The organism is Streptomyces sp. NPDC030814, from assembly GCF_055572155.1.
Genome location: NZ_JBVIDX010000001.1, coordinates 688,636 through 746,306 on the forward strand (window position 1 = coordinate 688,636; position 57,671 = coordinate 746,306).

General features: G+C 71.8%; 44 protein-coding genes (2 of these 44 only partly in view). 33 read left to right on the plus strand and 11 right to left on the minus strand.

The window, feature by feature from the left end:
• Both ACZ43N_RS02880 and ACZ43N_RS02885 read left to right on the plus strand, forming a co-directional pair.
• Nucleotides 1–547, plus strand: the 3' portion of a protein-coding gene (locus ACZ43N_RS02880) for a dihydrofolate reductase family protein (protein WP_468094551.1). It extends 80 nt beyond the left edge of the window; the window shows 547 of its 627 coding nt (coding positions 81–627); its start codon lies beyond the left edge, outside the window; it ends in the stop codon at nucleotides 545–547.
• A 132-nt stretch (nucleotides 548–679) separates the two neighbouring features.
• On the plus strand, nucleotides 680–1,084 hold the full coding sequence (locus ACZ43N_RS02885) for a guanyl-specific ribonuclease (RefSeq protein WP_468094552.1): 405 nt from the start codon (nucleotides 680–682) through the stop codon (nucleotides 1,082–1,084).
• 66 nt (nucleotides 1,085–1,150) lie between these two features.
• Here the strand turns inward: ACZ43N_RS02885 and ACZ43N_RS02890 are convergent, their stop codons facing one another.
• Nucleotides 1,151–1,354: a hypothetical protein gene (locus ACZ43N_RS02890; protein ID WP_468094553.1), complete on the minus strand. Its 204-nt coding sequence runs from the start codon at nucleotides 1,352–1,354 to the stop codon at nucleotides 1,151–1,153.
• A gap of 178 nt (nucleotides 1,355–1,532) precedes the next feature.
• Between ACZ43N_RS02890 and ACZ43N_RS02895 the strand changes: the two genes are divergently transcribed.
• Both ACZ43N_RS02895 and ACZ43N_RS02900 read left to right on the plus strand, forming a co-directional pair.
• Complete coding sequence (locus tag ACZ43N_RS02895) at nucleotides 1,533–2,798, plus strand: sensor histidine kinase (RefSeq protein ID WP_468094554.1); 1,266 nt, start codon at nucleotides 1,533–1,535, stop codon at nucleotides 2,796–2,798.
• Nucleotides 2,799–2,806: 8 nt separating this feature from the next.
• Complete coding sequence (locus ACZ43N_RS02900) at nucleotides 2,807–2,983, plus strand: hypothetical protein (protein ID WP_468094696.1); 177 nt, start codon at nucleotides 2,807–2,809, stop codon at nucleotides 2,981–2,983.
• 220 nt (nucleotides 2,984–3,203) lie between these two features.
• Here ACZ43N_RS02900 and ACZ43N_RS02905 read toward each other — a convergent pair whose 3' ends face one another.
• The gene (locus tag ACZ43N_RS02905) at nucleotides 3,204–4,232 is read right to left on the minus strand and encodes an aldo/keto reductase (protein ID WP_468094555.1); all 1,029 of its coding nucleotides are present in this window, start codon (nucleotides 4,230–4,232) and stop codon (nucleotides 3,204–3,206) included.
• Nucleotides 4,233–4,357: 125 nt separating this feature from the next.
• Here ACZ43N_RS02905 and ACZ43N_RS02910 point away from each other — a divergent pair, with 125 nt between their 5' ends.
• The 3 genes from ACZ43N_RS02910 to ACZ43N_RS02920 all read left to right on the plus strand — a co-directional run bounded on the left by ACZ43N_RS02910 (nucleotide 4,358) and on the right by ACZ43N_RS02920 (nucleotide 6,925).
• Nucleotides 4,358–5,029 carry a response regulator transcription factor gene (locus ACZ43N_RS02910; RefSeq protein ID WP_468094556.1) on the plus strand — a complete coding sequence of 224 codons (672 nt, stop codon included), beginning with the start codon at nucleotides 4,358–4,360 and terminating at the stop codon, nucleotides 5,027–5,029.
• 150 nt (nucleotides 5,030–5,179) lie between these two features.
• Entirely contained in the window at nucleotides 5,180–6,370 is a 1,191-nt protein-coding gene (locus tag ACZ43N_RS02915; protein ID WP_468094557.1) for a cytochrome P450 family protein, read from the plus strand.
• Nucleotides 6,371–6,424: 54 nt separating this feature from the next.
• Entirely contained in the window at nucleotides 6,425–6,925 is a 501-nt protein-coding gene (locus tag ACZ43N_RS02920; RefSeq protein ID WP_468094558.1) for a hypothetical protein, read from the plus strand.
• An 82-nt stretch (nucleotides 6,926–7,007) separates the two neighbouring features.
• Here ACZ43N_RS02920 and ACZ43N_RS02925 read toward each other — a convergent pair whose 3' ends face one another.
• Nucleotides 7,008–8,024: a Gfo/Idh/MocA family oxidoreductase gene (locus tag ACZ43N_RS02925; protein ID WP_468094559.1), complete on the minus strand. Its 1,017-nt coding sequence runs from the start codon at nucleotides 8,022–8,024 to the stop codon at nucleotides 7,008–7,010.
• Between the two features lie 129 nt (nucleotides 8,025–8,153).
• On the opposite strand from ACZ43N_RS02925, the gene ACZ43N_RS02930 reads away from it, so the two are divergent.
• The 3 genes from ACZ43N_RS02930 to ACZ43N_RS02940 all read left to right on the plus strand — a co-directional run bounded on the left by ACZ43N_RS02930 (nucleotide 8,154) and on the right by ACZ43N_RS02940 (nucleotide 10,781).
• Complete coding sequence (locus ACZ43N_RS02930) at nucleotides 8,154–8,891, plus strand: GntR family transcriptional regulator (protein WP_468094689.1); 738 nt, start codon at nucleotides 8,154–8,156, stop codon at nucleotides 8,889–8,891.
• Between the two features lie 166 nt (nucleotides 8,892–9,057).
• A complete protein-coding gene (locus ACZ43N_RS02935) occupies nucleotides 9,058–10,203 on the plus strand; it encodes an ROK family glucokinase (RefSeq protein WP_468094560.1) in 1,146 nt (381 codons plus the stop codon).
• Nucleotides 10,200–10,781 (plus strand): sugar kinase, encoded by a 582-nt coding sequence (locus ACZ43N_RS02940; protein ID WP_468094561.1) that lies wholly within the window; start codon nucleotides 10,200–10,202, stop codon nucleotides 10,779–10,781. Before ACZ43N_RS02935 ends, ACZ43N_RS02940 begins: the two co-directional genes overlap by 4 nt.
• A 53-nt stretch (nucleotides 10,782–10,834) precedes the next feature.
• Here the strand turns inward: ACZ43N_RS02940 and ACZ43N_RS02945 are convergent, their stop codons facing one another.
• Both ACZ43N_RS02945 and ACZ43N_RS02950 read right to left on the minus strand, forming a co-directional pair.
• Nucleotides 10,835–11,134, minus strand: coding sequence for a transposase (locus tag ACZ43N_RS02945; RefSeq protein ID WP_468094562.1), 300 nt, complete (start codon nucleotides 11,132–11,134; stop codon nucleotides 10,835–10,837).
• On the minus strand, nucleotides 11,026–11,577 hold the full coding sequence (locus ACZ43N_RS02950) for a transposase (protein WP_468094563.1): 552 nt from the start codon (nucleotides 11,575–11,577) through the stop codon (nucleotides 11,026–11,028). The genes ACZ43N_RS02945 and ACZ43N_RS02950 overlap by 109 nt, the downstream gene beginning before the upstream one ends.
• An 827-nt stretch (nucleotides 11,578–12,404) precedes the next feature.
• Here ACZ43N_RS02950 and ACZ43N_RS02955 point away from each other — a divergent pair.
• From ACZ43N_RS02955 to ACZ43N_RS02990, 8 genes are all read left to right on the plus strand, one after another.
• Nucleotides 12,405–20,342 (plus strand): aminotransferase class I/II-fold pyridoxal phosphate-dependent enzyme, encoded by a 7,938-nt coding sequence (locus ACZ43N_RS02955; protein ID WP_468094564.1) that lies wholly within the window; start codon nucleotides 12,405–12,407, stop codon nucleotides 20,340–20,342.
• A complete protein-coding gene (locus ACZ43N_RS02960; RefSeq protein WP_468094565.1) occupies nucleotides 20,329–21,147 on the plus strand; it encodes a thioesterase II family protein in 819 nt (272 codons plus the stop codon). Before ACZ43N_RS02955 ends, ACZ43N_RS02960 begins: the two co-directional genes overlap by 14 nt.
• 87 nt (nucleotides 21,148–21,234) lie before the next feature.
• A complete protein-coding gene (locus ACZ43N_RS02965) occupies nucleotides 21,235–22,008 on the plus strand; it encodes an SDR family NAD(P)-dependent oxidoreductase (protein WP_468094566.1) in 774 nt (257 codons plus the stop codon).
• A 612-nt stretch (nucleotides 22,009–22,620) separates the two neighbouring features.
• The gene (locus ACZ43N_RS02970) at nucleotides 22,621–25,476 is read left to right on the plus strand and encodes a DEAD/DEAH box helicase (protein ID WP_468094567.1); all 2,856 of its coding nucleotides are present in this window, start codon (nucleotides 22,621–22,623) and stop codon (nucleotides 25,474–25,476) included.
• Nucleotides 25,473–27,887 (plus strand): SWIM zinc finger family protein, encoded by a 2,415-nt coding sequence (locus ACZ43N_RS02975; protein WP_468094568.1) that lies wholly within the window; start codon nucleotides 25,473–25,475, stop codon nucleotides 27,885–27,887. Before ACZ43N_RS02970 ends, ACZ43N_RS02975 begins: the two co-directional genes overlap by 4 nt.
• Nucleotides 27,888–28,162: 275 nt before the next feature.
• Nucleotides 28,163–29,464, plus strand: a complete 1,302-nt coding sequence (pcaDC, locus tag ACZ43N_RS02980; RefSeq protein ID WP_468094569.1) for a bifunctional 3-oxoadipate enol-lactonase/4-carboxymuconolactone decarboxylase PcaDC — start codon at nucleotides 28,163–28,165, stop codon at nucleotides 29,462–29,464.
• 198 nt (nucleotides 29,465–29,662) lie between these two features.
• Complete coding sequence (locus ACZ43N_RS02985; protein ID WP_468094690.1) at nucleotides 29,663–30,298, plus strand: MBL fold metallo-hydrolase; 636 nt, start codon at nucleotides 29,663–29,665, stop codon at nucleotides 30,296–30,298.
• A gap of 79 nt (nucleotides 30,299–30,377) precedes the next feature.
• Entirely contained in the window at nucleotides 30,378–31,157 is a 780-nt protein-coding gene (locus ACZ43N_RS02990; RefSeq protein WP_468094570.1) for an exodeoxyribonuclease III, read from the plus strand.
• Between the two features lie 18 nt (nucleotides 31,158–31,175).
• On the opposite strand, the gene ACZ43N_RS02995 is transcribed toward ACZ43N_RS02990, so the two are convergent.
• Nucleotides 31,176–32,936, minus strand: a complete 1,761-nt coding sequence (locus ACZ43N_RS02995) for an SGNH/GDSL hydrolase family protein (RefSeq protein ID WP_468094571.1) — start codon at nucleotides 32,934–32,936, stop codon at nucleotides 31,176–31,178.
• A gap of 215 nt (nucleotides 32,937–33,151) precedes the next feature.
• Between ACZ43N_RS02995 and ACZ43N_RS03000 the strand changes: the two genes are divergently transcribed.
• Together ACZ43N_RS03000 and ACZ43N_RS03005 are read left to right on the plus strand one after the other, a co-directional pair.
• Nucleotides 33,152–33,607 (plus strand): DUF6278 family protein, encoded by a 456-nt coding sequence (locus ACZ43N_RS03000; protein WP_468094572.1) that lies wholly within the window; start codon nucleotides 33,152–33,154, stop codon nucleotides 33,605–33,607.
• A gap of 157 nt (nucleotides 33,608–33,764) precedes the next feature.
• Nucleotides 33,765–34,508 carry an amino acid ABC transporter ATP-binding protein gene (locus ACZ43N_RS03005; protein WP_468094573.1) on the plus strand — a complete coding sequence of 248 codons (744 nt, stop codon included), beginning with the start codon at nucleotides 33,765–33,767 and terminating at the stop codon, nucleotides 34,506–34,508.
• Nucleotides 34,509–34,664: 156 nt separating this feature from the next.
• On the opposite strand, the gene ACZ43N_RS03010 is transcribed toward ACZ43N_RS03005, so the two are convergent.
• Nucleotides 34,665–36,257 carry an alpha/beta fold hydrolase gene (locus ACZ43N_RS03010; RefSeq protein WP_468094574.1) on the minus strand — a complete coding sequence of 531 codons (1,593 nt, stop codon included), beginning with the start codon at nucleotides 36,255–36,257 and terminating at the stop codon, nucleotides 34,665–34,667.
• Between the two features lie 122 nt (nucleotides 36,258–36,379).
• Nucleotides 36,380–37,132, minus strand: coding sequence for a hypothetical protein (locus ACZ43N_RS03015; RefSeq protein ID WP_468094575.1), 753 nt, complete (start codon nucleotides 37,130–37,132; stop codon nucleotides 36,380–36,382).
• Between the two features lie 218 nt (nucleotides 37,133–37,350).
• On the opposite strand from ACZ43N_RS03015, the gene ggt reads away from it, so the two are divergent.
• Nucleotides 37,351–39,159 (plus strand): gamma-glutamyltransferase, encoded by a 1,809-nt coding sequence (ggt, locus tag ACZ43N_RS03020; RefSeq protein WP_468094576.1) that lies wholly within the window; start codon nucleotides 37,351–37,353, stop codon nucleotides 39,157–39,159.
• Here the strand turns inward: ggt and ACZ43N_RS03025 are convergent.
• Both ACZ43N_RS03025 and map read right to left on the minus strand, forming a co-directional pair.
• Nucleotides 39,156–41,738: an ATP-dependent Clp protease ATP-binding subunit gene (locus ACZ43N_RS03025; protein ID WP_468094577.1), complete on the minus strand. Its 2,583-nt coding sequence runs from the start codon at nucleotides 41,736–41,738 to the stop codon at nucleotides 39,156–39,158. The genes ggt and ACZ43N_RS03025 overlap by 4 nt on opposite strands.
• A gap of 252 nt (nucleotides 41,739–41,990) precedes the next feature.
• The gene (map, locus tag ACZ43N_RS03030; protein ID WP_468094578.1) at nucleotides 41,991–42,758 is read right to left on the minus strand and encodes a type I methionyl aminopeptidase; all 768 of its coding nucleotides are present in this window, start codon (nucleotides 42,756–42,758) and stop codon (nucleotides 41,991–41,993) included.
• A gap of 73 nt (nucleotides 42,759–42,831) precedes the next feature.
• Between map and ACZ43N_RS03035 the strand changes: the two genes are divergently transcribed.
• The 9 genes from ACZ43N_RS03035 to ACZ43N_RS03075 all read left to right on the plus strand — a co-directional run bounded on the left by ACZ43N_RS03035 (nucleotide 42,832) and on the right by ACZ43N_RS03075 (nucleotide 54,364).
• Complete coding sequence (locus ACZ43N_RS03035) at nucleotides 42,832–43,104, plus strand: helix-turn-helix domain-containing protein (RefSeq protein ID WP_468094579.1); 273 nt, start codon at nucleotides 42,832–42,834, stop codon at nucleotides 43,102–43,104.
• Between the two features lie 269 nt (nucleotides 43,105–43,373).
• Nucleotides 43,374–45,062 (plus strand): hypothetical protein, encoded by a 1,689-nt coding sequence (locus ACZ43N_RS03040; RefSeq protein WP_468094580.1) that lies wholly within the window; start codon nucleotides 43,374–43,376, stop codon nucleotides 45,060–45,062.
• Nucleotides 45,063–45,260: 198 nt separating this feature from the next.
• Nucleotides 45,261–46,103, plus strand: coding sequence for a nitrilase-related carbon-nitrogen hydrolase (locus ACZ43N_RS03045; RefSeq protein WP_468094581.1), 843 nt, complete (start codon nucleotides 45,261–45,263; stop codon nucleotides 46,101–46,103).
• 60 nt (nucleotides 46,104–46,163) lie between these two features.
• Nucleotides 46,164–47,450 carry an aspartate aminotransferase family protein gene (locus ACZ43N_RS03050; protein ID WP_468094582.1) on the plus strand — a complete coding sequence of 429 codons (1,287 nt, stop codon included), beginning with the start codon at nucleotides 46,164–46,166 and terminating at the stop codon, nucleotides 47,448–47,450.
• A 30-nt stretch (nucleotides 47,451–47,480) separates the two neighbouring features.
• On the plus strand, nucleotides 47,481–49,043 hold the full coding sequence (locus ACZ43N_RS03055) for a PucR family transcriptional regulator (protein WP_468094583.1): 1,563 nt from the start codon (nucleotides 47,481–47,483) through the stop codon (nucleotides 49,041–49,043).
• A 155-nt stretch (nucleotides 49,044–49,198) separates the two neighbouring features.
• Nucleotides 49,199–50,041: a nitrilase-related carbon-nitrogen hydrolase gene (locus tag ACZ43N_RS03060; protein ID WP_468094584.1), complete on the plus strand. Its 843-nt coding sequence runs from the start codon at nucleotides 49,199–49,201 to the stop codon at nucleotides 50,039–50,041.
• Nucleotides 50,042–50,218: 177 nt separating this feature from the next.
• Nucleotides 50,219–51,622 (plus strand): dihydropyrimidinase, encoded by a 1,404-nt coding sequence (gene hydA / locus ACZ43N_RS03065; RefSeq protein ID WP_468094585.1) that lies wholly within the window; start codon nucleotides 50,219–50,221, stop codon nucleotides 51,620–51,622.
• 11 nt (nucleotides 51,623–51,633) lie between these two features.
• Nucleotides 51,634–52,653 carry a TIGR03842 family LLM class F420-dependent oxidoreductase gene (locus ACZ43N_RS03070; RefSeq protein WP_468094586.1) on the plus strand — a complete coding sequence of 340 codons (1,020 nt, stop codon included), beginning with the start codon at nucleotides 51,634–51,636 and terminating at the stop codon, nucleotides 52,651–52,653.
• 157 nt (nucleotides 52,654–52,810) lie between these two features.
• A complete protein-coding gene (locus ACZ43N_RS03075; protein WP_468094587.1) occupies nucleotides 52,811–54,364 on the plus strand; it encodes an NCS1 family nucleobase:cation symporter-1 in 1,554 nt (517 codons plus the stop codon).
• A gap of 48 nt (nucleotides 54,365–54,412) precedes the next feature.
• Here the strand turns inward: ACZ43N_RS03075 and ACZ43N_RS03080 are convergent, their stop codons facing one another.
• A complete protein-coding gene (locus ACZ43N_RS03080) occupies nucleotides 54,413–55,084 on the minus strand; it encodes a hypothetical protein (protein ID WP_468094588.1) in 672 nt (223 codons plus the stop codon).
• A gap of 187 nt (nucleotides 55,085–55,271) precedes the next feature.
• Between ACZ43N_RS03080 and ACZ43N_RS03085 the strand changes: the two genes are divergently transcribed.
• The 3 genes from ACZ43N_RS03085 to ACZ43N_RS03095 all read left to right on the plus strand — a co-directional run.
• Nucleotides 55,272–55,964, plus strand: a complete 693-nt coding sequence (locus ACZ43N_RS03085; RefSeq protein WP_468094589.1) for a DUF4232 domain-containing protein — start codon at nucleotides 55,272–55,274, stop codon at nucleotides 55,962–55,964.
• A gap of 205 nt (nucleotides 55,965–56,169) precedes the next feature.
• Nucleotides 56,170–56,997 carry a class I SAM-dependent methyltransferase gene (locus tag ACZ43N_RS03090; protein WP_468094590.1) on the plus strand — a complete coding sequence of 276 codons (828 nt, stop codon included), beginning with the start codon at nucleotides 56,170–56,172 and terminating at the stop codon, nucleotides 56,995–56,997.
• 99 nt (nucleotides 56,998–57,096) lie between these two features.
• Nucleotides 57,097–57,671: the beginning of a gamma-glutamyltransferase family protein gene (locus tag ACZ43N_RS03095; RefSeq protein WP_468094591.1), read on the plus strand. 1,252 nt of this gene lie beyond the right edge of the window; only the first 575 of its 1,827 coding nucleotides appear in the window; its start codon is at nucleotides 57,097–57,099; its stop codon lies off the right edge, out of view.

A 57,671-nucleotide genomic window follows, 5' to 3' on the forward strand; every position in this document is an offset into this window, starting at 1 on the left:
CGGCGGCTTCGAGCACGGCGGCTGGAGCTTTCCGTACGCCGACGACGACTTCGGGAAGTTCGTCGACGAGAGCTTCGGCAGGGTCGGCGCGTTCCTCCTGGGCCGCCGCACGTACGACATCTTCGCCTCGTACTGGCCGAAGGTGACCGACCCGGCCGACCCGGTCGCCGGCAAGCTCAACACGCTGCCCAAGTACGTCCCCTCCGCGACCCTCACCGACCCCGCGTGGTCCGGCACGACGGTCGTCCGCGGCGACCTCGCCGAGCAGGTCACCGCCCTCAAGCAGCGCACCGACGGCGAACTCCAGGTGCACGGCAGCGGCGCGCTGGTCGGCTCCCTGCTCGCCCTCGACCTCGTCGACACCCTGCACCTGCTGACCTTCCCGGTGGTGCTCGGCTCCGGCCTGCGGCTGTTCCGCGAGGGAGCCCTGCCCACGGCCTTCCGGCACGCGGGGGGCCGGATCACCGGCAAGGGTGTCTCCATCCAGACGTACGAGTGGGCGGGGCGTCCCACCTACGGCAGTTTCGCCCTGCCCGAGGACGCCTGACGGACGTCGTATGTGAAGAGGCCGGGCCGTCCGTGAACTCCGGTTAACTCCCGGAAAACTTACCGGACGTGCCCGGAAAATCATCCAACTTGTCATTGACATGCCATCGTCTACGCGCGTCATCATGAGGCCATGAGATTCCCCCCACGCACAGCGCGCGCCACGCGTGTCGGCGCCGCGGCCGCCCTGATGTCCGCCCTCCTCATGGGCGGCACCGTCACCGCCAACGCCGCGGACACCTCGGCCGCCGCGGTCGGCAGCATCTGCCACAGCGACCTGCCGTCGCAGGCGTACACCACGCTGAACCTCATCGAACGGGGAGGCCCGTTCCCCTACGCGCAGGACGGGAGCGTCTTCCAGAACCGGGAGCGCATCCTGCCCTCGCGCTCCGGCGGCTACTACCACGAGTACACGGTGAAGACCCCCGGCTCCTCCACCCGCGGCGCCCGCCGCATCGTCACCGGTCAGCAGAGTCAGGAGGACTACTACACCGCCGACCACTACGCGTCCTTCGACCTGATCGACCACGACTGCTGACCGCCGCCGGGACACCCGCCGGGCCGTCCGTCCTCCCCCCACGGGACGGACGGCCCGGCGGGCCCGTCACTTGACCTTCCGGCTGTCGGCCGCCGCGAACAGCGCGAGCCCCAGCACGATCAGCGCGATGCTCACATAGATCTCGTAGCCGTCAAGGACGCCCCACCGCTGGGTCACCCCCCACCGCAGCTTGCCGGTGAGTTCGTAGACCAGACCGCCCGAGCCCTGCAGCAGGGCGAGAAACCCGAGAAACTCCAACAACTGCTTCATGGGAGGGATCCTCGGCCCGATGGCCCCTCGCGCTCATCGGCCGCGGGGCGCGACCCGTTCGACCGCGGTACCGATCCGCGCGGCGGCGGACCACCGAAAGTCGACGAGGACGCGACTTTGGTCGCGATCTTCGGCATCAGGGACCGGCAGGGGGCGACTCTGCGTAGATTTGTCGACTGTGAGTGGTGACAAACCGGTGCCGGAACCACCGGCCTTCCCCGGGCGGCGCTGGCTGTTTCCGTCAGCCGTCCTCGACCCCGCGCCCGACCCCGGCCGGTTTCCCGCCACCGGGCGGCCGGAGCGGCGACCCCGGCGCACCGCGCGCGACTGGGTGGTCGACTTCACCTGCTTCCTGTTCGCGGTGGGCATCGGGCTCCTCGGCCTGGACACGGTGAACCAGGAGGTGGACCTCCCCGAGGCGTACGCCGCCCTCGACCAGGTGCTCGGCGCGCTCGCCTGCGCCGCGGTCTGGCTGCGCAGGCGCTGGCCGACGGGGCTCGCCGCGGCCATGGTCCCGGTCTGCTTCATGTCCGCCACCGCGGGCGGAGCCGGCCTGGTCGCCCTGTTCACGCTCACCGTCCACCGGCCCTTCCGGTACGTGGCCTGGGTGGGCGGCGTCTCCCTCGTGCTGAACCCGCTCTTCTACTGGCTGCGCCCCGACCCCGACATCATCTATCCCTGGGCGGTCCTCCTCTCCGCCGTGCTCACCGCCGCCACCGTCGGCTGGGGCATGTTCGTGCGCTCCAAGCGACAGCTCGTCCTGAGCTTCCGGGACCGCGCCCGGCGGGCCGAGACGGAGGCGGCGCTACGGGCCGAACAGGCACAGCGACTGGCCCGCGAGGCCATCGCCCGGGAGATGCACGACGTCCTCGCCCACCGGCTGTCCCTGCTCAGCGTGCACGCGGGCGCCCTGGAGTTCCGGCCCGACGCGCCGCGCGCGGAGATCGTCCGCGCGGCGGGTGTCATCCGGGAGAGCGCTCACGAGGCGCTCCAGGACCTGCGGCAGATCATCGGCGTCCTGCGCGCGGGCGACGCCGACGACGCCGGGCGCCCCCAGCCGACGTTCGCCGCGCTGGACGGCCTCGTCGCCGAGTCCCGCGTGGCCGGCATGAAGGTCGTCCTCGACAACCACGTCACCGACCCCGCCGCCGTCCCCGCCTCCGTGGGCCGCACCGCGTACCGCATCGCCCAGGAGTGCCTGACCAACGCCCGCAAGTACGCTCCCGGCGCCGAGGTCACCGTCACGGTCTCGGGCGCCCCGCGCGACGGACTCACCGTCCGCGTGAGCAACACCCCGCCGCCAAGGGAGGTCCCGCCCGTCCCCGGCTCCGGGCAGGGGCTCATCGGCCTGACCGAGCGGGCGACCCTCGCCGGTGGCCGCCTGGAGCACGGCCCCGGGGCGGACGGCGGCTTCCAGGTGCGGGCCTGGCTGCCCTGGGAATGAGAACGGGCGTGCGCGGCGTGTGGGAGCTCGCGGCGATCGGGCCGGCCATGGGCGGGCTGCCGCCCGGACCGCCGGTGGTGCGGTTGGCCGCTTTCGTCGGCGGGCCCGTGTCGGTGACGGCCGTGGCGTGGTGGGAGATCCGCCGGCTGCGAATCCGGTACGGGGTGAGACTGCGGGACGCCTGATGGCTCGGGGGCGGGTGCGCCGTTCGTTGGCGTCTGCGGTGGTGCGTGGTTTCTCCCGCAGTTCCCTGCGCCCCCGAAGGGTCGGGCCTGCGCCCACCCTTCAGGAAAGGCACGGGGCGCGACCACGGTCGCCTTTCAGGGGCGCGGGGAACTGCGCGACAAGCCCCCACCCGCCCGCAGCCGACCCACCCACCCGCACCCCTGAGGTGCCAGGCGCGCCTCACCCACGGCGGGGCACCACCCGCTGCCCCGCCGAGCCGTACACCCACGCCGACGCCTCGTCGATGAAGTCGCCGGGGAAGCCGACGCGGAAGCTGGTCGTGTCCTCCAGCCGGGCCAGCACCTCTTCCGGCAGCACGAGCCGGGCCGCGCCCAGGTTGTCGGTGAGCTGTTCGGCCCGGCGGGCACCCAGGATGGGGTGGACGGCGGGGGAGCGGGCCATGGTCCAGGCGATGGCGACCTGCGCGGGCGTGGCGCCGAGTTCGTCCGCGGCGGACTGCACGGCCTGCGCGACCGCGTGCTCGCGCCGCCCGATCGTCTCCGCGGACAGCCGGGTCGCCGTGCCCGGCGCCGGCCCGCCCGCACGGGTGTACTTACCGGACAGGATGCCGTTCTGCAGCGGACTCCAGGCCGCCACCGACATCCCGAACGCCTCCGCCATCGGCAGCAGCTCACGCTCGATGTCCCGGTTCAGCAGGCTGTACGGCACCTGGAGCGCCGACAGTGAGGACCAACCCCGCCATTCGGCAAGGGTGTTGGCCCGCGCCACCACCCACGCCGGGGCGTCCGAGATCCCGACGTACAGCACCTTCCCGGACCGTACGGCGTCGTCCAGCGCGCGCATCGTCTCCTCGACCGGCGTGTTCCGGTCCCAGATGTGCACCCAGTACAGGTCGATGTAGTCGGTCTCCAGGCGCCGCAGACTGGTCTCCAGCGACAGGGCCAGGTTCTTGCGGTGGTTGCCCGCGGCGTTGGGGTCGGTGCCGTCGCGCGAGACGGTGTACTTGGTGGACAGCACGAACCGGTCACGTTGCCCCTTGAGCAGCTCACCGACGATGCGCTCGCTCTCGCCGCCCCGGTAGTTGACGGCTGTGTCGATCACATTGCCGCCGGCCTCCGCGTACGCGTCGAGGATGCGCGCGCACTCCGCCCGGGGCGCCCCCACCCCACCCTGCTCACCGAACGTCATGGCGCCGAGGAACAGCTCGGAGACACGGAGCCCGGTCCGGCCCAGGAGTCGGTAACGCACCCAAAACCTCCGTCAGTTGAATGCCGTACCGGCCGACACTAACGGGTCGGCCCGGCGGAAGGCGGCGGTCCGTGACACGCCGTCATTACGGTAGGGGCCATGACCGACATCCGAACGGTGGGCCGATGACCGCGATCCGACTGCTCCTCGTCGACGACGACCCCCTCGTCCGCGCCGGGCTCTCCTTCATGCTGGGCGGCGCGGACGACATCGAGATCGTGGGGGAGGCGGCCGACGGCGCCGAGGTGGAGGCCCTGGTCGACCGCACGCGCCCGGACGTCGTCCTCATGGACATCCGGATGCCGACCGTCGACGGTCTCTCGGCCACCGAGCGGCTGCGCCGTCGCGCGGACCCGCCCCAGGTCGTCGTCCTGACCACCTTCCACGCCGACGACCAGGTGCTGCGGGCTTTGCGCGCCGGGGCCGCCGGGTTCGTCCTGAAGGACACCCCGCCCGCCGAGATCGTGACGGCGGTGCGCCGGGTCGCCGCCGGAGACCCCGTCCTGTCACCTGCCGTCACCCGCCAGCTGATGGAGCACGCCGCGGGCAGCGCCCCCGACGCCCGCCGCACGACCGCCCGATCCCGGGTCGCCACCCTCAACGACCGGGAACGCGAGGTCGCCGTCGCGGTCGGCCGGGGCGCCTCCAACGCCGAGATCGCCGCCCACCTCTTCATGAGCGTCGCCACCGTGAAGACCCATGTCTCCCGCATCCTCGCCAAGCTCGACCTCAACAACCGCGTGCAGATCGCCCTGTTGACGTACGACGCCGGGTTGCTGGAGGAGGACGGGTCCTAGTGCCGTGACCGGAAGGGTTCACCGGCTCGAACCAGCGCCGGCCGGGAGCGGCGCTCCCCGCCGGTGGCGGTCGCCCGGCGGGAGGGGAACCCGGTGCCGGACGCGGGCACCCGCGCGGGGGCTCGTGCGTTGTGCGGGTGAGGGGGATTCATGAGGAACACGCATGTGATCGATCTGGGGCAGTACGGAACGCGGTTCACCGAGAACCCGTATCCCGTGTACGCCGAGCTGCGCGCCCTCGGCCCGGTGCACCGGGTCCGCCTGCCGGGGCCCGACGCGCACCACGAGACCTGGCTGGTGGTGGGGTACGAGGAGGCGCGGGCCGCGCTCGCCGACCCCCGACTGTCGAAGGACGCCTCGAAGATCGGGGTCACCTTCCTCGACGAGGAGCTGATCGGCAAGTACCTGCTGGTCTCCGACCCTCCGCAGCACACCCGGCTGCGGAGGCTCGTCGCCCGCGAGTTCACCGCCCGCCGAGTCGAGCGACTGCGGCCCAGGATCCAGCAGATCACCGACTCGCTGCTCGACGCGATGCTGCCGCTCGGCCGCGCCGACCTGGTGGGGTCCTTCGCCTATCCGCTGCCGCTCACCGTCATCTGTGAACTGCTCGGCGTGCCCGAGTTCGACCGCGCCGCCTTCCGTGAGCTCTCGACGGAGACGGTGGCACCCACCAGCGCGGAGAGCGAGTACGACGCCTTCGTCCGACTCGCCGCCTACCTGGGCGAGTTGATCGAGGACAAGCGATGCTCGCCGCCCGCCGACGACCTGCTGAGCGCGCTGATCCGCACGACCGACGAGGACGGCGACCGGCTGTCGCCGGACGAACTGCGCGGCATGGCCTTCATCCTGCTCATCGCCGGCCACGAGACCACGGTCAACCTCATCACCAACGCAGTCCACACCCTGCTCACCCACCCCGGCCAACTCGCCGAGGTACGGGCCGACCCGAGCCTCGTGGACGCGGTCGTGGAGGAGACCCTGCGCTATGAGGGCCCCGTGGAGAACGCCACGTTCCGCTTCGCCGCCGAACCCCTCGCCATCGCCGGTACGTCCATCGCGGCGGGCGACTCCGTGCTGGTCGGCCTGGCCGCCGCCGACCGCGACGAAAGCCGCTGTCCCGCCGCCGACCGTTTCGACATCCACCGCGACACCCGCGGCCACCTCGCCTTCGGCCACGGCATCCACTACTGCCTGGGCGCACCCCTGGCCCGGCTGGAGGCACGCGTCGCCCTGCGCACCCTTCTCGACCGCTGCCCCGACCTGGCCCTGGACGGCCCGCCGGGTGCCTGGCTGCCGGGGATGCTGATACGTGGCGTACGGAGCCTGCCGGTCCGCTGGTGACTACGCTCCCACCGCCCGCGCACGCCGCCCCGAGCCCCGTAGGAGAACCCGACCATGCTGCGCACCGCGGAGATCACGGCGGCCCTCACCCGTCCGCCAGGCGGCAAGGAGAGCCACCAGCTGTACTGGGGCCGCGCCCTCGAATTCAGCCTGGACTGCTTCGTCTGCGAGCGCCTCGGCCGCACCACACTCTTCGAGCGCGGCGCCGAGAAGGCCCTGTGCTCCGGCACCCGCAGCGGCCTCGGCCGTCATCACGCGCCGGCCCGTATCGCCGCGTTCGACAGCACCACCGGGGACGAACGGCTCGCGGTCCGGATCGTGGTCGACTTCTGGTGGGCGCCCTTCGAGGACGGCCGCGACGGCCGCCGCTCCGCGGCACCCACCAGCCACCCCTGGGTGCGGCTGCACCTCGGGTACTACTGCCACGAGACCAGGGAATCGGGCAAGCCCAGCATCCAGACCAACGTGAGCCGGCCGTGGGACCTGCGCTGCGGCGACTGCGACCAGATCCTGGCCACCGACACCGAGGCCCCGGCGGTACGGCTGCTCGTGTGAAGGGCGCCCGCGCGCACTCTTCCGACGACAGGACCCCCACGCTCCCCCGCCTGGCCCTTCCTCGCGCCGCGGGCCGACCGCTTCAGTCGCGGCCGCCCGGGATCTCGCCGAGGTTCACCGGCCGGTGCTCCTGCCGGGACAGCTCACAGGCCTCGGCGACACGCAGCGCCTGCAGGGCCTCGCGGCCGTCGCAGGGGTTGGCCCGCTCACCGCGCACCACCTCGACGAAGGCGGCGACCTCGGCCTCGTACGCGGCGGCGAAACGCTCCACAAAGCCGGTCCACGGCTTGTCGGCGGGCGGCGGCCCGGTCGGCTCGGTGGACGCGACCGGCGTACGGTCGTCCAGCCCGACCACCACGGTGTCCAGCTCCCCGGCCAGCTCCATCCGGACGTCGTAGCCCGCCCCGTTCACCCGCGTCGCCGTCGCCGTGACGAGGGCGCCGTCCTCCAGCGTCAGCACGGCCGCCGCGGTGGCGCAGTCGAAGGCATGCGCCTCCCGGAACATCGGGTTCCCGGCGTCCGACCCCGTGGCGTACACGGTGGCGACCTCGCGCCCCGTCACCCATCGCACGGCGTCCAGGTCGTGGATCATGCAGTCCCGGAAGATGCCCCCGGACACCGACAGGTAACCGGCCGGCGGCGGCGCCTGGTCGGCGCTCAGTGCCCGCACGGTGTGCAACCGCCCCAGCCGGCCCGAGCGCACGGCCTCACGGGCGGTGACGTAGCCGGAGTCGAAGCGTCGCTGGAAGCCCATCTGCAGCACGGTTCCGGCGGCGTCGACCTCGGCGAGCGCGTTTAAGGTGCCCTGCATGTCCACGGCGATGGGTTTCTCGCAGAACACCGGAAGGCCCGAGCGTGCTGCCCGACCGATCAGTTCGCCGTGGGCCGAGGTCGCGGCCGTGATGACCACGGCGTCCACGCCCCAGGTGAAGATCTCGTCCACTCCCGGTGCGGCCGTCTCGCCCAGGCGGTCCGCGAGATCATGGGCCCGAGCCCGGTCGACATCAGTGATGATCAAGGAGCCGACGTCGCGGTGACGGCTGAGCGTGGTCGCGTGAATCGTCCCGATTCGACCCGCTCCGATGAGTCCGATGCGCATGAGAAACAAAGTGCGGGCGCACCCGCCACCGTGTCAATGGATTGTCCGGACAACCGAACGACGCGGCTTCCCGTCATCCTGCACCGGGGCTACGCTCGGCCCGTGCCGAAACCAGAAGTGGATCCGACCGTGTCGCTCCAGCTCAGCGTCGACCGCAGCAGCCCGGTCCCGCTCTACTTCCAGCTGTCGCAGCAACTGGAGGCCGCGATCGAGCACGGCGAGCTGACCCCGGGCAGTCTGCTGGGCAACGAGATCGAGCTGGCCGCCCGCCTCGGCCTGTCCCGCCCGACCGTCCGCCAGGCCATCCAGTCCCTCGTCGACAAGGGCCTCCTCGTCCGCCGCCGCGGCGTGGGCACCCAGGTCGTCCACAGCCAGGTCAAGCGCCCCCTGGAACTCAGCAGCCTCTACGACGACCTGGAGGCCGCCGGCCAGCGCCCCGCCACCCGGGTCCTGCTCAACACCACGGTTCCCGCCTCCGCCGACGTCGCCGCCGCCCTCGCCGTCGCCGAGGGCAGCGAAGTCCACCGCATCGAGCGACTCCGTCTGGCCCACGGCGAACCCATGGCCTCCCTCTGCAACTACATCCCCACCGGCCTGCTGGACCTCGACTCGCCCCAGCTGGAGTCCACGGGCCTCTACCGCCTGATGCGCTCCGCGGGCATCACCCTGCACAGCGCCCGCCAGACGATCGGCGCGAGAACGGCCACACCGGAGGAGGCCGAACGCCTGACCGAACCCGTGGGCGCGCCCCTCCTGACCATGCAGCGCACCACCTTCGACGACACGGGCCGAGCGGTCGAATACGGCACCCACTTCTACCGGGCATCGCGCTACTCGTTCGACTTCCAGCTGCTGGTGAGGGCGTAGGGGTCTCCGCCCCGCGCCCCTGTGGAGCAAGGGGCGCAACCCTTGCTCCACAGGGGCGCGGGGAACCGCGCGAGAAGCCCCCACGCACCCGCACCCGAAAAACAAGGGGGCGGCACTCCCCGCCCCCACGCCGCACCAAGCGGAGCGCTAAGGCAGAATCGGCCCGATGAGCACTTACCGCGACTTCACCCACCGCGGCTCCGCGCGGGCCACCGTCCTGCGTACTGTCGGCACGCGCGAGCGCCGCTCGCACCTGACGGCGCCCCGCGTCCCCACCGTCGGCATCGACATCGGCGGTACGAAGGTGATGGCGGGTGTCGTGGACGCCGACGGCAACATCCTGGAGAAGCTCCGCACGGAGACCCCGGACAAGTCCAAGAGCCCCCAGGTCGTCGAGGACACGATCGTCGAGCTGGTGCTGGACCTCTCCGACCGGCACGACGTGCACGCCGTCGGCATCGGCGCCGCCGGGTGGGTCGACGCGGACCGCAACCGCGTGCTGTTCGCCCCGCACCTGTCCTGGCGCAACGAACCGCTGCGCGACCGCCTCGCCGGCCGTCTCGCCGTGCCCGTGCTGGTCGACAACGACGCCAACGCCGCCGCCTGGGCCGAGTGGCGCTTCGGCGCCGGCCGCGACGAGGACCACCTGGTCATGATCACGCTGGGCACCGGCATCGGCGGCGCCATCCTGGAGGACGGCCAGGTCAAGCGCGGCAAGTTCGGGGTCGCCGGAGAGTTCGGCCATATGCAGGTCGTGCCCGGCGGACACCGCTGCCCGTGCGGCAACCGCGGCTGCTGGGAGCAGTACAGCTCCGGGAACGCCCTGGTCAGAGAGGCCCGCGAGCTGGCCGCCGCGGACTCCCCGGTCGCGTACGGGATCATCGAGCACGTCAAGGGCAACATCGGCGACATCACCGGGCCGGTGATCACCGAGCTGGCCCGCGAGGGCGACGCGATGTGCATCGAACTGCTCCAGGACATCGGCCAGTGGCTCGGCGTCGGCATCGCCAACCTGGCCGCCGCCCTCGACCCGTCCTGCTTCGTCATCGGCGGCGGTGTCTCGGCCGCCGACGACCTGCTCATCGGCCCCGCCCGCGACGCCTTCCGCCGCCACCTCACCGGCCGCGGCTACCGCCCCGAGGCCCGTATCGCCCGCGCCCAGCTCGGCCCCGAGGCCGGCATGGTCGGCGCCGCCGACCTCGCACGCCTCGTCGCCCGCCGCTTCCGCCGCGCCAACCGCCGCCGCGTCGAGCGGTACGAGCGGTACGCGCGGTACGTGGAGGCCCGCCGCACCACCCAGGACACCGCGTGACCGCCTCCGTGCCCCGTCAGGGCACCTCCCCCGAAGAACCCGAGCAGCCCGCCGAGGACCGTCGCCACAAGATCCGCCGTCGTGCGCTCACCCTGGCGATCATCGTGCTGCTCATCGGCGTCCCCGCCGGCTATCTGGTGATCTCCGCCAACCAGAGCCGGGACAGCGGCAAGGACAAGGAAGCGAAGTACTCGGCGACCGGCCTCACCGCGCACTGGCCCTCCCGGCTCCAGCAGCGCCTCTACCAGGTCCCCATCCCGCCGTACTCCAAGCACGTCGCGTACTACGAGACCAACAACTGGCGGACCAGCCGCCTGTACGTGCAGTTCTACACGAGCAACGAGGGCCTCGAACGCTTCCTCAACCAGATCGGCACCGGCACGGCGGCGCTGGAGGAGGGCGAGATGGCCGTCCACGCCCGCGACCGGCGGATCGTCGGCTGGGACTTCAGCGGCCCCGGCCCCTGGTACGGCCTCGTCAACAGGCAGAAGGATCCCGCGCCCACCCACGACATCCTCGTGAACCGGTCCAACCCGGACCATCCGATGGTGTACCTGGTGTCGCGAACCGTGCCCTGACCGGCGCCTCTCCCGGCCCGTGCGGGCTCACGCACGGCCGGCGGGACCGAAAGTCAGACCCTGCCCGCGGCAGCGAACGCCCCCGGGCGACGAGCCGCAGCCCGTGCAGGGCGGCGGCACCCGGGGGGCGCGCAGCGTGAGCGCGGGCGCTTGTCGGTGCGGTTCCTGAAGCCGAGGGCGTTGCGTGCCTCGAGCTCGATGAGGCGGTTCTTGCCTTCGGAGGCGGTGTTGATGAGGCCGGTGGTCAGGTAGGTCTCGATGCCGTCCCACCATCGCTCGACGGTGGCGGTGAGGGTGACGAGTTCGGGCAGGCGGGCTCGGTCGGCGGCGTGGGCGCGGCCGTAGGCGCCCATGTGGTCCAACTCGGCTTTGAGGAGGGCGCGTTGGTCTTCGGCGAGGTCCTCCTTGGCGCGGCACGGGAGTTTGCGGACGGTGTGGATATCGGCGCCCTTGCGGGCCCGGCGGCCGTGCTGCCGCCTGGTGGGCCGGCGAGGCGGGGGCCGGTGAGGTGGCGCTGGGCGAGTTGCGCGATGTGGAAGCGGTCCACGGCCAAGGCCGGGCGAGGCAGGGAATCACGGTGGACGGCGGCGCGGAAGGCTGAGCACAGGTCGACGGCGACATGGAGGACCTGCCCGCGCCAGGAGGCGGGTCGGGAGGTGAGCCGGTCGGCGGCCGACGCCGCGTCGCGGCCCTCGACCCGGCTGAACGGACCTTGCCCGCTGATCGCGTCGACGAAGCCGATGTGCCGGGCGTCCGCGAGGAGTTCCCACTTGCCGGTCGCCGGTTCTGCTTTCACGGCGTGACGATACGTGAATACGCGGAAAATGCCGGCCCGTAGGGACTAAGGGCTGTCCCGTAATCCCCGGCGGGCGCACGACGCCGGCTACGGCACCTCGCCGCGTTGTCGGAACGCCCGCATACATCCAGTATGCGGACGCCCCTCCGCCTTGCGATGCTCCCCCACTGCCTGAACGGCGTGGGAGGTGCCCCCAGCATCCGACGCCGTGCGCTGATCCACCGCGGATCACGGGACAGCCCTTAGGCCGGTTGCGTCCCCTGGCTCGTCACCGTTCCTGTGCGAGCTGGGCAAGTAGTTTCCGCAGGTCCTTCAGGCGGATCGATATCTCGCGGTAACCCCGGCTTTCACCTTCTATATTCCCGCTCAACGGGAAACCCCTAGAGTTTTCTTGTCGGATCCGCGCGTGATCCCCTTGCCCCACACTGCGCCAGCGGCGAAGATTTGGACGAAGACCGAACCCACCACATCGTTCACATCCGTCCCGGTCTGCCCACTCCAACCCACAGGAATGCGCGCAGGCGTCCTCCCCCCTCCCCCCGCACAACTCCCACACCCCCCAGGGTTTTTGCGGCATCAGCACTGATCCGCTGACCGCCCGCGCCGCTCGGCGTCAGAGGCCGTGCCCCGACGCGCGCGGCGCCACCTCGCGCCTGCCCCCTTCCGCACCTTCACTCGCCGCATGGCGGCATTGCCGTGTCCCCTCACCTTTCCGGAAACGTCGGCCGGCCGAGTGCCCCCTGACGCCTTCTGCTCCCCATTACTCGCTGATGAACGACGTTTCCCGGCGCGTCGGCACCCCACGCCGGCTGATGACGGAGGCTCCCATGAACCAAGGTCCGACTCCCACGCACAGGCGAGGAAAGGCCCCACAGACCGTTGCCGCCCTGCTGCGAAGACACCTGGAGCAGCGCCCCGACGCCCTGGCCTTCCGGTTCCTCACCGGCTCCGGCGGCACCGCCGGCGATGTGGAGGCCACGTCGGCGAGTTACCGCGAACTCGACCTGCGGGTACGCGCGGTGGCCGCACTACTCCAGCACGAGGGCCTTGCAGGCAAGCCGGTCCTGTTACTCCTGCCGCCGGGGCTCGACTACATCGCGGGCTTCCTCGGTTGTCTCTACGCCAACGCCGTGGCCGTACCGGCGTATCCGCCGGACACCATGCGCTTCGGCCACAGCATGCCCCGTCTTGCCGCGATCGCCCGGGACTCGCAGGCCACCCACGCCCTGACGACGCGGGAGTTCGCCCTCTTCGCCGCCACCAAGACCGCTGAGCTCGCCGCGCTGGGACTGGGCGGCATGCGCTGGCTGGGTGCGGATGATCTCGGCACCTCCGGTGCCGACGACTGGCGGCCGACCGATGCCACGGGCGACACGCTCGCGTTTCTCCAGTACACGTCGGGCTCGACGTCCACGCCCAAGGGCGTCATGGTCTGCAACGGCAACCTGCTGGACAACCTCCGTTCGATCCACAGCAGGTTGCAGCACAACGAGAGTTCGGCCCTCGTGTCGTGGTTGCCTCCGTTCCACGACATGGGGCTCATCGGCGGGATCCTGGAGCCGCTGTACGGCGGGTTCCCCTCGCACCTGATGGCCCCCATCTCCTTCGTGCGCCAGCCGCTGCTGTGGCTGGACACGCTCTCCAAGACCCGGGCGTCCACAAGCGTGGCACCCAACTTCGGGTATGAGCACTGTTTCCGGAAGATCACCGACGAGCAGCGCGACGGTCTTGACCTGAGCCACTGGAAGCACGCGCTGAACGGTGCCGAGCCGGTCCGTGCCGACACACTCCGGCGCTTCGCCGAGAGGTTCGCGCCCTGCGGTCTGGACCCCCGTGTCCTGCTGCCGTGCTACGGCCTCGCCGAGGCGACGCTGATGGTCACGAGCCTCGGCCCCGGCGAACCGCCCGCTGCGGACACCTTCGCGTCGGACGGTCTCAAGTCGGGGATCGCCGAGCCCGTGACGGGGCGAGGGGACGGACCGGTCACGCAGGTCGTCGGCTGCGGTCGGCCCGTGGACGGGGTGGACGTGGCCATCGTGGACGCAGCCACCCGCCGGCGGGTCGCCGAGCCGGGCCGGATCGGGGAGATCTGGGTGGCGGGCGCAAGCGTGGCGCTCGGCTACTGGCGCCGCCCGGAAGCCACCGACGAGACCTTCCGAGCCCGCATCGAGGAAGAGGACGCCCGGCACTACCTGCGCACCGGCGACCTGGGCTTCATGACCGACGGTCAGTTGTACGTCGTGGGCCGCACCAAGGACGTCATCATCGTGCAGGGGCGCAACCACTACCCGAACGACGTCGAGCTCACCGTGGAGAAGGCGGACACCCGCATCCGGACCGACGGCGTCGCGGCCTTCTCGGTCGAGGTGGACGGCGCCGAGGAGATGGTCGTCGTCTGCGAGGTCTCCAGCAGGCGGCTTGAGGACGCCCCGGAGCTGCTGGCCAGAGTGCGCTCGGCGATCGCCGAGGCACACGAGATCACCCCGCACGCCGTCGTTCTCCTCAAGCGTGGTGCCGTCTACAAGACCACCAGCGGGAAGATCCAGCGCCAGGCCTGCCGGGCCGGCTTCTCGGACCTCTCGTTCGACGTCGTCGCCGCGAGTGTCACCCGCGACGGCGGGGCGGAACCGCGGACCGGTGTGCTCGCGGGCCTCCCGGCCGACCGCCGTCCGCAGCACGTCCTCGACCACGTGGTCGAGGTCCTGTCCGGACTCACCGCGGACCCCGGCACTCCCGTCGTGCCCACCGCGACCTTGTCCGGGCTCGGCATCGACTATCCGAGGCTTCTCACTGCCGTCACAGAGCTGGAACGGCGGCTCGGCACGGATGTCGTGGTGGGTGAGCTGCTGGTACGGCCACGGGTCGACACTCTGATCGCCCTCCTTCTCGGCGAGAAGGTCCCCGAGGGGACCGAGGGCGACAGGGCCGCGGAAGAGACGGCCACGTCCGACGGGGCACGGCCCTCAGAGTCATCGTGGGACGCGGAGACGATCGAGGCCTGGCTCGTGGCGAAGGTCGCGGCACGGCTCGGCCTGCCGACGGCGGCGGTCGACGTCACGAGGCCGCTCGCCGCACTGGGCCTCGACTCGCAGCGGACCGTCTCGATCCTCACGGAACTGGGTTCCGCGATGGGCCGCGATGTGCCCCTCGGTGTGGGCTTCGACCACCCGACCATTCGAGCCGCCGCGATCCGCCTCGCCGACCCGGACGAGCCCGACGTCGACGAGCCCGCCGTCGACGAGCCCTCACGAGTCACGGCGGTCGGCGGCGACAGCGGGGAGAGCAGGCTCGACGAACCGGTCGCGATCATCGGGCTCGGCTGCCGATTCCCGGGCGCGCCCGACCCGGAGAGTTACTGGCGCCTGCTCGTGGACGGTCGTGACGCGGTCACCGAGGTTCCCCGGGACCGCTGGGACGCCTCCCAGGTGAACGCGCCGGGGTTCGGCGGTTTCCTCGACCGGATCGACGAGTTCGACGCCCGCTTCTTCGGTATGTCGGCCAGAGAGGCCGTCCGGACCGACCCGCAGCAGCGGCTGCTCCTCGAAACCGCCTGGCAGACGGTGGAGGACGCGGGCCTCGACCCGACCGGCCTCGCGGGCAGTGCCACCGGTGTCTTCGTCGGCATCAGCAGTCACGACTACGCCGAACGCCCGATGAGCCGGCCGGACGCGGTCGACGTCCAGTCAGTCACCGGCAACGCGCACTCCATCGCGGCCAACCGGCTGTCGTACACGCTGGACCTGCGCGGTCCGAGCCTCGCCCTCGACACCGCCTGTTCGTCGTCGCTTCTCGCGGTCCACCTGGCCTGTGAGAGCCTGCGCCGCGGCGCGTGCGACACAGCGCTCGCCGGCGGGGTGAACGTGATGCTCGACCCGGACCTGGGCGTGGCCTTCTCGGCGAGCAACATGTTGTCGCCGCAGGGGAGTTGCCACACCTTCGACGACTCCGCGAACGGCTACGTGCGCGGTGAGGGTGTGGGCCTGGTGCTGCTCAAGCCGCTGTCCGCGGCGCTCGCCGACGGCGACCGGATCCACGCTGTGATCAGGGGAGCGGCGACGGGTCACGGCGGCCGGAGCAACGGCCTGACCGCGCCCAGGGGGTCGGCGCAACAGGACGTCATCCGACGGGCACTGGTCCAGGCCGGGCTGCGCGGTGAGGAGATCGACTACGTCGAGGCCCACGGTACCGGCACCTCGCTCGGCGACCCCATCGAATGGGAGGCACTCGCAGCTGCCTACGGCAGCCGTCGCACCTCGGGCAGCCGGTGCCTCGTAGGGTCGGTCAAGACCAACATCGGCCACCTGGAGGCGGCCGCAGGAGTCGCCGGACTCATCAAGGCGGCTCTCGTCGTCCGCAACCGCCAGGTGCCTGCGACGCTGCACCTGCGCACACCGAGCCGGCACCTTGACTGGGAGGATTCCGGCCTCGCGGTGCCGACCCGGCTCACCAGCCTGCCTGCCGAGACCACCGTGCGGGCCGGGGTCAGTTCCTTCGGCTTCGGTGGCTCGAACGTACACGTGGTGCTGGAGTCGGCCCCCGAACCGGCGCGGAACGGGGCCCTTCCCCCGCGGCGTCCGGTGCACGCGCTGGCTCTCTCCGCGCACACCCCCACGGCGCTCACCAGCCTGGCTCAGCACTGGCGCACGCACCTGACCACCCACCGGGACGTGGCCCTCGGGGACCTGTGCCGAACGGCGAACACCGGCCGGGCCCGGCTCTCCCACCGAGCGGTGGTGATCGGCAGCTCGGCCGAGGCGCTCGACAAGGGCCTCGAAGCGCTGGCGCTCGGCGAGGCATCGACCGCCGTGGTCCGCCACCGGGCCGAGGCCGGCCGGGTGCCGAGGGTCGCGTTCCTCTTCAGCGGGCAGGGCACCCAGTACACCGGCATGGCCAAGGGGCTCTACGACACCCACGGCGGGTTCGCCCGCACCCTCGACCGCGCGGACCGGGTACTGCGCCCGCAACTCGGTGTGTCGTTGCCGAGTCTGCTCTTCAGCGAGGAGCACGCGGACCGGCTGCGAAGCACCCGCTACTGCCAGGCCGCTCTCGTGGCACTGGAGGTCGCGCTTGCCGAGCTGTGGATGTCGCTAGGCGTGCGGCCCGCCGCCGTGCTCGGGCACAGCATCGGGGCCTACGGCGCCGCGTGCGTGGCCGGGGTGATGTCCTTCGAGGACGCGCTGGGACTGGCGGTCCTGCGTGGCCGGCTCATGGACGAACAGCCCGGCGACGGCGCGATGATCTCATGTGTCGGAGACGCCGAGACGATTCACGCCGTGGCGGCAGGCGTCGGTCCGGTCTCGGTGGCAGCCGTCAACGCCCCCGACCATCTGGTGCTCTCCGGGCACCGCAAGGACATCGACGAGGTCGGTGACGTGCTGCGGGGCCGGTCCGTCACCGTGACCTCGCTGGCCGTGTCGCACGCCTTCCACTCCCGGCTGATGGCGGGCGTGGTGCAGCCGTTGCGTGAGGCGGCCGAGGTCCTGGACTTCTCGAAGCCGGAGATCCCCTGGGTCTCCGACTCCACCGGTGAGCTGGTCACGGGGCGGATCGGCGCCGCCGACCTGGCGGCCCACGTGGTGGACACCGTCCGCTTCGCCGACGGATTCGCCACGCTCCGCGGCCTGGGCTGCGACGCGTTCGTGGAGATCGGCCCGCACCCGACCCTGCTCAACATGATGCGATCCACGCCGGCCCCGGACGACGTGGACCCCCTGCTGTGGCTCCCCTCGCTGCGCCGCGGCAAGGGCGACGCGGAGGGGGACGACTGGAAGACGCTGCTGCAGTCGCTGGGGCGTCTGCACTGCGTCGGCGCCGAAGTGGACTGGGCCGCTCTCGACGAAGGGTTTCGCAGGACGCGCGTCCCCGTGCCGCACGCTGTCTTCGAGCGTCAGTCGTACTGGTTCACGCGGTCTGAGGAAGGGCGCGGTCGACCGGAACCTGCACCCCTGCGGACGTCCGCGGTGCCGGCGGTCCGGGAGGCCGTGGCGCAGGGACCCGTGGGACTGGAGGCCGTGGGACACGAGCCCGTGGGACAGGAGCCCGTGGGGCACACCGCCGCCGCGGCCGACACGGGATCCGTGCGCGCTGCGGTCCTCCACCAGGTCGCGCGGGTCTGCGCCTTCCCCGTCGACCAGATACCCCTGGACGCACGTCTGACCGGCGACCTCGGGTTCGACTCACTGATGCGCACGGAACTGCAGCGTTCGCTCTCCCGGCAGTTCCCCGGTCGCCTGGAGGGGAACCCGGAAGCCCTCGCCGAGGACCTCACCGTCCGGCAGTTGGTGGCGATGGCCGGTGCCGCGGGGGCGGCGACACCGGCCGTCCGCACCGACCCCGCGAGCAGCGAGTCGGCGGCCCCCCAATCCACGCGGGCGACACCCGCACCTACGCCTGTTCCGGCCGACGGAACCGGGCGTGCGGTGAAGCAGGAGCGTACGTTCGAGGACTGGCCCGAACACGCGGAGTTGCACGACCGGCTCCGTCAGGCGACGTCGAGCGGCGCCAACCCGTACGGCCGGGTGCACGAGGGCTTCAACTCGGGCAGCGCCACCATAGAAGGCCGCACGGTCATAAACTTCTCGTCCTTCAACTACCTCGCCCTGTCGAACCATCCGCGCGTCCGCAAGGCGGCGAAGGACGCCATCGACAGGTACGGCACCTCCAGTTCGGCGACACCGCTGCTGTTCGGCGAGACACCGCTGCACCACGAACTGGAGGCCGAGATCGCCTCGTTCCTCGGCACCGACGCGGCCATCGTCTTCGCGGGTGGCCACGCCACGAACGTCGCGACCATCAGCCACGTCCTGGGCCCCGACGACCTGGTGCTGCACGACGAGTGGATCCACGACAGCGCGGTACGCGGCGCCGTCCTCTCGGGGGCGCGGCGCAGGCCTTTCCCACACAATGACTGGCGGGCCCTGGATTCGATGCTCGGCATGCTGCGTGCGCAGCATCGCCGCGCGCTGGTCCTCATCGAGGGGGCCTACAGCCAGGACGGTGACCTCCCGGACCTGCGCAGGTTCATCGAGGTGAAGAAGCGCCACGGTGCGCTGCTGATGGTCGACGAGGCGCACTCCCTCGGTGTCCTGGGGCACGCCGGCCGTGGAGTCGGAGAGTACTTCGGCGTCGACCGTCGTGATGTCGACCTGTGGATGGGCACGTTGAGCAAGGCGATCGGCAGCCTCGGCGGTTACATCGCGGGCCAGGAGCCGCTTGTCCGGTACCTGAAGTTCACCGCCCCTCTGCACATCTTCAGCACGGGCATCTCGCCTGCGAACGCCGCGGCGGCCCTCGAGGCGGTCCGGGTCATCCGGGACGAGCCGCACCGCGTGGCCCGGGTACGGGCCCTGTCCGAGCACTTCCGCGACTCCGCCCGGGCCCGCGGCCTCGATGTCGGCGTCTCCCGGGCCTCCGCGGTGGTACCGGTCATCGTCGGTCAATGGGAGAAGGCCATCGAGGTCTCCAACCGGCTGCTGGACGAGGGTGTGAACGTGATGCCCATCGGCTATCCGGCGGTCGCACGCGACGAGTGCCGGCTCCGGTTCTTCATCAACGCGGACCACACCGAAGACGACCTGGATCACTCCCTCGACCTAGTGGAAAGGGCCATGGCCGAGAACGCGGAGAGCACGGAAGAAACGCCTGTGGCGACGTCCCCGGCCGGTGCGGACCGGGTACCGCGGACCAAGCCTCGCGCCGGATCGCGGAGCGGCACTCAGCCCGATCCGGTGGGTGAGCCGGAGTTCCGCGCGGACGAGGGTGCCGTCGTCCTGGTGGCGGGCGCGAGCGGGTTCATCGGCGGTCATCTCGCCCGTCGGCTGGCCGAACGGGGACACCGTGTCAGGGCGCTCGTGCGCGAGGGCAGCGACCGCACCGCCCTCGAGGGCGTCGACGTCGAGATCGTCACCGGTGATCTCGGTGATCCGGAGAGTCTGGACCGGGCCGTCGCAGGTGCGCGACATGTCTACAACTGCACGGGCATGTCGGCCGACTGGGGCCCCTGGGAGGACTTCCGACGGATCAACATCGACGGCAGCCGGAACCTGGTCGAGGCCGCTCACCGGGCCGGCACCGTTGAACGCTTCCTGCACGTCAGCACAACCGATGTCTACGGTTACCCGGTCACGCCGTGCGACGAATCCACCGGCTTCAACGACATCGGCCTGCCCTACAACCGCAGCAAGGGGCTCGGCGAACAGGCCGTGCGGGAAACCGCCCGACGGATCGGCCTGCCGTGCACCGTCGTACGCCCGGTGAGCGTCTACGGGCCGCGCAGCCGGGACTTCGTCATCGAGATAGCGACCCAGCTGCTCAAGAAGCAGATGATCTACATCGGCGGGGGCGACGTCCCGGCCGGGCTGATCTACGTGGACGACCTCGTGGACGGAATGATCGCCGCGTGCGGGTCCGAGGCCGCGGTGGGCAAGGTGTACAACCTGCGGAACCCCGACCTGACGACCTGGCGCGAGTACATCGACGCCCTGGCCGAGGGGCTGGGGGTGAGGAAGCCCGCGGTCAACCTGCCGTCTCCGGTGGCGCGTGGTCTGGCCACGGTCTCCGAGCGGCTGTACGGCGTGCTCGGGGTGAAGAGCCGTCCGCTGCTCACCCGGCACGCGGTGAGTCTGTTCGACCGCGACCAGTCCTACCCGGTCGACCGCGCCGGCGACGACTTCGCCTTCAAGTGCGAGGTCGGCTTCCGCGAAGGTGTCGCGCGCACACTGGCCTGGCTCGATTCGCCGGAAGGCCGCCGGTATGCCATCCGCTGAGCGCCGACCGCCGGGGCTGCCCACCAGCCACTGGTTCCCGGGCCTGGTGCCCGGGGACCCGGCCGAAGCGGAAACCTCGCCACTGCACCTGATCTGCTTCTCGTACGCGGGCGGCACCCCATCGGTCTACCGAGACTGGGCGGAACACCTCGATGCCGGGACACAGGTCGTGCCCGTACTGCTCCCGGGTCGGGCACTGCGTCGACGGGAGAAGCCCTACACCGTGCTGCGGCAGCTGGTCTCCGACCTCACGGAGGCCCTGCTCGACCACCGGCTGACCGGGAACTACGCGCTGTTCGGTCACAGCATGGGCGCCCTGCTGGCCTACGAAGTGGCCTGTGCGCTGCGCGAGGCCGGCGAGCCCGAGCCTCGGCACCTCTTCGTGTCGGGCAGCCGGGCGCCGCAGCTGTACGGCGGCCGCTCCCACCACGCCCTCGACGACGCGGGTCTGCGACAGCTGGTCCGGGACCTCGGTGGACTGGGCGAGGACCCGGAGATCGGGAACGTGTTCCTGCGGGGGCGCCTGCCCGTGCTGCGCGCCGACCTGGCCCTCTACGACACCTACCACTGGACCGCCCGGCCCCCGTTGAACTGCCCCATGACCGCGTTCTCCGGCACCGAAGACCCCCTCGCATCGGCGTACGAGGTGGAGGCATGGCGCGCCTACACGACCGGTTCGCTGCTGCACCGGCGCCTGGAGGGCGACCACTTCTTCCTCAACGGGCCGTCGAAACGCCTGCTGCTGCAGGCCGTCCGCGGCGAACTCGTCCGCCTCCGCCGGCCCGCCCTGGCGGGCCGGGCGTAGCGCCGGGGGCCGGCGGGCCCCGCACCATCCGTCAACCCACGCCACGAACCGGCCAGACCACCCTTCTCTTCCACAGGAGTTGACTGCGTGTCCTACCATCGTGCGCTCATCACCGGCGCCTCCGCGGGCATCGGTGAAGCCTTCGCGGAACGCCTCGCAGCACAGGGATGTGCACTTGTTCTCGTGGCACGCAGGACCGATCTGCTCACGATGCTCGCACAGCGGCTCACCGAACGGCACCGCGTCGACGTCGAGGTGATTCCCGCCGACCTGGCGGACCCGGCACAGCTGCGCCTGGTGGAGCAGCGTCTGCAGGACGAGGAGAGACCCGTCGACCTCCTCGTCAACAACGCCGGTATCGGCGAGACCCGGCCCTTCGCCGACTGCCCGGTGGACAGCGAGGAACGGACCGTTCTGGTGAACGCGCTGGCACCGACCAGGCTGTGCCACGCGGCGCTGCGGACGATGGTGCGGCGCGACCGAGGCGGCATCATCAACATCTCCTCCGTCGCCGGCCAGCTCATCGCTTATCAGAACAGCACCACCTACGGGGCGTCGAAGGCGTACCTGTGCTCGCTGAGCGAGAGCATCCGGCTGGAAACGAGGAAAGCGGGCGCGAAGGTCGCCGTCACACTGGTGTGCCCGGGCTATGTGAAGACCGATATGACCACGAAGGACAAGGTCCCGGCGTATGCCTGGGTACCCAAGGAGAAGGTGGTCGAGGAAGCGCTTCAGGGCCTGGCGCGGAACAAGCCGCTCGTCGTACCCGGCACGCTCTACAAGCTCGCCGTGTTCGCAGCGAAGTACCTGCCCAGGCCAGTGGTCAGGATGTTCGCCGCGGACGCGCCCAAGGACGGCTGACGCACGCTCGGCTTCCGCCCCTGGCCCTGGTCCCCGGGCGCCGGCTTTCGTACGGGGTCCTCAGGCCGGCGGACCGCTCCGGCCGCGACGGGATCCCGGGCCGCGGTGGCGCACCAGGTGTGCGAACTCGTGCTCCAGTCGAGCGCAGGCGGGCGGTGCCGGTGAGGACGTAGGCGCATACCGGGCAGTCGGGGAAGCCTGCCGGTCCGGGCAGACCCGCGGTCACAGGCCGGCCAGGGCCGGCTGCCGCGCTGCTGGTGGGCGCGCCGGAGGTCGGCTGCCCGGCCGAGGCGGCCGGTGATGTCGCCGGAGGCGGTGACCAGGATCGCCCGGTCCTCATCGAGCGTCCTCCTGGTCCGGAGCTGGGTGTCGGCGAGGGAGCGCGCCCACCCACGACATCGTCGTGAACCGGTGCCACCCGGACCGTCCCATGGTGTGCCTGGTGTCGCGAACCGTGCCCTGACCAGCGCCGTCCCGTCCCGTGCGGGCTCGCGCAGGGCCGCCGGAACCCGGGTGCCGGCGTCGATGTCAGACCCCGCCCGTAGAGTCGGAGACAGCTGATCGGAGCCGGGGACGGCTCATCCGACCATGGGCGGGGAGGTGACCGGACACATGCGGGACCTGGCTGTTCCCGAGGCCGCCACGGCCGTGCTCGTGACACGGGCCGTCATCGGGCCCCCGACCGTCCCGGTGCGGCTCGCCGCCGTCTTCCTGCCGGCGCCCCTCCCCCGCCACGGCCGGGTCGCGTTCTGGGACCCGGAGAGCGGCACACCGCCGCCCGGCGGCACCGAGGACCTCACGGTCGTCCGACGGCACGGCGCCACGGGCGTCCGCAGAGGCACCGTCCCCGCCCTGTCCCTGCCCGTCGCCGAAGCCCTGCCCCTGCTCGCCCGGGCCCGCCGCGACCCGGCCGCCCACCCCGCCACGGCCTGCTGGGGTGCCGCCGCCCTGCACGCGCTGCGGCTCGTCGCCCGGGGGCGCCTGCTGCCGGGGCTCACCGCCGACGGGTTCGACGCCTGGCGGGCCGGACCGCTCGACCCGGACGACATCGCCCACCTCAGAGCCGTCGCCGCGGCGCTGCCGTACGAGGGCCACGCCGTTCCGCTGCCCGGCAAGGGCCCCCTCCGGCTGCCCGAACCGGAAGCACTGATGCGGTCCTTCCTGGACGCCGTCGCCGACACCCTGCCCCGCGGCCCGGCCGCGCCGCATGTCTGCGGCAAGCCCTTCGCGGCGAGCACCGGCCAGCGGCTCCCCGGCGCCCGCGACTGGGCCGCCGAGGTCGCCGCCGGCATGGACGCGGGCGTACGGATCTCCCTGCGCCTCGACCTGTCGGCGTACGACCTGTTCGACGACAGCGAAGGGGGCCGCCGGGCCGGCGCGGCGGTGGTCCAGGTGCACAGCCTCGCCGACCCCACGCTGGTCGTCGACGCCGCGGCGCTCTGGGCGGGCGACGCGGACGAGGCGTTCGGGCCGCGCGCGCGGGTGGACGCCGCCCTCGCCGTACGCCGCGCGGCCCGCGTCTGGCCGCCCCTGGACCGGCTCGCCGAGCAGGACGTCCCCGATGTCCTCGCGCTCTCCGAGGACGAGCTGTCCGACCTCCTCGGCGTCGCCGCGACCCGGCTGGCCGCGGCTGGGGTCGCCGTGCACTGGCCCAGTGACCTCGCCCAGGACCTGAGCGTTCGGGCCGAGGTGCGCCCGGCGCCCGGCTCGGCCACGGACGGCACCGGCTTCTTCGAGAGCGAGGAACTGCTGCGGTTCCGCTGGCAGTTGGCCCTCGGCGGCGATCCGCTCACCGACGCCGAGATGGACGCCCTGGCCGAGGCGCACCGTCCGATCGTCCGCCTGCGCGACCAGTGGGTCCTCGTCGACCCGGCTCTGGTCCGCAAGGCCCGCAAACGCGAACTGGGCCTGCTCGACCCGGTGGACGCCCTGTCCGTGGCCCTCACGGGCACCGCCGACGTGGACGGGGAGACCGTGGAGGCGGTCCCGGTGGGCGCGCTGGCCGCGCTCCGTGACCGGCTGACGGCCGGCGTCGGTCCCGTCGACCCGCCCCCGGGCCTCGCGGCCACCCTCCGCGACTACCAACTCCGGGGCCTGGCCTGGCTGGACCTCATGACCTCCCTCGGCCTCGGCGGCTGTCTCGCCGACGACATGGGCCTCGGCAAGACCATCACCGTCATCGCCCTGCATCTGCGCCGGGCCCGCCCCGAGCCCACCCTGGTGGTCTGCCCCGCCTCCCTGCTGGGCAACTGGCAGCGCGAGATCACCCGTTTCGCCCCCGGCGTGCCCGTCCGCCGCTTCCACGGCCCCGACCGCACCCTGAACGACCTCGGTCACGGCTTCGTCCTCACCACCTACGGCACGATGCGCTCGACGGCACCCCAACTCGCCGAGCAGCACTGGGGCATGGTCGTCGCCGACGAGGCCCAGCACGTCAAGAACCCCTACTCGGCGACGGCGAAGGCCCTGCGGACCATCCCGACGCCCGCACGCGTCGCCCTCACCGGCACCCCGGTGGAGAACAACCTCTCCGAGCTGTGGGCCCTCCTCGACTGGACCACTCCCGGCCTCCTCGGCCCCCTCAAGTCCTTCCGCGCCCGCCACGCCCGAGCCGTGGAGAACGGCGAGGACGAGGAGGCCGTGGCCCGCCTCGCCCGACTGGTCCGCCCCTTCCTGCTCCGCCGCAAGAAGTCCGACCCCGGAATCGTCCCCGAACTCCCACCCAAGACCGAGACCGACCACCCCGTTCCCCTCACCCGTGAACAGGCCGCGCTCTACGAGGCCGTCGTCCGCGAGTCGCTGCTGGCCATCGAGACGGCGGAGGGCATCGCCCGACGGGGCCTGGTCCTGAAACTGCTGGGCGCCCTCAAACAGATCTGCGACCACCCGGCGCTGTATCTGAAGGAGGAAGCGGCCGGTCACGGAGACCGCCTGTCCGCCCGCTCCGGCAAACTCGCCCTCCTCGACGAGCTGGTGGACACCCTGCTCTCCGAGGACGGCTCGGCCCTGGTCTTCACACAGTACGTCCGCATGGCCCGTCTCATCACCGCGCACCTGGCCGCCCGCGCGATCCCGGTCGAACTGCTCCACGGGGGCACACCGGTCAAGGACCGCGAGGAGATGGTGGACCGCTTCCAGAGCGGGGCGACGCCGGTCCTGGTCCTCTCCCTCAAGGCGGCCGGCACCGGCCTGAACCTCACCCGCGCCGGCCATGTCATCCATTTCGACCGCTGGTGGAACCCGGCCGTCGAGGAGCAGGCCACCGACCGCGCCTACCGCATCGGCCAGACCCAGCCCGTCCAGGTCCATCGCCTCATCACCGAGGGCACCATCGAGGACCGCATCGCCGAGATGCTCGAATCGAAGCGTGCCCTGTCCGACGCCATCCTCGGCTCGGGCGAAGCGGCCCTCACCGAACTCACCGACCGCGAGCTGACCGACCTCGTCTCCCTACGGAGGTCGACATGAGCGCCCCCGACCGCGCCCCCCGTCCGGCCGACGCGGCCCGCCAAGCCCTGCGCGCCGCGCGGGAACGGGCGATGCGTGGCGCGGAGCAGGGGGAGGAGCCGGGCACTTCGACATCGGCGCCGGGCGGCGGGGCGACGCCGGATCCGGGGAGCCCGGCCGCCGCCGGCGGCGCTGAGGCGTCGGGCGGTGCGAACGGGCGGTCGGACAGCGACGCCGGGAGGTCCGCCGGCGGCGCCGAGGCGTCCGACCGTGTCGCGCGGACGTCGGGACCGGCTGGTACGACGTCCGGCGGCGCGGCAGGGACGCCAGGCCCGGTGACAGAGACGCCCGGCCGTGGCGATGCGGAGCGGGAGAGTCCCGGTGGCGTGGCGGGGGACGGTGGTACGACGCCCGCGTCGGCCCGGAGCGAGGCCGGGGACGCGCGGGGCGTCCGGCCGGGTGACGCGGCCCGCAGAGCGCTGTGGCGGGCTGCGGACGCCAGGGCGGCGGCCCCGCCCCAGGAACCGTCGGGGGAGAGTGCGCCCCGCACTCCGGAGGCCACCCGCGCCGGTGGGACGGTCGCGTCGGGCGGTGCCCGGCCCGGTGACATCGCCCGTGCCGCGCTGCGCGCCGCGCGAAGCGCGGCCGAGCGGGCCCGCACCGAAGCGGAGGCCGCGACCGAGGCCAGGGCCGGGGGAGTCACCCGAGAGCCGGCGGCAGGGGAACCCGACACCAGGCTCGGAACCGTGTCCCCGCGCCCTCCCGCGGACCCGGCGCCCATCCGCCGCCGGGCCGGGTCGAAGAGGCGGGGCCGCAGCGCTGACCGGGGTGAGGGACACCGCCCGGTCCGGGATGTACGCGCCTTGCTCGCCGGTGCCTTCGAGCTGCCCTCGGAGGAGGCCACACCCGACCTCACCTCCGCCGGACCACGGAGCCGGGGCGACGCCGTGTCAGCTCCCGGTGCGGGCCCAGGCGACGACGGCCCTCCGGCACGGCCCATGGCGTCCCGCCCCGCCCCCGGGCGCAGCGGCCGACCGGAACCATCCGAAGCCGAAGCCGAAGCCGAAGCCGACGCCAGGGCCGAGACCGGTGACGCCCGACCCGTCGGCTCCGCCACTCCTCGTGTCCCCAGCACCATGGCCGCGCCTTCCCGGGACGGCGAACTCCGCCGTACCTTCCGTGCCTTCCCGCCCCGGACGTCGGCCGGGAAGGCGTTCGCGCAGAGCTGGTGGGGGAACGCGTGGGTGACGGCGTTGGAGGAGGGTGCCCTGGACGCGGCCCGGCTCGCCCGGGGGCGGACGTACGCGGACAAGGGCCACGTGGACGCGATCACCGTCACGCCGGGACTGGTGCTGGCCTATGTGCACGGCAGCCGGCCACGGCCGTACCGGGTGCAGGTCCGGCTGCGGACGCTGGACGACGACGAATGGGACCGTTTCCTGGACACGGCGGCGGAGCGCCCCGCCGACATCGCCGCCCTGCTCGACAAGGAACTGCCCCAGTCCCTCGCCGGCACCGGTGCCGCGCCCGTGTCCGCTGCCAACCGTCGCGAAACCCGACTGCTGCCCGGCCCTGGGGAGTTGGAGCCCCACTGCAGTTGCCCGGACCGTGGGCACCCCTGCAAGCACGCGGCGGCGCTCTGCTATCAGACGGCGCGGCTGCTGGACGAGGACCCGTTCGTCCTGCTGCTCCTGCGCGGCCGGGGCGAGCGGGAGTTGCTCGACGCGCTGTCCCGGCGCAACGCCGCGCGGGCGGCGCGTGCCGCCCAGGAGCAGCGGCCCGCGGCACTCCCGGGTGTCCGGGCCAGTGAGGCCCTGGCCCCGCGTGCCCTCCCGCCGCTGCCGGCCCCGCTGCCCCCGCCCCCGCACCCGGAGCAGCCCCCCGTGTATCCGGGGGCGCCGGGCGGCCCGGACCCGTTCGCGCTGGACCAGTTGGCCACCGACGCGGCGGCCCGGGCGCACGCGCTGCTCACCACCGGACGGGACCCGGTCGCCGAGCTGACGCTCTGGCAGGACGCGGTCCGGCTGGCCGCCGCCCGCCCCGGCTCCGGTCTCACCGCCACCACCCGCGCGCTGTACTCCTCGCTGGCCGCCGCCACCGGCCGCACCCCGGCCGACCTGGCCCGTGCCGTCGCCGCCTGGCGCCAGGGAGGCCTCGAAGGGCTCGCCGTCCTGGAGGAGCCCTGGGACCCGCCGGCAGGCCGCTTCGACCGCGCGCGCCCCCTGCTCCTCGCCGCCGACCTCCCGGCGTTCCGCCCCTGGCACAACCACCTCACCCACCCTCTCGGTCATGTCCAGCTCCGCCTCGGCCGGGACGGCCTGTGGTACGCCTACGAGTCCGAACCGGGCCAGGACGACTGGTGGCCGAGAGGCACACCCGATCTCGACCCGGTGGGAGCCTTGACGGGCCTGGGGACGACCGACGACCTCTGACGGCCCCGCGCCCTCCACCGCCCCCCGATGCTCACCACGACTTGCGCGCCACCCCCAGCCGCATGGCGCGCCAACCGGTGCGGCTCAGGGGCGCACGACACGCTGCGAAATTTGTTCGATGAACGGCCCGTCGTCGCGCCCCGGCCCCGCGCCCGCCGCGTGACCTGCGCTTCGGTGAAGACGGTGTGAGAGTTGCCCGCCGATGTTCGGGAGTCGCACGGGCGCATTCCGGTCCCAGGGACAGAGCACCGAAGGCGGGACGTTAGCGTGTACCGGTGAGTGAGACGACGACCCCTGCCCTCCAGTACCGCTTCGACGGGCCGGACGACGCCCCGGTCCTCATCCTCGGGCCCTCGCTCGGTACGACGTGGCACATGTGGGACAGGCAGATCCCCGAACTGACCAACCAGTGGCGGGTCTTCCGGTTCGACCTGCCGGGCCACGGCGGTGCGCCCGCCTACCCCGGCGGTTCGGTCTCCGAGCTGGCCGCCCGGCTGCTGGCCACGCTGGACGCGGTCGGCGTGCAGCGCTTCGGCTACGCGGGCTGCGCGCTCGGCGGCGCCATCGGGGCGGAGCTCGCGCTGCGCCACCCCGACCGCCTGGCCTCGCTCGCGCTGATCGCCGCGTCGCCGCGCTTCGGCACGGCCGACGAGTTCCGCCAGCGGGGGGTGATCGTGCGGACGAACGGCCTCGACCCGATCGCCCGTACGTCCCCGGACCGCTGGTTCACCGCCGGGTTCGCGGCCGCGCAGCCCGCGATCACCGAGTGGGCCGTGCAGATGGTCCGCACCACCGACCCCGGCTGCTACATCGCCGCCTGCGAGGCCCTCGCCTCGTTCGACGTCCGCGCCGAGCTGGGCCGTATCGGGGTCCCCACCCTGGTCCTCGTCGGCTCCGACGACCAGGTCACGGGCCCCGCCGAGGCCCGTACGCTCGTCGCCGGCATCCCGGACGCCCGGCTCGCCGTCGTCCCCAGCGCCTCGCACCTGGTCCCCGTCGAGCAGCCCGCCGCGGTCACCGACCTCCTCGTCCGGCACTTCTCGACGGCCTGGCAGCCGGCGTACGACTCGACCACCGGTCAGATCGCCATCCCGGCGGCGTCGGCCAGGCCGGTCCTCGCGGTCGCCGTGCCGCCGCAGAGCGGCCCCGTCGCCGAGATCGCCCCGGCCGCCGTCCAGCCGGAGGCGATGGGCAGACCGGACCCGTACGACGCCGGGCTCAAGGTCCGCCGCGAGGTGCTCGGGGACGCGCACGTCGACCGGGCGCTGGCCACGGCGGACGACTTCTCCGGCGACTTCCAGGAGTTCATCACCCGCTACGCCTGGGGCGAGATCTGGGACCGGCCGGGCCTCGACCGCCGCTCCCGCAGCTGCGTGACGCTCACCGCGCTCGTCGCCGGCGGACACCTGGACGAACTCGCCTTCCACACCCGCGCCGCCCTCCGCAACGGCCTCACCCCGGACGAGATCAAGGAAGTCCTCCTCCAGGCCGCCGTGTACTGCGGAGTCCCGGCCGCGAACAGCGCCTTCAAGGTGGCCCAGCAGGTCATCCGCGAGGAGACCACCCCCGAGGAATGACCCCGGTGGCGACCCGTCGAGCAGCCCCGGAAGCCATCGGCGAGCGGTCCGGAATCCGTCGGCGGGCGGCCCGGGAAGCCCCGGCGGGTCGGTCCGGACAGGCCGACGGCCCGGCGCGGAACGGTCGGCGACCCGGCCCGGAAAGGACCGGCGAACGGGCCGTCGGCCGCCCGGCGGGGGCAGGATGGACCCATGACCATGAAGCTCACCAAGAAGTCGCACGCCTGCGTCCGTCTGGAGAAGGACGGACGCACGCTCGTCATCGACCCCGGCGGGTTCAGCGAGGAGGACGCGGCGGTCGGCGCGGACGCGGTCCTGGTCACTCACGAGCACCCCGACCACTTCGACGAGGGACGGCTGCGCGCGGCCCTGGAGGGCAATCCGGCCGCCGAGATCTGGACCTTGCGCTCGGTCGCCGAGAAGATCTCCGCCGCCTTCCCCGGCCGGGTCCACACCGTCGGCCACGGCGACACGTTCACCGCCGCGGGCTTCGACGTCCAGGTGCACGGCGAGCTCCACGCCGTCATCCACCCGGACATCCCGCGCATCACCAACGTCGGGTACCTCGTCGACGGTGGCCGGGTCTTCCACCCCGGCGACGCCCTGACCGTCCCCGACCACGCGGTGGAGACGCTGATGCTCCCCGTCATGGCTCCCTGGAGCAAGATCTCCGAGGTCATCGACTACGTCCGCGAGGTCCGGCCGCGACGGGCCTACGACATCCACGACGCCCTCCTCACCGACCTGGCCCGCCCGATCTACGACCGCCAGATCGGTGCCCTGGGCGGCGCCGAGCACCTCCGCCTCGCCCCCGGGACGTCGGCGGACCTGTAAGGGGCCCTTTCACTATGAGCCCCCGGGGCCGGGACCGGGCGGGACGGCGTTGTCGGACCCGCCCGGTAAGTTGTGGGGCATGCGCATCGCCACCTGGAACGTGAACTCGATCACCGCCCGCCTCCCGCGGCTCCTCGCCTGGCTGGAGAGCACCGGCACGGACGTGCTCTGCCTCCAGGAGGCCAAGATCGCAGAGGACGTCTTCCCCTTCGACGCCCTGCGCGAGAGGGGGTACGAGGCCGCGGTGCACGCCACCGGCCGGTGGAACGGCGTGGCGGTCATCTCCCGTGTCGGTCTGGAGGACGTCGTCAAGGGCCTGCCCGGCGACCCCGGCTACGAGGGCGTCGTGGAGCCCCGCGCGATCTCCGCCACCTGCGGCCCGGTCCGCGTCTGGTCGGTGTACGTGCCGAACGGCCGTGAGGTCGACCACCCGCACTACGCGTACAAGCTCCAGTGGTTCGAGGCACTCAAGGCCGCCGTCGCCGGTGACGCCGCCGGCAGCCGCCCCTTCGCCGTCATGGGCGACTACAACGTGGCCCCCACGGACGACGACGTGTTCGACGTCGCCGCCTTCGAGGGCGCCACCCATGTCACCCCCGCCGAGCGCGCCGCGCTCGCCTCCCTCCGCGAGGCCGGCCTCTCCGACATCGTCCCGCGCCCCCTCAAGTACGAGCACCCGTTCACGTACTGGGACTACCGCCAGCTCTGCTTCCCCAAGAACCGCGGCATGCGCATCGACCTCGTCTACGGCAACGAACCGTTCGGGAAGGCCGTGAAGGACGCGTACGTGGACCGCGAGGAGCGCAAGGGCAAGGGCGCCTCGGACCACGCGCCGGTCGTGGTGGACCTCGACGTGTAGCGGCCCGCGGGGAGCGGCTCAGAGCAGCCGCAGATCCACCGACTCGGCCAGCGCGGCGAGCCCCACCTCGCCCGGATGCAGATGGTCCCCGCTGTCGTAGGCGGGGAGCATCCGCGCCGGCCGTTCGGGATCGCGCAGCACCCGGTCGAAGTCCAGCACCCCGTCGAACTCGTCGTTGCCGCGGATCCACTCGTTGACCGCGACCCGGTGGGCGTCGGCGGCGGCCGTGCAGCGGGCCTCGCCCTCGCACGGCGCGATCGTCGCCACCAGCATCCGCAGACCGCGTGCGTGACCCCGGGCGGCGATCTCCCGCAGCCCGCTGATGACCTGGTCCGCCGTGCCGCCCCAGCGGACGTCGTTGACCCCTTGGAAGACGACGGCGGTACGCGCGGAGGTCTGGGCGAGGACGTCCCGGTCGAAGCGGTTCAGGGCGCTGACGCCGCCCGTGTCGGTGGAGACGCCGTCGCCCGGATAGCGGTCGGTGACCACCCGGTTCGCGGAGATCCCCTGGTTGAGCACCCCGTAGCGGGGGACCTCTCCCTGGTTCAGCAGCCGGTCGGCCAGCACGTCCGGCCAGCGGCGGTTCGCGCCCGCCGTCGTCCTCTCCCCGTCGGTGATCGAGTCGCCGAGGAGCACCACCGACCCGGGTCCGCCGCCGACATCGACGCCCGTCAGCAGCGGCCATGTCGTGATCGTCGAGGTGTACGCCGCGGCCGAGCCGTCGCCCGCGTGGTCGCCCGGCTCACTGATGTACGAGGTCTGCTGGGCCAGCCGGTGCACGGGCGCGGCCGGCACCGTGCCGGGCAGATGGAAGCTCACCAGCAGGTCCGTGTCCGGCGGCACCTCGAAGCCCAGCGGGTCGCTGAACGCCTGGGCACCCGCGGGGATCTCGATGCCCGCCCGGCCCCGGAACGACAGCGGGACGGGTGGGGCGAGGGCGGCTGCCCCCTCCGCCCGCAACGCCACCGTCGCGCTGCCGACCCGTACCGGCGCCGACGCGAAGGTGTTGTCGAGCCGGATCCGCACCCGGGGGCCGCCCGCGGACGTGTGCACCACCAGCCGCAGAGTGCGGTCGCTCCATGGGCCGACAGCGGTGTAGCCCGAGGTGGAGGCCGCCCAACTGCCGGTCCAGCCAAGCGACTCCGGCCGCACGGACAGGGAGAACACATGCAGGTCCCGGTCGCGCGGCAGCGTCACGGAAGCCACCTGGCGGCCTCGCGCGAGGGGCACGGTGACGACGTACAGCCGTGCCTTCTCGGTGAGTTGACCGCCGGGCGTGTTGATGTGGGGGAGGGCGACGGCCTTGGTGGCGAGCGGGCCGGTGCGCCAGTCGGGGGCGGTGAGCCGGTACGAGGAGCGGGCGCCGCCCGTGTAGTGGACCGTCCCGGTGCCGGTCGCCTCGGCCCCGCCCGTCGCGGTGATGAGGAAGGCGAGGGCGTCGCCCTGGCCCCTAACCCGCACGGACTGGCCGTCGGCCCGCACGTTGTCCGGCTCGCCCGGGGTGCGGTCCGGCCAGGTCAGGCGGGCTCCCTGGACGGTCAGGGCACGGCCGGGCGTCCAGCCCGCGGCCGTCAGGTCCTGTGCCGAGAGGGAACCGCCCCCGCCGTCGAGATCGGCCTCGCCGGGCCGGGCGTCGTCACTGACGGCCCGGTTGTCGAACAGCCGTGCCAGCGGGACCGGTTCGCCCGCCCCGCCGGTGGCCGCGCGGGCGGAGACGACGGGGGCGAGAGCCGCCGACAGGCCCAGTACGACAGCCGTTCCCCAGACGCGTCGGCGCACGCGCGACCCTCCCGCTCGCAGATGACCCTGGCGACTTCGATCATTGATCCGCCACTCCGTCGATCCAGCGACGGGACGACGGATGCGCCACGAAACTAAGGAGGCGTCAGGGAACCGTCAATGAGGCAGGCGCGAACCGGGGCCGAACTCCGGGCGAACAGGCGACTTCCGCGCGCCTGTGGTGCGAAGGGCGGTACGAATGACACGCTGACCGCATGCACATCCCTTTCCTGGGCAACTGGCGCAAGAAGCGTGGCCCCGCCCTGGGGGTCACGGTGATATCCGTCGGTGACGGCGAGGGGGACGACAACGGCCAGGAGCGCATTATCGAACTCCTCTCCGAATGCGAGCTGCTGCGCGCACAGGCCCAGCAGGCGGGAGTGGAACTCGACGACTCGGCCGCCTCGTTGGAGGCGCTGGACCAGCTGGTGCCGCGCTGGAGGGACGACGAGGAGGCCGCGACGTGGCTGGGCAACGACGCCGGACTGTACCTCGGCACGGTCGTCGTCCGCACCGTCCCCGGCGCCCGCTGGGAGATCTGGCCCAATGGACAGCCCGTGGTGCGGCTGGTCTCCGGACGGGAGATCGACGTGGTCGAGGCCGGACACGAATGGGCCGACAACGGCGTACCGGAGCTGTCGCAGCTGTACGCCGAGATCGCGGAGGGATGAGCGCCCTGGCGGGTGCCGGGGAGGCGGGGCCCCGGCCCGTGCCTGACAATACGGCTAATCCCCGACGGTGCGTGTCGCGTATTGAGCCGCCTTCCGTCCGGATAGTTTGCGGCACCTGCGACACGACACGGCCGAGAGCGAACAGGGCGGGCAGTGCATGGCTGTCGATCCGCTGATCGAACTGCATGGTGTGAACAAGTACTTCGGTGACCTGCATGTCCTCCAGGACATCGATCTCACCGTCGGCAGGGGGGAGGTGGTCGTGGTCATCGGTCCCTCGGGGTCGGGGAAGTCGACGCTGTGCCGGGCCATCAACCGGCTGGAGACCATCCACTCCGGGAAGATCCTGCTCGACGGACAGCCGTTGCCGGCGGAGGGCAAGGCCCTCGCGGCGCTCCGCGCGGACGTCGGTATGGTCTTCCAGTCCTTCAACCTCTTCGCGCACAAGACGGTGCTGCAGAATGTGTCGCTCGGTCAGGTCAAGGTGCGCAAACGGAAGAAGGAGGACGCCGACAAGCGCTCACGTGAACTCCTCGACCGGGTCGGTCTGGCGGACCAGGCGCCGAAGTACCCGGCTCAGCTCTCGGGCGGCCAGCAGCAGCGTGTCGCGATCGCCCGGGCGCTGGCGATGGACCCGAAGGTCATGCTCTTCGACGAGCCCACCTCCGCCCTCGACCCCGAGATGATCAATGAAGTCCTCGAAGTCATGCAGCAGTTGGCGCGCGAGGGCATGACCATGGTCGTCGTCACCCACGAGATGGGCTTCGCCCGTTCCGCCGCCAATCGTGTCGTCTTCATGTCCGACGGGCGCATCGTCGAGGACCGCGCGCCCGACGAGTTCTTCACGAATCCGAACAGCGACCGTGCCAAGGACTTCCTCTCCAAGATCCTCAAGCACTGACCGCCGCCGCTGGACCGGGCGGGGGCCTCGACTACGATGAGCGGTTCCTCCACTTGGGGGTGACCGAGGCCGTGGACTCCATCCCGGCCACAGAGGGGACGCTGCTGCCAGGCGCGCAGTAGCCAGGGGCCAGGCCCGCCCGGCGGCAGCCGGAGATCACTGCTCGCGCAGCGGGATCGACACGTACGACGGGTCGTCCGGCGGTGAGGAGAAGGTCAGCTGCGCGCCGGACGGGTTGTGCTCGATGTAGAGCGGGTCGACCGTGTCGACGACCAGGGCGAGACGGTGGCCCGCCGGAACGTCGTAGGCCGTGGAGAACAACTCCAGGTCCACGCCGAACGGCTTGCCGGGCGTCTCGCCGTGGAAGGTGTACGGCGCGTTGCTGACCAGCTTGCCGAGGCCGAGCGGGCCCACGTCGAACAGATAGGCGACGAGGGTGCCGCTCTCCTTGGTGGCCGTCACCGTGGTGTGCAGCTTCGCGGTGCCCCGCACCTGCTGGGTGGTGCGGTACTTCTCCGACTGCCACACGGCCGCCCAGCGGCGCGGCAGCAGCGGGATGGAGGCCACGGGCGGCAGTTGGACGACCTGGTCGAGGACGCTGGACAGGAGGACGACTCCGCCGTTCGCGCCCGAATCGACGTTCGCGTGGATCGTGGTGCCGCTCGCGAGGGCGATCTTCTTGCGGGTCGCGGTGACCGACTTCCAGTCCGGGTAGCCCTCGAAGGCGCCGCCGGTACGGGACTTGAGCTGGACGGGCTGCTCACCGTCGATGCCGTTGGCCTGGCCGCGCAGATAGTGGTCGAGCCAGCGCCGGGTGTCCGTCCACACGTCGTTGGGCAGCCCGAACAGGCCCGTCAGCTCAGTGGTGCCGTGGTCGCCGGGCCGTAGTTCGAGCCGCTTGGGGCCGGTGAGCTTCTCGTAGAAGTCCACGTACTGGTTGGGTGGGAAGACCGAGTCGCCCCAGCCGTTGGCGAGCATGACGGCCGTGCCGTTGGCGTTGATGGCGTCCACATAGGTAGCAGGGGAACGTTTCTTCCCCCAGTCGATCATGTCCTGCTCCTTGGTCAGGTTGGACGCGTAGAAGTTCTTGAAGATCTCCTGGAGTTCGGGGCTCTGGCGGCCGGTGATCCGGCCGGCGCCGTCCAGCAGGCCGCCTGCCTGGAGGTGCTGGGTGCGCCCGGAGTAGATGGAGTCGATGAGATCGGCCCAGCCGCTCAGCGCGGCGACCGCCTTGACCCGCTTGTCGTGCGCGGCGGTGAGCAGGCTGATGCCCGCGCCGTACGACAGCCCCGCCATGCCCACGCGCCGTTCGTCGGCCGGGGTGTGGGTGAGCGCCCAGTCGATCACCTTGGAGGCGTCGGCTATGTCCGGTGGCCCGGCCACTTCTATGTACCCGCCGGACTCCCAGAAGCCCCGTACGTTGTAACTGACCACGACGTACCCGGCCTTGGCGAGCTGCTGTGCCTGGGCGAGGTACTCGACCTGCGGCAGTCCCCAGCTCGTGGGGAGCACCAGCAGCGGATACGTGCGGGAGGCGTCGGCGGGGGCGACGACATTGGCCTTGAGGACCGTGCCGTCGGCGCCCGTGATGTCGGTGAAGCGGGTGGTGGGGGAGTCCGCCGTGGCCGCCTGGGCGGCGGGGGCGAGTCCGAGGGCCGTGCCCGCGACCAGGGTGGCCGACACGGCTCCCACGGTCGTCGTGCGCAGGGCCTTGGCCGTGCGCGATGTCGTGCCGTGCGGGTGTCTCACGGGTCGCTCCTCACTCGTGTCAGTGCAAAGTGACCCGACGGTAACCGTCACGGCTTACCAGAGGTAACTCCCCGGTAAGTTACGTGAAGGTAACAGTTGAACGAGGCCCCAACCGCACGCCCTTACGACGCACGGTGCGACGCCGGGGACGGAACCGGCGACGCCGGTGTCTGGGCCGCGCGCGTGACGTCGGCCACGAGTTCGACCACGTCGGGGCCGTACGCCTGGGAGTTCACGACCTTCAGGAGCAGCACGAAGGTGCCCGTGCCGTACTTGCGATGCAGACGCTCGTGATGGCGGGCCAGATAGCGGGTCGCCGCCTGGTTGTCGATGGCGCGCTGGCCGCAGAAGAGGAAGACCGGACGGGCCCGTTCCTGACCGGTGGTGAGCCGGGCCAGGATGACGTGCTCGTTGACACCCGGCTCCAGGCGGTAGCACTCGCCGCCGACGTACAGGGCGCCCCGGTCGGGGCCCGGTTCGGGGCTGGGATTGAACCGTACGCCAGGCAGCATCGCCCCCAGGTGGGCCGTCACCCGGCGATTCGAACCGGGCCCTCCCACACAGAACTCGGTACGTTCGCCGAAGCCCTGCTGCGCGGCGTCCTGGGTGATGATCTGGGCGTGCGCACCACAGTCCTTGATCAGCGCGGACAGCTCCAGCAGCGCGAACACGTCGAAACGGTGCACCGCCAGGTCCGCGCTGGACGGATCGCGGTTGACCACCAGCAGGGACTCGGAGTTCTCGGGCAGCCCGAAGAACGCCTGCTTGCGGCGGAGCTTGCGCTTCCACAAGTAGGTCCGGACGAACCAGCCCAGCGAGGCACTGATGCCCGCCGCGATCACGCCGAGGACGATATTGCGCACGTCGTCATTCATGGCCGCGCATGGTAGCGGGCGCGGCGGAACGCTGTCCGAATCCCTGTCCGATTCCCCGGCCGGTTCCGTCCCGCTGCCCCCTCGGCCACCTGTGCGCTTCTCCCCGTACGACGTGCTGCCGGGGGCCTGTTGGGGGACGCCCGGTTGGCCGAGACGCCGCTGACGGGGGCATGGCGGCCACGTTAGTCTGCGCGAACGGTCGTTGACTGGAGGTACTGATGCGTCTGCGTCGCCCTGTCGCGCGGAAACTGACGGTTCTGGCGGTGGTGTCCACCGTGGTGTCGGTGGGGGCGGCGGCGCCGCCGACGCCCACCGGGACGGACCCCGTCGAGAAGGTGCCCGTCGCTGTCGGCCACGGAGGTGCCGTGGCGAGCGTCGACCCGGACGCCTCGGCCGCCGGGATCGAGGTCCTCAGGAAGGGCGGCAACGCGGTGGACGCGGCCGTCGCGACCGCCGCCGCGCTCGGTGTCACCGAGCCGTACTCCGCGGGCATCGGCGGAGGCGGCTACTTCGTCTACTACGACGCCGCCTCCCGCAGGGTCCACACCATCGACGGCCGCGAGACGGCGCCGCTCAGCGCCGACGAGAGCCTCTTCCTGGAGAACGGCAAGCCCGTCCCCTTCGCCGAGGCCGTGACGAGCGGACTGAGCGTCGGCACACCGGGCACTCCCGCCACCTGGCGGACCGCGCTGCGCAGCTGGGGCAGCAAGCCGCTCGCCAAGCTGCTGGGGCCCGCCGAGAGACTCGCCCGCGACGGCTTCACCGTCGACGCCACCTTCCGCGCCCAGACCGCCGCCAACGAGGCCCGGTTCCGCAACTTCCCCGCCACGGCCGACCTCTTCCTGCCCGGCGGGCAGCTGCCGGTGGTCGGCTCGACCCTGAAGAACCCCGATCTGGCCCGCACCTACGCCGAGTTGGGCCGCAAGGGCGTCGGGGCGCTCTACCGGGGCGACATCGCCCGCGACATCGTCGACACCGTCAACAAGCCGCCCGTCGACCCCGCTTCGAGCTACAACGCCCGGCCCGGCGATCTGACGGCCGACGATCTAGCCGCGTACCGCACCAAGCGCCAGGCGCCCACCAAGGCGTCGTACCGCGGGCTCGACGTCTTCGGCATGGCCCCGTCCTCCTCCGGCGGCACGACGGTCGCCGAGGCGCTCAACATCCTTGAGCGGACCGACCTGTCGAAGGCGAGCGACGTCCAGTACCTGCACCGCCTCATCGAGGCGAGCCGGGTGTCGTTCGCCGACCGGGGCCGCTGGGTGGGTGACCCCGCCTTCGAGGACGTACCGACGAAGGAACTGCTGTCGCAGAATTACGCCGACTCCCGAGGCTGCCTGATCAAGGACGACGCCGTGCTCACCAGCCCCGTCGCGCCCGGCGACCCGCGCAACCCGGCGGCCTGCTCCACGGGCGGGACGGCCGCACCCACCACGTACGAGGGCGACAGCACGACCCACCTCACCGTCGCCGACAAGTGGGGCAACGTCGTCTCGTACACCCTCACCATCGAGCAGACCGGCGGCAGCGGCATCACCGTGCCGGGCCGTGGCTTCCTGCTCAACAACGAGCTGACGGACTTCTCCTTCACTCCGGCCAACCCGGCGGTGCACGACCCCAACCTGCCGGGGCCGGGCAAGCGGCCGCGCTCCTCGATGTCACCGACGATCGTGCTGGACAGGCACGGCAGGCCGGTGGTGGCACTCGGCTCGCCGGGCGGCGCGACCATCATCACCACGGTGCTCCAGACCCTGACCGGCTTCCTCGACCGGGGGCTGCCGCTGGTCGACGCCATCGCCGCGCCGCGTGCCAGCCAGCGCAACCAGACCACCACGGAACTCGAACCGGGCCTGTGGAACAGCCCCCTGAAGGGGCAGCTCGAAGCCATCGGGCACGGGTTCCGGCAGAATCCCGAGATCGGCGCGGTCGCAGGCGTCCAGCGGCTGCCCAACGGCACATGGCTGGCCGCCGCCGAGACGGTGCGCCGCGGCGGCGGCTCGGCGATGGTCGTGCACCCGACGCGTTAGCCCGCGTCTGGTCCACCCGGAGCGGGCGGTGCCGTCGTGTGGAAGGCGAGCCGCCCGTTCTCCGTCTCCACCAGCACCCGGCTGCCGGTCGGCAGGCGACCGTCGAGCAGGAGGCGGGACAGGGGGTTGTCGACCTCCCGCTGGATCGTGCGGCGCAGCGGCCGGGCACCGTACTCGGGCTGGTGTCCGTGGCGGGCGAGCCAGTCGACGGCCTGTCCGGTGAACTCGATGGTGACGCCCTGCGCGTGCAGCCGCCGCCGGGTCCGCTCCAGCAGCAGGTCGGTGATACGCCGCAGTTGCTCGGCGGTCAGCTGGCGGAAGACGACGATCTCGTCGATACGGTTGAGGAACTCGGGCCGGAAGTGCTCCCGCAGCGGCCTGAGGATCCGCTCGCGCCGGTCCTCCTCGGCCGCCTCGGCACCGCCCGCCCCGAAGCCCAGTCCGGCCCCGCGGCGCGTGATGGCGTCCGAGCCCAGGTTGCTCGTCATGACGATCACCGTGTTGGTGAAGTCGACCGTACGGCCCTGGGAGTCGGTCAGCCGGCCGTCGTCGAGGACCTGGAGCAGGATGTTGAACACGTCCGGGTGGGCCTTCTCCACCTCGTCCAGCAACAGCAGCGAGTACGGGTGCCGCCGGACGGTCTCGGTGAGCTGACCGGCCTCCTCGTGGCCGACATAGCCGGGCGGCGCGCCCACCAGCCGGCTCACCGTGTGCCGCTCCTGGTACTCGCTCATGTCGAGACGGACCATCCGCTCCTCGCTGCCGAAGAGGGCCTCCGCCAGCGCACGGGCCAGCTCCGTCTTGCCGACGCCGGTCGGGCCCAGGAAGAGGAAGCTGCCGATCGGCCGGTCGGGGCTGGAGAGCCCGGCGCGCGACCGCAGCACCGCGTCGGAGACCACGCTCACCGCCTCGTCCTGCCCGACGACCCGCTGGTGCAGATGCTCCTCCAGCGCCAGCAGCCGTTCCTTCTCCTCCTGAGTGAGACTGCTGACGGGGATGCCGGTCCGCCGGGACACCACCTCGGCGATGTCCTCGGCGGTGACCGCCAGGCTCTGCCCGTCGTCGGCCCGGTCCTCCTCGCGTCCCTCGGCGACCCGTTCCTTCAACTCGGCTATCCGGTCACGCAGCCGCGTGGCCTGCTCGTACTGCTCGCTCGCGACCGCCTGCTCCTTGTCACGGGTCAGCTGCTCGATCTCCCGCTCCAGGGCCCGTACGTCTGTCCCTTTCGTCCGGGAGCGCAGCCGCACCCGGGCGCCCGCCTGGTCCATCAGGTCGATCGCCTTGTCGGGCAGCCGCCGGTCGGTGAGGTAGCGGTCGGACAGGTCCACGGCGGCGGTCAACGCCCCGTCGGTGTAGCGGACCTGGTGGTGGGCCTCGTACCGGTCGCGCAGCCCGCGCAGGATCTCCAACGCGTCGGCGGTGGACGGCTCGGAGACCAGCACCGGCTGGAAGCGGCGGGCCAGCGCCGCGTCCTTTTCGATCCTGCGGTACTCCTCCAGCGTCGTGGCACCCACGATGTTCAGCTCGCCGCGCGCCAGGGCCGGCTTGAGGATGTTCCCCGCGTCCATCGCGCCGCTCTCCCCGGAACCGGCGCCCACGACGGTGTGCAGCTCGTCGATGAAGACGATCAGCTCCTCGGAGTGCGTGCGTATCTCGTCGACGATGTTGGTGAGCCGTTCCTCGAAGTCGCCCCGGTAGCGGGTCCCGGCGACCACCCCGGACAGGTCCAGGGCGACCACGCGGCGCCCGGCCAGCACATCGGGCACGTCGCCCTCGGCGATGCGCTGCGCCAGCCCCTCCACGATGGCCGTCTTGCCGACGCCTGCCTCACCGATGAGGACGGGGTTGTTCTTGCCCCGCCGGGACAGCACCTCGACGGTCTGTTCGATCTCCTCGTCCCGGCCGATCACCGGGTCGACACGGCCCTGGCTCGCCTGCTCGGTCAGATCGCGACCGTACTTGTCGAGGGTCGGCGTGGCCGCGCGGCGCGGCAGCTCGGACTGCGGGTACACGGGGCGTGGCAGGCCGGGCTGGGCGCCGTTCGCGGGCGGCTCCGACGCCTCGGGCGGCAGGGACGCGGCCGAGAGATGCGCGGCGTTCAGAATGTGCCCGGCGGCCGAGTCCGGGTTGGCGGCCAGGGCGCTCAGGACGTGCTCCGGGCCGATGTAGCCGGAGCCGGTGGAGCGGGCCAGCTCATGGGCGTCCAGCAGGGCCCGTTTGACCGCCGGGGTCAGGGCGAGCGACGCGGGCGCCGGCCCCTGGCCGGGTTTGTGCCGGGTGGGGCCCGACCGCTCGTCGATCTCCCCGGCGAGAGCGTCCGGATCGGCGCCCGCGCGGGCCACCAGGCTCCGGGTCGGCTCGGCGGCGAGCGCGGCGCGCAGCAGATGCTGGGTGTCGAGATCGCTGCTGCCGTGCTGCGCCGCGTACGCCGCCGCGTCCGCCACCAGCTGCCGGGCCTGGCCGCTCATCAGCCGCCCGATCTCGATGCGCTGGGGGCGGGGCCCGCCGAAGAAGCGTGCGAAGAACTCACTGAAGGGGTCCGGACCGTAGCCCTCGGGCCCCGGGAATCCGCTGTTCATTGGCACGCGAGTGCCCTGTCGCTGCGCGGCTACACACGGGGGCGCCGTCGGGGTGGGGGTGCGGTGTCGGGTGCGGGTGGTGTGTGGCTGGTCGCGCAGTTCCCCGCGCCCCTGAAAAGCGGCCGGGGCTGCGCCCCGTGCTTTTCGGATGAAGGGCGGGCCGCAGGCCCGTTCCCTTCAGGGGCGCGGGGAACTGCGCGACCAGCCCCCACCCACCCGCACCCGGCAGCGCACCGGTGGGCCCGCGGCGCTCTACCGCGCGGTCAGCACCCTCGGCCCCGCCGCCGTGATGGCCACCGTGTGTTCCACGTGCGCCGCGCGGGAGCCGTCGTCGGTGCGCAGGGTCCAGCCGTCCGGTGCCGCGTGGTACCCGTCCTTGCCGCCACCGGTCAGCATCGGCTCGATCGCGAGCACCAGGCCGTGCCGCAGGGGCAGCCCCCGCCCCGGTCGCCCCTCGTTCGGGACGGACGGGTCCTCGTGCATCCGGCGGCCGATGCCGTGCCCGCCGAAGCCGTCGGGGACGCCGTACCCGGCGGCGCGGCACACGGAGCCGATGGCGTGGGCGATGTCGCCGATGCGGTTGCCGACGACGGCGGCCTCGATGCCCGCCGCGAGCGCCCGCTCCGCGGTCTCGATCAGCCGCAGGTCGGCCGGGCGCGGCTCGCCCACGACGAAGCTGATCGCCGAGTCCCCGGCCCAGCCGTCCAGTTGGGCCCCGCAGTCGATGGAGACCAGGTCGCCGTCGCGGAGCCGGTACGAGGTCGGGATGCCGTGCACGATCGCGTCGTTGACCGAGGCGCAGATCACCGCCGGGAAGGGCGTGGGCGCGAAGGAGGGCCGGTAGCCGAGAAACGGTGACGTGGCGCCCGCCTCGCGCAGCACCTCATGCGCCACCTCGTCCAGTTCGAGCAGGGACACGCCCACCCCGGCGGCCTTCCGTACCGCGGTGAGCGCACGCCCCACGACCTGCCCGGCCTCGTACATCGCGTCGACGGAGGCGTCCGTCTTCAGTTCCACCATGCCAATTACTATACCGATCGTCGTCCAATTCAAATACCGGTTCCCGGATGGGGATCGGTATTAGAATGGGCGCATGGTGCGTACCCCTCTGACCCCCGAAGAGCGCGAACGCGGCGAGCGGCTCGGCCGACTGCTGCGGGAGGCTCGCGGCGGTCGCAGCATGGCGGAGATCGCCGCCGGCGCGGGCATCTCCGCGGAGACGCTCCGCAAGATCGAGACCGGGCGCGCCCCCACCCCGGCCTTCTTCACGGTCGCCGCCCTGGCCCGCACGCTGGGGCTGTCCATGGACGCGCTCGCCGGGCAGTGCGCACCGGCGGAGGTCATGCCGACGGCGGCGGTGGCCTGAGCCGGCCGGAGCGCGCTCCTCGCGGCGTTGCCCACCGAGCTTTGCCGCGGCCTCGTCGCGGCCTGGCGACGGCCTCGTCGCCGAGTTGTGGGTCGCGTGCCGGCGTGGCCAGAGTTTTGCGCCGCGTGGCCTGAACCCCTCACGCACAGCCGCCGGACGACCGCGCACAGCACTCTGCGCCCGGTCCGAAAACTCCGCGTAGCCTCCCCGTAACACGGCTGGTGTTTTCTGGCGGACCGGAGCCACTCCAGTCTGCCGGGGAGTATGCGATGGCTGTGGATCAACTCCCGGGCGAGGTTCGGGAGTTCGCGGATTACCTGAACAAGCTGATGACGAAGCTGGACCAGGGCGGCGGTTGGTGCGCCGTCTTCTGGCGGCGCGATCCCGACGGCATGCGGGCCTGTCTCGACGGCCTGGAGGTCCCGCCCTGGGACGTCGTCGAGGCGCTCATGCACGATCTCCACACCGCGTACGGTCCCGCGGCCGCCGCACGGGAGACCGAGCGGGCCCGCCTCCTGCACAGCGCCTCGCTCGCCGCCCACGACGCCCGGCCCGGCGGCCGCGACGCGCTCGGTGACGGGTTGGACGTCATGCTCCGCGAACAGCGCTACGCCGCCGAGCGCACCGCCGAGCTCAACCGCCGGCTCCGCGCCGCCACCACCCAGGAGGAGGCCGAGGCCATCCGTCTCGACCTGGCCTGGGCCCATGACGACCACGAACGGGCCACGGCCCGCTGCGCCGAGCTGCGCACCCGCATGGAGAACCTCGACCGTCGCGCCCCGCACCTGCCTGTGCGGGGCGCGACGCGCTTTCCGGGCAGCCCCGCCGGCGACGTCTCCCCGCTGCCGGAGGCGGAAGGGCGCGGGCAGGGCATGGCGGCCCCCGGCGGCCGTACGTACGCGGGGCAGGAGGGCGTGGCCCCCGCGGGCCCGGGGGACGGCATGCCGGCGGACCGGACCGGCGGCGCCCGTGCGCACGACGCCCACGCGGCTCATGACGCCCCTCGCGCGACCCACCCCGGGCACGCCTCCCACTCCGGCCCCGCCTCCCGCCCCGGCCCCGCCTCCCATGCCGTCGCGCACGACGCTCACCGTGACCCGAACGCCCACGCCTTCCCCGCCCCCGACGGGCCCGCCCCGGACGGTGGCGCCCTCTTCGACGCCGGGCCCCAAGGTCCCGCTCCCGAGTCCTCCGCCCCCGAGGCCGAGGAGGCCCCCGGCAAGAAGCGGTCCAAGCGGCGCCCTCGTGGCGGTGCCCGTTTCGCGGGTGCAGTCGAGGCGGAGGAGGCGCCCGTCGTCGTGCTCGGGAGTGCGCCCGCGCAGGCAGCCGTGCCCAAGGGGCGTGCGCCCCGGGGCGCACGCTATGCCGGGGTCGCCGAGAAGGCCGCGTCGCCGCAGGGGGAGGAGCGACCGGCCCGGCAGCCGCTGGACGACGAGGCGCGGCGCGAGGTCGCCGGGACCGTCGAGCTGCTGCTGCGGCTGCGCCAGGAGGGGCGCAGCGGTCAGGCGCACGCCCTGCTCGTGGAGGTCGCCCACTGGCCCGCCGCCCGCTTCCCGCTGCTCGCGGCTGCCATGCACCGGGCAGGACTGGCCGCCGACTGGGCGACCCTGCTGTGGGAGGCCGCCTCGCTGCCCGTTGGGCGGTTGGTCGCCGTGGTCGACGCCCTGAACGCGGTCGGGCGCGGCACCGACGGCGACCAACTGTTGCGCCAGGGCGTCGCGCGGCCCGCCGAGGAGATCGGTGAGGCGGTGCTCGGGCTCACCGAGGAGGGGCGCGAGCGGCAGGCGCGTGCGCTGCTCGACGCGTACGTCCACATGCGCACGCCCGAGGAGGCGGCGCGGGTCGCGGAGGCGCACCCGCAGCGGCTGACGCGTATGGTCGTGGAAGCGGCCCGCGCCGTGTCGCAGGACCGCCACCGGGACGTCGCGCACGCCCTGCGCGTCGCCGGACTCGCCTGACGGCCCACCCGCGCCGCGGCGGCCTCCGCGGCGCGGAAGCGGAGGCGATCACCCACTGGAGTGCGAAACGTGATCGACTCGGCCGGTTAACGGCGATGGTCTTGCCCAGTCCGCCGGCGAGGCTTACTTTCAAGCCTCTACGGCCTGCTTCTACGGGCGTAGAGGCTCTCTGACTTCCCGGTCGAAGGAGCAGCTGACATGGCCCACGTCGTACGTGCCGCCCTCGTCCAGGCGACCTGGACCGGCGACACCGAATCCATGGTCGCCAAGCACATCGAGCACGCCCGTGAGGCTGCCCGGCAGGGCGCGAAGGTGATCGGCTTCCAGGAGGTCTTCAACGCGCCCTACTTCTGCCAGGTGCAGGAGGCCGAACACTACCGCTGGGCGGAACCCGTGCCCGACGGACCGACCGTCACCCGGATGCGGGAGCTGGCCCGTGAGACGGGCATGGTGATCGTCGTCCCCGTCTTCGAGGTCGAACAGTCCGGCTTCTACTACAACACGGCCGCCGTGATCGACTCCGACGGCACCTACCTCGGCAAATACCGCAAGCACCACATCCCCCAGGTCAAGGGCTTCTGGGAGAAGTACTACTTCAAGCCCGGGAACCTCGGCTGGCCGGTCTTCGACACCGCCGTCGGCAAGGTCGGCGTCTACATCTGCTACGACCGTCACTTCCCGGAGGGCTGGCGCCAGCTCGGCCTGAACGGCGCCCAGCTCGTGTACAACCCGTCCGCCACGCACCGGGGCCTCTCCTCCCACCTCTGGCGGCTCGAACAGCCCGCCGCGGCCGTCGCCAACGAGTACTTCGTCGCCGCGATCAACCGGGTCGGCGTCGAGGAGTACGGCGACAACGACTTCTACGGCACCTCGTACTTCGTCGATCCGCGCGGCCAGTTCGTCGGCGGCACGGCGAGCGACCAGGACGAGGAACTCGTCGTACGGGACCTCGATTTCGACCTGATCGAGGACGTACGCAAGCAGTGGGCGTTCTACCGGGACCGCAGGCCGGACGCGTACGAAGGACTCGTACGGCCCTGACGCGGGCAGCTACAGCCCAGAACGCCCCACCCGTACCGCAGTGAAAGGAGTGGTGCAGCCGTGACCGACGAACTGCTCGGCCGTCACAAGGCCGTGCTGCCCGACTGGCTCGCGCTCTACTACGCCGACCCGCTGGAGATCACCCACGGGGAGGGCCGCCATGTCTGGGACGCCGCCGGCAACAAGTACCTCGACTTCTTCGGCGGCATCCTCACCACGATGACGGCGCACGCGCTGCCCGAGGTCACCAAGGCGGTGAGCGAGCAGGCCGCGCGGATCATCCACTCCTCCACGCTCTACCTCAACCGGCCGATGGTGGAACTGGCCGAACGCATCGCCCAGATGTCCGGCATCCCCGATGCCCGGGTCTTCTTCACCACCTCCGGCACCGAGGCCAACGACACCGCGCTGCTGCTGGCCACGACCCACCGGCAGAGCAACCAGATCCTGGCCATGCGCAACAGCTACCACGGCCGCTCCTTCAGCGCGGTCGGCATCACCGGCAACAAGGGCTGGTCGCCGACCTCGCTGTCCCCGCTCCAGACGCTGTACGTGCACGGCGGCGTCCGCACCCGCGGCCCGTACGCCGATCTCGGCGACGCCGACTTCATCGCGGCCTGCGTCGCCGACCTGGAGGACCTGCTCGGCCATGTCCGCCCGCCCGCCGCGCTGATCGCCGAGCCGATCCAGGGCGTCGGCGGCTTCACCTCACCGCCGGACGGCCTGTACGCGGCCTTCCGCGAGGTGCTCCAGCGGCACGGGGTGCTGTGGATCGCCGACGAGGTGCAGACCGGCTGGGGCCGCACCGGCGACAACTTCTGGGGCTGGCAGGCGCACGGCCGGAACGGGCCGCCCGACATCATGACCTTCGCCAAGGGCATCGGCAACGGCATGTCCATCGGCGGTGTCGTCGCCCGCGCCGAGGTCATGAACTGCCTCGACAGCAACTCGATCTCGACCTTCGGCGGCACCCAGATCACCATGGCCGCGGGCCTCGCCAACCTGAACTACCTGGTCGAGCACGACCTCCAGGGCAACGCGCGCCGCGTCGGCGGACTGCTCATCGAGCGGCTGCGGGCGCTCACGGCGCAGATCCCTGAGGTCAAGGAGGTACGCGGGCGGGGCCTCATGATCGGCATCGAGTTGGTGCAGCCGGGCACCGAGCGGGCCAACCCGGACGCTGCGGCAGCCGTCCTGGAAGCCGCCCGCCGGGAGGGCCTGCTGATCGGCAAGGGCGGCGGCCACAACACCAGCGCCCTGCGCATCGCACCCCCGCTCTCCCTGACCGTCGCCGAGGCGGAGGAGGGCGCCGACGCCCTCGAACGTGCTCTGAGGAGCATTCGGTAACGCCACCAGAGCAGATCTGAGGAACGCCGCATGACCACCGCCCCGGAACCCGCCCTGTCGGTACGCCAGGTCCTCACCCTGGACCGGGTCCTCGCCGGAGAGCCCGAGGTGGTGGCCGGGGCCGGGCAGCTCGACCGGCCCGTGCGCTGGGTGCATGTCGCCGAGGCCCCGGACGTGGGGGTCATGCTCACCGGGGGCGAGATGGTCCTCACCACCGGGGTGCTGCTCGCCGGCGACGAGGAGGCGCAGGCCGAGTACATCCGCTCCCTGCACCGGGCGGAGGCCGCGGCGGTCGTCCTCGGCCTCGGCCGGGCCTTCCCGACGCCGCCCGACGTGATGCGCCGGGCGGCGGAGCGGTGCGGACTGCCCATGGTGGTGCTGCACCGGCCGTTCCCCTTCGCCGAGCTGACGGAGGAGGTCCAGTCCCGGCTCGTCCGGCGGAAGTTCGCCGCCGTGAGCCTCTCCGAGTCCGTACGGACCGCGCTGACCGGCCTCATCACGGCCGGCGCCCCGTTGCAACGGCTGCTCGACGAGATCGCCCAGCACGCGGGATGCCCGCTCGTCGTCACCAACCTCGCCCACCGCGTCCTCGCCACGGCGGGGGAGCGGCCCGCGGTCGACGACGTCCTGCGCGACTGGGAGCGCATCTCGCGACAGGCGGGCGGCAACGAGGGCGACGGCTGGATCCGCGCCGAGCTCGGCGGACGCGGAGAGCGCTGGGGCCGGATCGTGCTGTGCGGCTATCGCGGCGACATCGCCACCGGGCGGCTCCTGGCCGACCGGGCCGCCGAGGCGCTCGTCCTGCACCGCATGCTCGTCGGCACCGCGCACACCTGGGAGGAGCAGTCCGCACAGAGCCTGCTGACCGATCTGGTCTCGGGTGTCGTACCGGCCCGGCAACTGCTGCCCAGGGCACGGGCGGCCGGGCTGCCCGTCAACCGCCGTACGTTCGTGCCGCTCGTCGTACGCGACGGGGAGCCGGCCCAGCTCGACCGGGTGCTGCGGATGCTGGGCCTTTCCGGACTCGTCGCCGAACTCGCCGAAGGCGCGACCGCCGTCCTGCTGAGCCTCGCCCGGGACCAGGACGCGCAGGCGCTGAGCACGCACTTCGCAACCCGGCTCCGGTCGGAGTCCGCAGGGCGCAGGACGGTCGTGGCGGCGGCCGAGCCGCGCATCACCTGGGAGGAGGTCCCGGCCGGGCTGCGCGAGGCGCAGCATGTGGCCGACGCCGTGGCCCAGTCGGCGACCGGGCTCGACCTGCCCGTCGTCGTACGGCTGCGCGACGTCCACCTGAGGGGCCTGATCCGGTTGCTGCGGGACGATCCGCACGTCCAGGCCTTCGCCGAGCGGGAGCTGGACGGGCTGCTGTGCGGCGACCGCCACGCCGAGCAGGATCTGCTGCCGGTCCTGCGGACCTATCTCGCCACCGGCCGCAACAAGTCGCACACCGCCCAGCTGCACCATGTCAGCCGGCCCGCGCTGTACCGCCGCCTCGAAGCCATAGAGGCCCGGCTCGGTGTCGACCTCGATGACTTCGAGCAGGCCGCGTCCGTGCACATCGCCCTCCTCGCGCATGACGCGCAACAAAGCTGAAACATGCCGGGACCTGGGAAAACGGCGGTGAAACATGCGCCCACGAGGAGGTGACACGGTGGAACGCGCAGCGGCTCCAGACGTGACACCGTGCCACTCAAACCCGATCTCCGGGCTTCCTAGTCTCGCTTCACACCGAGCGACCGGAGGTCCCGATGAGCAGAGTCATCCGCGCAGCCATCTTCCAGACGGCCTGGACCGGCGACAAGGAATCGATGATCCAGGTCCACGAGCAGGCGGCCCGCGATGCGGCGGCACAGGGCGCACAGGTCATGTGCTTCCAGGAGCTGTTCTACGGTCCCTACTTCTGCCAGGTCCAGGACAAGGCGTTCTACGAGTACGCCGAAGCGATCCCCGACGGTCCGATCGTCAGGCGCTTCCAGGCGCTCGCCAAGGAACTGAACCTCGTCCTGGTGCTGCCGATGTACGAGGAGGAGCAGCCAGGTGTCCTCTACAACACGGCCGCCGTGATCGACGCGGACGGCAAGTACCTCGGCAAGTACCGCAAGCACCACATCCCGCAGGTGCCCGGCTTCTGGGAGAAGTTCTACTTCCGCCCCGGCAACGTCGGCTGGCCCGTCTTCGACACGGCGGTCGGGAAGATCGGCGTCTACATCTGTTACGACCGGCACTTCCCGGAGGGCTGGCGGGCGTTGGGCCTCGGGGGAGCAGAAATCGTCTTCAACCCGTCGGCCACCTCGCGCGGCCTGTCCCGCTACCTGTGGCAGTTGGAACAGCCGGCGTCGGCCGTCGCCAACGAGTACTTCATCGGCGCGATCAACCGGGTGGGTGTCGAGGACCTCGGCGACAACGACTTCTACGGCACGTCCTACTTCGTCGACCCGGAGGCCCAGTTCGTCGGCGAGGTGGCGAGCGACAAGGAGACGGAACTGGTCGTCCGCGACCTCGACCTCGCCAAGCTGCGCGAGGTCCGCGACCGCTGGCAGTTCTTCCGCGACCGCCGCCCCGACGCGTACGGGCCGCTGACGGCGCCCTGACCCGCATGCCCCGCGCCCCTCATGGGCCCCAGAGGCCCACAAGGGGCGCGGGGCAGTGCCTGATACGCGGCTTCCGCCGCGATGGGGGCCCCTCCCGCTCGAGCGGAGTCGAGAGTGGGGGAGCGACCAGCCCGAGACAACCGGCACTTTCCCGACAACCGAACGGAGCGTGACCGAATGAGCGGCCGAACTCTGATCCGCGGCGGTCTCGTCATCACCGCGTCAGACGAACTGCACGCCGACGTCCTGATCGAAGACGGCCGAGTCGCCGCTCTGGCGGCAAGCGGTACGGCCACCGCGCAGGCCTGGACCGCCGACCGTACTCTCGACGCCACCGGCAAGTACGTCATCCCGGGCGGCGTGGACGCCCACACCCACATGGAGCTGCCCTTCGGCGGCACGTTCGCCTCGGACACCTTCGAGACCGGCACCCGGGCCGCCGCCTGGGGCGGCACTACGACGATCGTCGACTTCGCGGTGCAGAGCGTGGGCCACACCCTCCGCGAGGGGCTCGACGCCTGGCACGCGAAGGCGGAGGGCAACTGCGCCATCGACTACGCCTTCCACATGATCGTCTCCGATGTGAACCAGGACACGCTCAAGGAGATGGACCTGCTGGTGGAGGAGGGCGTCACCTCCTTCAAGCAGTTCATGGCCTACCCGGGCGTCTTCTACAGCGACGACGGCCAGATCCTGCGCGCCATGCAGCGTTCCGCCGACAACGGCGGGCTGATCATGATGCACGCGGAGAACGGCATCGCGATCGACGTGCTGGTCGAGCAGGCGCTGGCGCGCGGCGAGACCGACCCCCGCTACCACGGCGAGGTCCGCAAGGCCCTCCTGGAGGCGGAGGCCACCCATCGGGCCATCAAGCTCGCCCAGGTCGCCGGCGCCCCCCTGTACGTCGTGCACGTCTCGGCGATGGAGGCGGTCGCCGAGCTGGCCAAGGCACGCGACGAAGGGCTCAACGTCTTCGGCGAGACCTGCCCGCAGTATCTGTTCCTGTCCACGGACAACCTCGCCGAGCCGGACTTCGAGGGCGCCAAGTACGTGTGCTCCACCCCGCTCAGGCCCCGGGAGCACCAGGCCAAGCTGTGGCAGGGCCTGCGCACCAACGACCTCCAGGTGGTCTCCACCGACCACTGCCCCTTCTGCTTCGTCGGCCAGAAGGAACTCGGCCGCGGCGACTTCTCCAAGATCCCCAACGGTCTGCCGGGCGTCGAGAACCGGATGGACCTGCTGCACCAGGCCGTCGTCGACGGGCACATCTCGCGCCGCCGCTGGATCGAGATCGCCTGCGCGACCCCGGCCCGCATGTTCGGCATGTACCCCAAGAAAGGCACGATCGCGCCTGGAGCCGATGCCGACATCGTCATCTACGACCCGCACGCCGAGCAGGTCATGTCCGCCGGGACCCACCACATGAACGTCGACTACTCGGCGTACGAGGGCAAGCGCACCACCGGCCGGGTCGAGACGGTCCTCTCACGCGGCGAACCGGTCATCACCGAGCGGGAGTACACCGGACACGCCGGGCACGGCGTCTACACCCCCCGCTCCACCTGTCAGTACCTCACCTAGGAGCGGAGCAGATGGACTTCGGACTCGTCCTGCAGACCGACCCGCCGGCCTCGCGCGTCATCGAGCTGATGAAACGCGCCGAGGACAACGGCTTCACCTACGGCTGGACCTTCGACTCCGCCGTGCTGTGGCAGGAGCCGTTCGTCATCTACAGCCAGATCTTGTCCCGCACCACGAGACTGAAGGTCGGCCCGATGGTCACCAACCCGGGCACCCGCACCTGGGAGGTGACCGCCTCGACCTTCGCCACGCTGAACGACATGTTCGGCAACCGCACCGTCTGCGGCATCGGCCGCGGCGACTCCGCGATGCGTGTCGCCGGCCGCACCCCGAACACCCTGGCCCGCATCAGCGCGGCCATGAAGGTCATCCGCGCCCTCGGCTCGGGCCAGGAGGCCGACCTCGGCGGCACGGTGATCCGCTTCCCATGGATCAAGGAGGACGCCGAACTCCCGGTCTGGATGGCTGCTTACGGCCCCAAGGCCCTGAAGATGACGGGGGAGGAGGCCGACGGCTTCATCCTCCAGCTCTCCGACCTCTACCTCACCGAGTACATGGTCAAGGCGGTCAAGGACGCGGCCGTCGCCGTCGGACGCGACCCGTCCGAGGTGAAGATCTGCGTGGCCGCCCCCGCGTACATCACCGAGGACGACTCGCCGGAGGCGCTCGCCCACGCCCGTGAGCAGTGCCGCTGGTTCGGCGGGATGGTCGGCAACCACGTCGCCGACCTCGTCTCCAAGTACGGCGAGCACTCCGCGGCCGTACCGGAGGAACTCACGGACTACATCAAGGCCCGAGAGGGCTACGACTACTCCCACCACGGGCGCGCCGACAACCCCGACACCGCGTTCGTCCCGGACGAGATCGTCGACCGGTTCTGTGTCATCGGCACTCCCGAGATGCACATCGCGAAGCTCAACGCCCTGCGTGAACTCGGCGTCGACCAGTTCGCCGTGTACGACATGCACGACGCGCAGGAGCGGGTGATCGACGTGTACGGCTCCACGGTCATCCCCGCGATCACCGGCTGACCTGGGGGTTCCAACCCAGGTCGGCTCCTGCGACAATCCGGAACGCTTCGTTCCGCCACGACCCCCCACACCTTGACTCCCTCCCCGCTCCCCCGGGGAGGGGCCCAAGGCCCGCACGGCCTCTCTCTCCCGTCCCGCCTCCTTGATTGGCCTGCCCATGACCGAAACAGTCCCCACGGGGTTGTCCACAGCCCAGTCCGCCGACGCGTCCGGCCGGATCGAGCTGGCCCCCGAGGCATTCCCCGCCGACAGCCCCTTCGCCAACGAGGACCTGCGTCCCGTACCCGTCTCCGAACGCAAGTGGACGACGTACAACTTCGCGGCGCTGTGGATCTCCATGGCCCACTGCATCCCCAGCTGGACCCTGGCTTCCGGCCTGGTCGCCCTCGGCATGGACTGGAAGCAGGCCGTCTTCACCATCGCCCTGGCCAACGTCATCGTGCTGCTGCCGATGCTGGCCACCGGGCACGCCGGACCCAAGTACGGCATCCCCTTCCCGGTGCTGGCCCGTGCCTCCTTCGGTCTGCGCGGCGCGAACATACCGGCCATGATCCGCGCGGCCGTGGCCTGCGGCTGGTTCGGCATCCAGACCTGGATCGGCGGCAGCGGCGTCTTCGCCCTCGGCTCCAAGCTCACCGGCGGTCAGTGGGAGACCGCGGGGAAGATCGCGGGCAACCCCTGGCCGCTGTGGCTGTGCTTCATCCTCTTCTGGGCACTCCAGATCGCGATCATCTACCGGGGCATGGACTTCCTGCGGCACTTCGAGAACTGGGCCGCGCCCTTCGTGATCGTCGGTGCCTTCGTGCTGCTCATCTGGATCGCGGTCAAGGCGGACGGCTTCGGCGCGCTGCTGGACCAGCCGTCCAAGCTGGGCTGGGGCGCGGACTTCTGGCCGGTCTTCTTCCCCTCCCTCATGGGCATGATCGGCTTCTGGGCCACGCTCTCGCTGAACATCCCCGACTTCACCCGCTTCGGCGCCAGCCAGAAGGCGCAGACCTGGGGCCAGTCCCTCGGTCTGCCGACGACCATGACCCTCTTCGCGATCCTGGCCGTCCTCGTCACCTCCGGCTCCGAGGCCGTCTACGGCGAGGCGATCTGGGACCCGGTCACGCTCGCCGCCAAGGCCGACAGCACCTTCGGTCTGCTCTTCGCCCTGATCACCGTGCTGATCGCGACGATCTCCGTGAACATCGCGGCGAACGTGGTCTCACCGGCGTACGACCTCGCGAACCTCGCGCCGAAGCTCATCAACTTCCGTACGGGCGCCCTGATCACCGGCGTCCTCGGCGTCCTGATCTTCCCGTGGAAGCTCATCTCCACGCCCGAGTTCTACATCTTCACGTGGCTCGGCGTGGTCGGCGGACTGCTCGGCACGGTCGCGGGCATCCTCATCGCCGACTACTGGATCATCCGCCGTACCGTCCTGCACCTCCCGGACCTGTACACACCGGGCGGCCGCTACTGGTACTCCGCCGGCTGGAACTGGCGGGCCGTCGCCGCGTTCCTGGTGGGCGGCGTCCTCGCGGTCGGCGGCTCGTACTCGACGGTGTCACCGGAGGGGGTCTCCTCCGGTCCGTTCCCGGAGGACGGGCTCATCCCGTTCCTCAAGCCGCTCGCCGACTACGGCTGGGCGGTGGGCCTGGCCGCGTCGGTGCTGGTGTACGTGGCGCTGATGGCGGGGGAGAGGGCGAAGGCGAGGGTGAGCGTCTGAGACGGCGTCCCTGACCGTGGCGGCGGTGGTCGCGCCGGAGGCGTACCCCTACTGGGTGGCCTCCAGCGCGGCCACCGCCTCCTTCGCCGCCTTGATGGCGCCCTTGTTGATCTCGTCGGTGCCGGGCGCCTTCTGCGACTCGAAGTCGCTGCCGTTGTACGTGACGACCACCAGGGCGTTGGCCACGCGCGCGTACACCACGCCCTCGCGTGTCTGCTGCTTGTCCTCGGTGGTGAGGTTCACGACGGAGTAGGCCGCGTCACCGAGACCGGGCACCGCGCCGCCGCCGCTCTTCTGCGACATCCGTTCCTTGTAGGTGGTTTCGGCCTTGGCGTCCGTTTGGTGGATCTCGTACGAGATGTCGAGCCAGCGGTAGTCGTAGCCCTTCAGGGCGTTCCAGGAGCAGGTGCGGCGTACGGACTCGTTGGTCGACGCTATCTCCTTGCCGGCCGTCTTTGCGCCCGGAACAAGGGATTTGACCGTTTTCGCCGTGACGGCGCCGCAGGGGGCCGGTGCTTTCGCGTACGTCTTGGTGGCCGCGGACGTGGCCGGCGCGGACTCGGAGGTGGAGATGGGCCCGGACGCGGTGTTCGGCGCGGACTCCTTCCCCGCCGGGCTCGTGTCCGACGAACCGGACGACAACGCCCAGCCCGCCGTGGCGAGTACGGCGACCGGAAGCAGACGCACGGTGAGGGCTAGCGGCAGAGGAAGATCACGCACAGCGCACTTCTCGGGGTCGAGGCGGCGGTACCGCCGGTCGGTGGGGTACGTCAGTGTCACACGACTGCCTGTGGGGCGAAAGTGCGACCTCGCTCCGTGTGTACGTGGTGACCACCCCCCACCGTTCAGCGAGGGGCGACTTGGCGGAGTCACGGCTTCCGCCCGGCGCGCGTGTCAGGATCGGGTCATGATCCCGACAACCGGCCGCACAGCCTCCCGTGGCTCCCTGCTCGCCGCCCTGCTCCTGGCTGTCGGCGGCTGCGGACTCTCGGAGGAGATCGACCGCGAGGCGAACCCCGACCGGGCCGTGCCCTCGACGGCGGCCTCGTCCGCGGGAACCGAACGCCCCGGTGGCGTGCACGCCGATGAACTGCCCGAGGGAGTGCCGTCGGACCTGGAGGTGTGGCCCACCGAGGCGCCGTCGGCCGACCTCGCTGACGCCTGCCCCTCCTCGGGGGTGCGGATGCTCCCGGGTCTCGTGGAAGCGGCGATGGGATTGCGCGCGATGACGGTGACGCTCACCAACTGCGGCACGAGGCCGTACACCGTGAACGGCTATCCCTCGGTCCAGGTGCTCGACGAGGACCGCGAACCCGTCGACGTCCGTGTCCTGCGCGGACCGGAGGAGATCACCACGGGCGTGCCCGACCCGGGCCCGCACAAGGTGACGCTGAAGCCAGGTGAGTCCGCCACCACCTCGCTGGTCTGGCGCAACACCGTCACCGAGGCGGACGTACCCGCCGTCAACGCCCCCCATCTGCGCGTCGCCACGGCCGAGGGCAGGCCCGCGCAGGTACTCACCCCCGACGGCGGCATCGACCTCGGCACCACCGGACGCCTCGGCACCAGGGCCTGGGCAAAGGCCCCGCAGGGCTCTTAGGGGTCCTTGCACTATGCCCGCCCGGGTCGCGTGGTCTGGTGCCGCACCTCGCCGCGTTGCCCAAAGGTCCCAGTAGCTCCGCTACGAGGACCTTCCGGCGCCTTGCGATGCACGACACCGGACCACGCGACCTGATCGGACGCTCATAGTGAAAGGACCCCTTAACCAGTTGCACCGCCTCGACTGCGCTCAGCACCCTTGGCGCATGACCCGGTTACCGTCCGGAGCACCCGGAACCCCTTCCCTGCGCGAGGAGATCCTCGCCTACTACGAGCGGGGAGGCGAGAACACCCGCCTCACCGAAGGCGCCGGACGGCTGGAGTTCTGGCGCACCCAGGAGATCCTCCGACGGTTCCTGCCCGACGCCCCCGCGCGCGTCCTCGACGTCGGCGGCGGCACGGGCGTCCACGCGGCATGGCTCGCGGGAGACGGCCACGAGGTCGAGGTCGTCGACCCCGTACCGATGCACGTCGAACGGTCGGGGCTGCTGCCCGGCGTCACCGCCAGGCTCGGGGACGCCCGCGCGCTGCCCGCCGAGGACACCGCGTACGACGTCGTACTGCTCCTCGGACCGCTCTACCACCTGCCCGAACGCCCGGAGCGGGTGCGGGCGCTCGCGGAGGCCCGTCGCGCCGTCCGGCCCGGTGGTGTGGTGGTCGCGGCCACGATCAACCGGTATGCGGGGCTCAACGACACGCTCCGGCAGGGGAACTACTTCCTCCCGGAGCGTCGTACACGTGTCGACGCGGTCTCCGCCGACGGCATGCACCGGCGCTCACGCGAGGACCCGCACTTCACCACCGCCTACTTCGCCGACCCCGCCGAGGTGCCGGGCGAGTTCGACGCGGCCGGACTGCTCTGCGAGGGCCAGTACGGTGTGGAGGGCGTCGCCTGGCTGATGGGGGACGTGGAGGAGTGGCTGGACGACCCCGAGCGCAGGGAGGCCGTGCTGGCGGCGACCCGGCGCATCGAGTCCGAGCCGTCGCTGCTGGGCACGAGCGGGCACGTGCTGACGGTGGGGCGGCGAGCGTGAGGCGGGTGGTGAACGGCCGCGTGTCACCGCGCCCCTGAGGGCGACTCGGAGCGCTGCGTACGATCGGCGGACGATCGTCGTGCTGTGAGGAGTCCGCCCGTGTTCACCACTCGACCGACGCTCCAGGGGACCTTCGGGATGGTGTCCTCCACGCACTGGCTCGCCTCGCAGTCCGCGATGGCCGTCCTGGAGGACGGCGGCAACGCCCATGACGCGGCCATCGCCGCCGGTTTCGTCCTGCACGTCGTCGAGCCGCACCTCAACGGGCCGGCCGGGGAGGTCCCCATCGTCCTCGCGACGGCGGACGGCGAGGTCCAGGTCCTGTGCGGGCAGGGCGTGGCGCCCGCCGGGGCGACGATCGGGCACTACCGGGGACTCGGTCTCGACCTCGTACCCGGTACCGGCCCCCTGGCGGCCGCCGTGCCGGGCGCGTTCGACGCGTGGATGCTCCTGCTGCGCGACCACGGCACCAAGGACCTCGCCGACGTCCTGAAGTACGCCATCGGATACGCGGAGGACGGACACCCGCCCGTGGAGAACGTCGGGGCGACCGTCGAGTCGGTGCGCGACCTCTTCGAGAAGGAGTGGGTCTCGTCGGCGGAGGTCTATCTGCCCGGCGGGAGGGCGCCCCGCCCCGGCGAGCTGTTCCGCAATCCCGCCCTGGCCGCGACCTG

What these genes read in the sequence shown, in the direction of transcription:
- ACZ43N_RS02885 (WP_468094552.1), top strand. Translation starts at nt 680, where the DNA reads ATGAGATTCCCCCCACGCACAGCGCGCGCCACGCGTGTCGGCGCCGCG.
- ACZ43N_RS02890 (WP_468094553.1), bottom strand. Translation starts at nt 1,354, where the DNA reads ATGAAGCAGTTGTTGGAGTTTCTCGGGTTTCTCGCCCTGCTGCAGGGC.
- ACZ43N_RS02910 (WP_468094556.1), top strand. Translation starts at nt 4,358, where the DNA reads ATGACCGCGATCCGACTGCTCCTCGTCGACGACGACCCCCTCGTCCGC.
- ACZ43N_RS02915 (WP_468094557.1), top strand. Translation starts at nt 5,180, where the DNA reads ATGAGGAACACGCATGTGATCGATCTGGGGCAGTACGGAACGCGGTTC.
- ACZ43N_RS02920 (WP_468094558.1), top strand. Translation starts at nt 6,425, where the DNA reads ATGCTGCGCACCGCGGAGATCACGGCGGCCCTCACCCGTCCGCCAGGC.
- ACZ43N_RS02925 (WP_468094559.1), bottom strand. Translation starts at nt 8,024, where the DNA reads ATGCGCATCGGACTCATCGGAGCGGGTCGAATCGGGACGATTCACGCG.
- ACZ43N_RS02935 (WP_468094560.1), top strand. Translation starts at nt 9,058, where the DNA reads ATGAGCACTTACCGCGACTTCACCCACCGCGGCTCCGCGCGGGCCACC.
- ACZ43N_RS02945 (WP_468094562.1), bottom strand. Translation starts at nt 11,134, where the DNA reads ATGGGCGCCTACGGCCGCGCCCACGCCGCCGACCGAGCCCGCCTGCCC.
- ACZ43N_RS02955 (WP_468094564.1), top strand. Translation starts at nt 12,405, where the DNA reads ATGAACCAAGGTCCGACTCCCACGCACAGGCGAGGAAAGGCCCCACAG.
- ACZ43N_RS02960 (WP_468094565.1), top strand. Translation starts at nt 20,329, where the DNA reads ATGCCATCCGCTGAGCGCCGACCGCCGGGGCTGCCCACCAGCCACTGG.
- ACZ43N_RS02970 (WP_468094567.1), top strand. Translation starts at nt 22,621, where the DNA reads ATGCGGGACCTGGCTGTTCCCGAGGCCGCCACGGCCGTGCTCGTGACA.
- ACZ43N_RS02975 (WP_468094568.1), top strand. Translation starts at nt 25,473, where the DNA reads ATGAGCGCCCCCGACCGCGCCCCCCGTCCGGCCGACGCGGCCCGCCAA.
- ACZ43N_RS02985 (WP_468094690.1), top strand. Translation starts at nt 29,663, where the DNA reads ATGAAGCTCACCAAGAAGTCGCACGCCTGCGTCCGTCTGGAGAAGGAC.
- ACZ43N_RS02990 (WP_468094570.1), top strand. Translation starts at nt 30,378, where the DNA reads ATGCGCATCGCCACCTGGAACGTGAACTCGATCACCGCCCGCCTCCCG.
- ACZ43N_RS03000 (WP_468094572.1), top strand. Translation starts at nt 33,152, where the DNA reads ATGCACATCCCTTTCCTGGGCAACTGGCGCAAGAAGCGTGGCCCCGCC.
- ACZ43N_RS03005 (WP_468094573.1), top strand. Translation starts at nt 33,765, where the DNA reads ATGGCTGTCGATCCGCTGATCGAACTGCATGGTGTGAACAAGTACTTC.
- ACZ43N_RS03015 (WP_468094575.1), bottom strand. Translation starts at nt 37,132, where the DNA reads ATGAATGACGACGTGCGCAATATCGTCCTCGGCGTGATCGCGGCGGGC.
- ggt (WP_468094576.1), top strand. Translation starts at nt 37,351, where the DNA reads ATGCGTCTGCGTCGCCCTGTCGCGCGGAAACTGACGGTTCTGGCGGTG.
- ACZ43N_RS03025 (WP_468094577.1), bottom strand. Translation starts at nt 41,738, where the DNA reads ATGAACAGCGGATTCCCGGGGCCCGAGGGCTACGGTCCGGACCCCTTC.
- map (WP_468094578.1), bottom strand. Translation starts at nt 42,758, where the DNA reads ATGGTGGAACTGAAGACGGACGCCTCCGTCGACGCGATGTACGAGGCC.
- ACZ43N_RS03035 (WP_468094579.1), top strand. Translation starts at nt 42,832, where the DNA reads ATGGTGCGTACCCCTCTGACCCCCGAAGAGCGCGAACGCGGCGAGCGG.
- ACZ43N_RS03040 (WP_468094580.1), top strand. Translation starts at nt 43,374, where the DNA reads ATGGCTGTGGATCAACTCCCGGGCGAGGTTCGGGAGTTCGCGGATTAC.
- ACZ43N_RS03045 (WP_468094581.1), top strand. Translation starts at nt 45,261, where the DNA reads ATGGCCCACGTCGTACGTGCCGCCCTCGTCCAGGCGACCTGGACCGGC.
- ACZ43N_RS03055 (WP_468094583.1), top strand. Translation starts at nt 47,481, where the DNA reads ATGACCACCGCCCCGGAACCCGCCCTGTCGGTACGCCAGGTCCTCACC.
- ACZ43N_RS03060 (WP_468094584.1), top strand. Translation starts at nt 49,199, where the DNA reads ATGAGCAGAGTCATCCGCGCAGCCATCTTCCAGACGGCCTGGACCGGC.
- hydA (WP_468094585.1), top strand. Translation starts at nt 50,219, where the DNA reads ATGAGCGGCCGAACTCTGATCCGCGGCGGTCTCGTCATCACCGCGTCA.
- ACZ43N_RS03070 (WP_468094586.1), top strand. Translation starts at nt 51,634, where the DNA reads ATGGACTTCGGACTCGTCCTGCAGACCGACCCGCCGGCCTCGCGCGTC.
- ACZ43N_RS03075 (WP_468094587.1), top strand. Translation starts at nt 52,811, where the DNA reads ATGACCGAAACAGTCCCCACGGGGTTGTCCACAGCCCAGTCCGCCGAC.
- ACZ43N_RS03085 (WP_468094589.1), top strand. Translation starts at nt 55,272, where the DNA reads ATGATCCCGACAACCGGCCGCACAGCCTCCCGTGGCTCCCTGCTCGCC.
- ACZ43N_RS03090 (WP_468094590.1), top strand. Translation starts at nt 56,170, where the DNA reads ATGACCCGGTTACCGTCCGGAGCACCCGGAACCCCTTCCCTGCGCGAG.